The 57460-nt window shown below is 63.5% G+C and carries 50 protein-coding genes, 1 tRNA gene and 1 pseudogene (1 of these 52 running past the window's edge); 17 read left to right on the forward strand and 35 right to left on the reverse strand.

Features of this window, described 5'->3' with window-relative positions; translation table 11 throughout:
- The first annotated feature begins 17 nt into the window (after window positions 1-17).
- Window positions 18-1343, forward strand: a complete 1326-nt coding sequence (locus ACWTU9_RS26280) for an NAD(P)/FAD-dependent oxidoreductase (protein ID WP_455860855.1) — start codon at window positions 18-20, stop codon at window positions 1341-1343.
- A gap of 41 nt (window positions 1344-1384) precedes the next feature.
- Here ACWTU9_RS26280 and ACWTU9_RS26285 read toward each other — a convergent pair whose 3' ends face one another.
- The 5 genes and pseudogenes from ACWTU9_RS26285 to ACWTU9_RS26305 all read right to left on the reverse strand — a co-directional run bounded on the left by ACWTU9_RS26285 (window position 1385) and on the right by ACWTU9_RS26305 (window position 8113).
- Entirely contained in the window at window positions 1385-2752 is a 1368-nt protein-coding gene (locus ACWTU9_RS26285) for an FAD-dependent oxidoreductase (protein WP_455860856.1), read from the reverse strand.
- Window positions 2749-3051 carry a (2Fe-2S)-binding protein gene (locus ACWTU9_RS26290; protein WP_454585472.1) on the reverse strand — a complete coding sequence of 101 codons (303 nt, stop codon included), beginning with the start codon at window positions 3049-3051 and terminating at the stop codon, window positions 2749-2751. Before ACWTU9_RS26290 ends, ACWTU9_RS26285 begins: the two co-directional genes overlap by 4 nt.
- A complete protein-coding gene (locus tag ACWTU9_RS26295; RefSeq protein ID WP_455860857.1) occupies window positions 3048-5036 on the reverse strand; it encodes a hydantoinase B/oxoprolinase family protein in 1989 nt (662 codons plus the stop codon). The genes ACWTU9_RS26290 and ACWTU9_RS26295 overlap by 4 nt, the downstream gene beginning before the upstream one ends.
- Before the next feature lie 4 nt (window positions 5037-5040).
- A pseudogene (locus ACWTU9_RS26300) lies at window positions 5041-7117 on the reverse strand (hydantoinase/oxoprolinase family protein).
- 90 nt (window positions 7118-7207) lie between these two features.
- Window positions 7208-8113, reverse strand: coding sequence for a LysR family transcriptional regulator (locus ACWTU9_RS26305; RefSeq protein WP_455860858.1), 906 nt, complete (start codon window positions 8111-8113; stop codon window positions 7208-7210).
- Window positions 8114-8229: 116 nt separating this feature from the next.
- Between ACWTU9_RS26305 and ACWTU9_RS26310 the strand changes: the two genes are divergently transcribed.
- Entirely contained in the window at window positions 8230-9348 is a 1119-nt protein-coding gene (locus tag ACWTU9_RS26310; RefSeq protein ID WP_455860859.1) for an NAD(P)/FAD-dependent oxidoreductase, read from the forward strand.
- A gap of 318 nt (window positions 9349-9666) precedes the next feature.
- On the opposite strand, the gene ACWTU9_RS26315 is transcribed toward ACWTU9_RS26310, so the two are convergent.
- The 11 genes from ACWTU9_RS26315 to ACWTU9_RS26365 form a co-directional block, all read right to left on the reverse strand.
- Entirely contained in the window at window positions 9667-10470 is an 804-nt protein-coding gene (locus ACWTU9_RS26315) for a 3-methyl-2-oxobutanoate hydroxymethyltransferase (protein WP_455860860.1), read from the reverse strand.
- A 38-nt stretch (window positions 10471-10508) separates the two neighbouring features.
- Window positions 10509-10823 carry a MocE family 2Fe-2S type ferredoxin gene (locus tag ACWTU9_RS26320; RefSeq protein ID WP_455860861.1) on the reverse strand — a complete coding sequence of 105 codons (315 nt, stop codon included), beginning with the start codon at window positions 10821-10823 and terminating at the stop codon, window positions 10509-10511.
- Between the two features lie 36 nt (window positions 10824-10859).
- Window positions 10860-11945, reverse strand: coding sequence for a fatty acid desaturase family protein (locus ACWTU9_RS26325; protein ID WP_455860862.1), 1086 nt, complete (start codon window positions 11943-11945; stop codon window positions 10860-10862).
- A gap of 46 nt (window positions 11946-11991) precedes the next feature.
- Window positions 11992-13173: an aldose 1-epimerase family protein gene (locus tag ACWTU9_RS26330; protein ID WP_455860863.1), complete on the reverse strand. Its 1182-nt coding sequence runs from the start codon at window positions 13171-13173 to the stop codon at window positions 11992-11994.
- 69 nt (window positions 13174-13242) lie between these two features.
- Window positions 13243-14157 carry a sugar phosphate isomerase/epimerase family protein gene (locus ACWTU9_RS26335; protein WP_455860864.1) on the reverse strand — a complete coding sequence of 305 codons (915 nt, stop codon included), beginning with the start codon at window positions 14155-14157 and terminating at the stop codon, window positions 13243-13245.
- A gap of 55 nt (window positions 14158-14212) precedes the next feature.
- Window positions 14213-15298 carry a Gfo/Idh/MocA family protein gene (locus tag ACWTU9_RS26340; RefSeq protein WP_455860865.1) on the reverse strand — a complete coding sequence of 362 codons (1086 nt, stop codon included), beginning with the start codon at window positions 15296-15298 and terminating at the stop codon, window positions 14213-14215.
- Window positions 15299-15333: 35 nt separating this feature from the next.
- A complete protein-coding gene (locus ACWTU9_RS26345) occupies window positions 15334-16404 on the reverse strand; it encodes an ABC transporter ATP-binding protein (RefSeq protein WP_455860866.1) in 1071 nt (356 codons plus the stop codon).
- Between the two features lie 3 nt (window positions 16405-16407).
- The gene (locus tag ACWTU9_RS26350; RefSeq protein ID WP_455860867.1) at window positions 16408-17493 is read right to left on the reverse strand and encodes an ABC transporter ATP-binding protein; all 1086 of its coding nucleotides are present in this window, start codon (window positions 17491-17493) and stop codon (window positions 16408-16410) included.
- Window positions 17490-18446 carry a carbohydrate ABC transporter permease gene (locus ACWTU9_RS26355; RefSeq protein ID WP_455860868.1) on the reverse strand — a complete coding sequence of 319 codons (957 nt, stop codon included), beginning with the start codon at window positions 18444-18446 and terminating at the stop codon, window positions 17490-17492. Before ACWTU9_RS26355 ends, ACWTU9_RS26350 begins: the two co-directional genes overlap by 4 nt.
- Complete coding sequence (locus ACWTU9_RS26360) at window positions 18443-19303, reverse strand: carbohydrate ABC transporter permease (protein WP_455860869.1); 861 nt, start codon at window positions 19301-19303, stop codon at window positions 18443-18445. The genes ACWTU9_RS26355 and ACWTU9_RS26360 overlap by 4 nt, the downstream gene beginning before the upstream one ends.
- Window positions 19304-19385: 82 nt before the next feature.
- Window positions 19386-20999: an extracellular solute-binding protein gene (locus ACWTU9_RS26365; RefSeq protein WP_455860870.1), complete on the reverse strand. Its 1614-nt coding sequence runs from the start codon at window positions 20997-20999 to the stop codon at window positions 19386-19388.
- Between the two features lie 352 nt (window positions 21000-21351).
- Between ACWTU9_RS26365 and ACWTU9_RS26370 the strand changes: the two genes are divergently transcribed.
- The 8 genes from ACWTU9_RS26370 to apnL all read left to right on the forward strand — a co-directional run bounded on the left by ACWTU9_RS26370 (window position 21352) and on the right by apnL (window position 31089).
- Window positions 21352-22380, forward strand: a complete 1029-nt coding sequence (locus ACWTU9_RS26370) for a LacI family DNA-binding transcriptional regulator (RefSeq protein WP_455860871.1) — start codon at window positions 21352-21354, stop codon at window positions 22378-22380.
- A gap of 398 nt (window positions 22381-22778) precedes the next feature.
- Window positions 22779-23606, forward strand: coding sequence for a phosphogluconate dehydrogenase C-terminal domain-containing protein (locus ACWTU9_RS26375; RefSeq protein ID WP_455860872.1), 828 nt, complete (start codon window positions 22779-22781; stop codon window positions 23604-23606).
- A 333-nt stretch (window positions 23607-23939) separates the two neighbouring features.
- The gene (locus tag ACWTU9_RS26380; protein ID WP_454576302.1) at window positions 23940-24881 is read left to right on the forward strand and encodes a substrate-binding domain-containing protein; all 942 of its coding nucleotides are present in this window, start codon (window positions 23940-23942) and stop codon (window positions 24879-24881) included.
- A gap of 95 nt (window positions 24882-24976) precedes the next feature.
- Window positions 24977-25615: a DUF2291 family protein gene (locus ACWTU9_RS26385; RefSeq protein WP_455860873.1), complete on the forward strand. Its 639-nt coding sequence runs from the start codon at window positions 24977-24979 to the stop codon at window positions 25613-25615.
- Window positions 25612-27159 carry a sugar ABC transporter ATP-binding protein gene (locus ACWTU9_RS26390; protein ID WP_455860874.1) on the forward strand — a complete coding sequence of 516 codons (1548 nt, stop codon included), beginning with the start codon at window positions 25612-25614 and terminating at the stop codon, window positions 27157-27159. The genes ACWTU9_RS26385 and ACWTU9_RS26390 overlap by 4 nt, the downstream gene beginning before the upstream one ends.
- The gene (locus ACWTU9_RS26395; RefSeq protein ID WP_455860875.1) at window positions 27156-28220 is read left to right on the forward strand and encodes an ABC transporter permease; all 1065 of its coding nucleotides are present in this window, start codon (window positions 27156-27158) and stop codon (window positions 28218-28220) included. The genes ACWTU9_RS26390 and ACWTU9_RS26395 overlap by 4 nt, the downstream gene beginning before the upstream one ends.
- A gap of 2 nt (window positions 28221-28222) precedes the next feature.
- Window positions 28223-29257, forward strand: coding sequence for a Gfo/Idh/MocA family protein (locus ACWTU9_RS26400; protein WP_455860876.1), 1035 nt, complete (start codon window positions 28223-28225; stop codon window positions 29255-29257).
- Complete coding sequence (gene apnL / locus ACWTU9_RS26405; protein WP_455860877.1) at window positions 29254-31089, forward strand: D-apionate lactonase; 1836 nt, start codon at window positions 29254-29256, stop codon at window positions 31087-31089. Before ACWTU9_RS26400 ends, apnL begins: the two co-directional genes overlap by 4 nt.
- Window position 31090: 1 nt before the next feature.
- Here the strand turns inward: apnL and ACWTU9_RS26410 are convergent, their stop codons facing one another.
- Window positions 31091-31804 (reverse strand): transcriptional regulator NanR, encoded by a 714-nt coding sequence (locus ACWTU9_RS26410; protein WP_455860878.1) that lies wholly within the window; start codon window positions 31802-31804, stop codon window positions 31091-31093.
- Window positions 31805-31991: 187 nt separating this feature from the next.
- Here ACWTU9_RS26410 and oiaX point away from each other — a divergent pair, with 187 nt between their 5' ends.
- The 4 genes from oiaX (at window position 31992) to dhaL (ending at window position 36409) form a co-directional block, all read left to right on the forward strand.
- The gene (oiaX, locus tag ACWTU9_RS26415; protein WP_455860879.1) at window positions 31992-33242 is read left to right on the forward strand and encodes a 3-oxo-isoapionate-4-phosphate decarboxylase OiaX; all 1251 of its coding nucleotides are present in this window, start codon (window positions 31992-31994) and stop codon (window positions 33240-33242) included.
- 3 nt (window positions 33243-33245) lie between these two features.
- On the forward strand, window positions 33246-34580 hold the full coding sequence (locus ACWTU9_RS26420; protein WP_455860880.1) for a four-carbon acid sugar kinase family protein: 1335 nt from the start codon (window positions 33246-33248) through the stop codon (window positions 34578-34580).
- A gap of 154 nt (window positions 34581-34734) precedes the next feature.
- Window positions 34735-35742 (forward strand): dihydroxyacetone kinase subunit DhaK, encoded by a 1008-nt coding sequence (locus tag ACWTU9_RS26425; protein WP_455860881.1) that lies wholly within the window; start codon window positions 34735-34737, stop codon window positions 35740-35742.
- Between the two features lie 25 nt (window positions 35743-35767).
- On the forward strand, window positions 35768-36409 hold the full coding sequence (gene dhaL / locus ACWTU9_RS26430; RefSeq protein WP_455860882.1) for a dihydroxyacetone kinase subunit DhaL: 642 nt from the start codon (window positions 35768-35770) through the stop codon (window positions 36407-36409).
- Window positions 36410-36489: 80 nt separating this feature from the next.
- Here dhaL and derI read toward each other — a convergent pair whose 3' ends face one another.
- The 16 genes from derI to ACWTU9_RS26510 form a co-directional block, all read right to left on the reverse strand.
- Complete coding sequence (gene derI / locus ACWTU9_RS26435) at window positions 36490-36927, reverse strand: D-erythrulose-4-phosphate isomerase (RefSeq protein ID WP_352583466.1); 438 nt, start codon at window positions 36925-36927, stop codon at window positions 36490-36492.
- A gap of 26 nt (window positions 36928-36953) precedes the next feature.
- Window positions 36954-37721, reverse strand: coding sequence for a triose-phosphate isomerase (locus tag ACWTU9_RS26440; protein ID WP_455860883.1), 768 nt, complete (start codon window positions 37719-37721; stop codon window positions 36954-36956).
- 41 nt (window positions 37722-37762) lie between these two features.
- Window positions 37763-38701 (reverse strand): sugar phosphate isomerase/epimerase family protein, encoded by a 939-nt coding sequence (locus ACWTU9_RS26445; RefSeq protein WP_455860922.1) that lies wholly within the window; start codon window positions 38699-38701, stop codon window positions 37763-37765.
- Complete coding sequence (locus tag ACWTU9_RS26450; RefSeq protein ID WP_455860884.1) at window positions 38701-40254, reverse strand: glycerol-3-phosphate dehydrogenase; 1554 nt, start codon at window positions 40252-40254, stop codon at window positions 38701-38703. The genes ACWTU9_RS26445 and ACWTU9_RS26450 overlap by 1 nt, the downstream gene beginning before the upstream one ends.
- Window positions 40215-41774: an FGGY family carbohydrate kinase gene (locus ACWTU9_RS26455; RefSeq protein ID WP_455860885.1), complete on the reverse strand. Its 1560-nt coding sequence runs from the start codon at window positions 41772-41774 to the stop codon at window positions 40215-40217. The genes ACWTU9_RS26450 and ACWTU9_RS26455 overlap by 40 nt, the downstream gene beginning before the upstream one ends.
- Before the next feature lie 108 nt (window positions 41775-41882).
- Window positions 41883-42824: a substrate-binding domain-containing protein gene (locus ACWTU9_RS26460; RefSeq protein ID WP_455860886.1), complete on the reverse strand. Its 942-nt coding sequence runs from the start codon at window positions 42822-42824 to the stop codon at window positions 41883-41885.
- Window positions 42825-42862: 38 nt separating this feature from the next.
- Window positions 42863-43996, reverse strand: a complete 1134-nt coding sequence (locus ACWTU9_RS26465) for an ABC transporter permease (protein WP_455860887.1) — start codon at window positions 43994-43996, stop codon at window positions 42863-42865.
- 25 nt (window positions 43997-44021) lie between these two features.
- Entirely contained in the window at window positions 44022-45563 is a 1542-nt protein-coding gene (locus ACWTU9_RS26470) for a sugar ABC transporter ATP-binding protein (protein ID WP_455860888.1), read from the reverse strand.
- Window positions 45560-46210: a DUF2291 family protein gene (locus ACWTU9_RS26475; RefSeq protein WP_454576321.1), complete on the reverse strand. Its 651-nt coding sequence runs from the start codon at window positions 46208-46210 to the stop codon at window positions 45560-45562. The genes ACWTU9_RS26470 and ACWTU9_RS26475 overlap by 4 nt, the downstream gene beginning before the upstream one ends.
- A 33-nt stretch (window positions 46211-46243) precedes the next feature.
- Complete coding sequence (locus tag ACWTU9_RS26480) at window positions 46244-47266, reverse strand: sugar-binding transcriptional regulator (RefSeq protein WP_455860889.1); 1023 nt, start codon at window positions 47264-47266, stop codon at window positions 46244-46246.
- A gap of 382 nt (window positions 47267-47648) precedes the next feature.
- Complete coding sequence (locus ACWTU9_RS26485) at window positions 47649-49361, reverse strand: glycerol-3-phosphate dehydrogenase/oxidase (protein ID WP_455860890.1); 1713 nt, start codon at window positions 49359-49361, stop codon at window positions 47649-47651.
- Window positions 49358-50134 (reverse strand): DeoR/GlpR family DNA-binding transcription regulator, encoded by a 777-nt coding sequence (locus ACWTU9_RS26490; protein WP_455860891.1) that lies wholly within the window; start codon window positions 50132-50134, stop codon window positions 49358-49360. Before ACWTU9_RS26490 ends, ACWTU9_RS26485 begins: the two co-directional genes overlap by 4 nt.
- Window positions 50131-51657 (reverse strand): FGGY-family carbohydrate kinase, encoded by a 1527-nt coding sequence (locus ACWTU9_RS26495; RefSeq protein WP_455860892.1) that lies wholly within the window; start codon window positions 51655-51657, stop codon window positions 50131-50133. The genes ACWTU9_RS26490 and ACWTU9_RS26495 overlap by 4 nt, the downstream gene beginning before the upstream one ends.
- 673 nt (window positions 51658-52330) lie before the next feature.
- Window positions 52331-53617, reverse strand: coding sequence for a type II toxin-antitoxin system HipA family toxin (locus ACWTU9_RS26500; protein ID WP_455860893.1), 1287 nt, complete (start codon window positions 53615-53617; stop codon window positions 52331-52333).
- A complete protein-coding gene (locus ACWTU9_RS26505) occupies window positions 53614-53946 on the reverse strand; it encodes a helix-turn-helix domain-containing protein (RefSeq protein ID WP_455860894.1) in 333 nt (110 codons plus the stop codon). Before ACWTU9_RS26505 ends, ACWTU9_RS26500 begins: the two co-directional genes overlap by 4 nt.
- A gap of 416 nt (window positions 53947-54362) precedes the next feature.
- Window positions 54363-54438: transfer RNA gene (locus ACWTU9_RS26510), tRNA-Ile, on the reverse strand.
- Between ACWTU9_RS26510 and ACWTU9_RS26515 the strand changes: the two genes are divergently transcribed.
- Together ACWTU9_RS26515 and ACWTU9_RS26520 are read left to right on the forward strand one after the other, a co-directional pair.
- Window positions 54424-54648 carry a hypothetical protein gene (locus ACWTU9_RS26515; protein ID WP_455860895.1) on the forward strand — a complete coding sequence of 75 codons (225 nt, stop codon included), beginning with the start codon at window positions 54424-54426 and terminating at the stop codon, window positions 54646-54648. The genes ACWTU9_RS26510 and ACWTU9_RS26515 overlap by 15 nt on opposite strands.
- A 39-nt stretch (window positions 54649-54687) precedes the next feature.
- Window positions 54688-55398, forward strand: coding sequence for an SIMPL domain-containing protein (locus ACWTU9_RS26520; protein WP_455860896.1), 711 nt, complete (start codon window positions 54688-54690; stop codon window positions 55396-55398).
- Window positions 55399-55560: 162 nt separating this feature from the next.
- Here ACWTU9_RS26520 and ACWTU9_RS26525 read toward each other — a convergent pair whose 3' ends face one another.
- Window positions 55561-55905 carry a hypothetical protein gene (locus ACWTU9_RS26525; RefSeq protein ID WP_454577004.1) on the reverse strand — a complete coding sequence of 115 codons (345 nt, stop codon included), beginning with the start codon at window positions 55903-55905 and terminating at the stop codon, window positions 55561-55563.
- Window positions 55906-56121: 216 nt separating this feature from the next.
- On the reverse strand, window positions 56122-56568 hold the full coding sequence (locus ACWTU9_RS26530; protein WP_455860897.1) for a YcgN family cysteine cluster protein: 447 nt from the start codon (window positions 56566-56568) through the stop codon (window positions 56122-56124).
- A 202-nt stretch (window positions 56569-56770) separates the two neighbouring features.
- On the opposite strand from ACWTU9_RS26530, the gene ACWTU9_RS26535 reads away from it, so the two are divergent.
- On the forward strand, window positions 56771-57460 hold the 5' end (the start) of the coding sequence (locus tag ACWTU9_RS26535; RefSeq protein ID WP_455860898.1) for an OmpA family protein. It continues 1494 nt past the right edge of the window; the window shows 690 of its 2184 coding nt (coding positions 1-690); it begins with the start codon at window positions 56771-56773; the stop codon falls past the right edge of the window.

Here is a 57460-nt window from a genome sequence, read left to right on the forward strand (position 1 = left end):
TTGAAGGTAGAGGGACGATGCGCGCGCCGCTGCAGCAAATCGAAACATCTGGCGAACTGCCACAGTCCGCGGACGCCGTGGTGATCGGCGGCGGCATTGTCGGTGTCTTCGCGGCCTACTACCTGGCCAAACGCGGCATGAAGGTCGCTCTTGTCGAAAAGGGGCGCATCGGCGCCGAGCAGTCCAGCAGGAACTGGGGATGGTGCCGCCAGCAGAACCGCGACGCCCGCGAACTGCCGATGGCGACCCGCAGCCTCGATCTGTGGGACAGCTTCGCGGTTGAAACCGGAGAAGGCACCGGCTTTCGCCGTTGCGGCCTGCTCTATCTCAGCAATGACGAGGCGGAACTCGCCGGCTGGGCGCGCTGGCGTGACTTCGCCAGGACGGCCGGCGTCACCACGCACATGCTCGACGGCGCCAAGGCCAGCGAGCAGGGTCGCGCCACGGGCCGGACCTGGAAAGGCGGCGTCTTCTCGCCGACTGACGGCACCGCCGATCCGTCGCGGGCCGCGCCCGCTGTCGCCCGCGGTATCCTCAAACTCGGCGGCTCCGTGCACCAGAATTGCGCAGCGCGCGGTATCGAGACCGAGGCCGGCCGCCTCAGCGGCGTGGTCACCGAAAGTGGGACGATCCGGACGAAGCTGGCCGTCCTGGCCGGCGGCGCCTGGGCCTCCTCCTTCTGCCGGCAGTTCGGCTTTCGCTTTCCGCAGGCGTCGATCCGTTCCTCCATCCTGTCCGTCTCGCCGGGCGCAGAGGGGCTGCCGGATGCGCTGCATACGGCAAGGATCTCGGCCACGCGTCGCGGCGATGGTGGCTACACCCTCGCCATAAGCGGCCGTGGCCGCGTGGACGTCACGCCGCAGCAACTGCGCTTCTCGTCGCAATTCCTGCCGATGTTCCTGAAGCGGTGGCGAAGCCTCGCGCCCGGCGGTCTTCAGGGCATGTGCTCGGGCCACGAAACGCTGCGGCACTGGCGGCTTGACCAGCCGACGCCGATGGAGCGCATGCGCATCCTCGACCCGGTCCCGGATCGCGCGACCATTCGGCTTACCCACGCCCGGGCGCTCGAGCTGCTGCCGGCACTGCGCCAGACCAGGATCAATGCGGCCTGGGCCGGCTACATCGACAGCACGCCGGACGGGGTGCCCGCCATCGGAGAGATCGATACTGTGCCGGGTTTCTTCCTGGCTGCCGGATTTTCGGGACATGGCTTCGGCATCGGGCCCGGCGCTGGGCATCTTGTCGCCGATCTGGTGACTGGGGCGGAGCCGATCGTCGACCCGACATCCTATGATCCCCGACGCTTCGACGCTTCGGCCTGGGGGAAGGTCGCCGATTTCTAGGACGTGATCCATGCCGTCCGTGCACGGCCTCCGGAACTGCATCAGCCGTTCCGGAGAAAAGCGCCGATAGGCGCTGGCCGGACAGGCGCCTGCCCGCGAAACCGGCCGACAGCGTCGGGCGTGCAGCCGGCTTGCGCCGCAACGAGCTCGACGGCAGCCAAATGGCAATAGCGCCCCTGGCATCGCCCCATGCCGACGCGCGACAGCGATTTCGCCCTGTTGGCTTCGCCGCCGCCGAAATCCACACTCTGGCGTATGTCTGTGGCAGTCACGTTCTCGCAGCGGCAAACGACCGCGTCGTCGGGGAGCGCCTGCACCATCGCGGCCGGCCAGGGAAAGGCCCGAGCCAGGCCGCGGGCAAAGCGCTCGAGCCGCGCGAGCTTGCGCAGATCGGCGCTTGCGGAAGGCAACGGATGTCCGAGATCGGCAAGGCATGCCGCCGCCGCGAGACGCCCCGCGATCTCCGCGCCGTCAGCTCCAAGAAGACGAGCCCCATCGCCTGCCAGGTAAATGCCATTGCCGGCACGACCCATCTCGTCGGTGTTTGGCAGCCATTGCCGCCACTGCTCGTCATAGGTGAAGGCGCATCCCGAGAGGTCGGCCAGATGCGTCTCCGCCCGCAGGTGCCAGCCCATGCCGATCATGTCGCATGGAGTGAGGCGCTGCCTTCCGCAGGCGTCGCGCCAGCGCATCGCTGTGACACCTTGTTGGTCGGCCTCGATTCGTTCGAGCGTCACACCCGCATGGTAGCGGCTGCCGAGCCTTGCTCGCAGGGCCAGGCCGCGCAGCGCAACCAATGGCCGGGCAGCAAGTCCCCGGGCCCCTCGCATCTGCTGGCGCCAGGGCGAGGTATCGAGCGCCGCCGCCACATCCGCTCCTGCCTTGATGAGCTGGGCGCCGACCAGCGTCAGCAAAGGCCCCGATCCGACGAGCACGATGCGCCGCCCGAGCGCCACGCCCTGCGCCTTGAGCGCGATCTGCGCTGCGCCAAGGCTGTAGACACCGGCGTTCTGCCAGCCCGGCACCGGGGCGACGCGGTCGGACGCGCCGGTCGCAAGGATCAGGCGGTCATAGAAGACCACCTGCACGCCGCCCTCCCCCAGCACGTGCAGTCGCCCGTCCTGCACGGCGATGACCGAGCTCGCTGCGCTCTGGGTGAGCCGCCCCTCTGCTGCCAGCCGGTCGAAGAGCGAATGCAGGGCCTCCGCCTTTGCAGCCTCCGATCCGTAGAGCTGCTTCGCGGTACGGGTGAACCCGGCTGGCGGGCGCCTATAGATCTGCCCGCCCGCGCGCTGCCCTTCGTCGATCGCGACCGGATGGAGTCCCGCCTCGACCAGCGTCGCGGCCGCCCTTATGCCGGCCGGACCGGCGCCCACGATCACGACCCGCGGCGACGAGGTCTCGCTCACGGCCAGCTCTCCTGTGGCGTCGTGCGCAACCGCATACCTTCGCTGACAAGTGCCGAGCACGCCCGCATGCGCGGGCCCTCGTCCTGCCATACCCAGCAATCCTGGCAGGCTCCCATCAGGCAGAAGCCGGCGCGCGGCTCGGGTCCGAACTCGGATTTTCGCAATGTGTGTCCTGATGCCAGCATGGCGGTCAGCACGGTGTCGCCAGCAAGGGCGCCGCGCACCTCACCGTCGAGAAAGAAATGCACCACTGCGCGGTCGCGCTCGGCCAGCCGGACGATGCGGCCGGCGGTGATCATTCCGCTGCCTCTCGCACAAGGCGAGGACGCGGAAGTTCGGGGAAGCGTTCGCAGACCGCATCGAACGCCGCCTGGACGCCTTCCGGTCCCGAGCGCCCTTTCATGCGACGGAATATCTCCGTCTTGGCGAAAAACCGCCAATGGATCGGCAAGTCCCACAGTATGGCGGTCAGCAGGTCATAGGCCGCCGGCGTCCACTGCGCTTCGTAGCCATCGCGCTCCGGGCCGAAATGGAAATGGCCGGCGGCTGGCCCCTGCCGCGCGCGCAGTCTTGCCGTCGCCTGCACGTCGACCTCGCCGTCGCGGATGACGACCCCATAGTCGCGCTCGGCAGCCGTTGGCGAGACATAGCCACGCCGCACATCCTGCGCGACGCGCCAGGGCTCGCGCTCACACGGATCGCCGCGCCCGCCGCCTCCGGCGGAGCGGATATCGAGCACGTCACCAGGCTGCAGCACCGCCGTGTCGATGTTGCCCAGCCGCCGCTCGTGCTCGGTCCCTGGATTGACGACCATGTCCGACAGGCCGGCCGCCTTGCCGCCCAGCACGCCCCAGGGACGAAAGAAGCTGCGGTCGCGGTTGCGCGCCGTGATCCTGGAGTCGGGGGCGAAGACACGGAAGGCCATCTCGGTCGCCAGCCCGCCGCGCCAGCGGCCCGCACCGCCGCTGTCCCTGGCGAGCCCGTATTTCACGAATTCGACCGGGGTCTCGGTCTCGGTGATCTCGATCGGCGTGTTCTTGAGATAGGCTGCATCCGCGCCCGATCCATTGGTCCCGTCGCGATGCGGCATCGCGCCGCCGCCGCCCACCACGGGATTCACCGCCGTGATGACAGTCTTGCTGGTGGTCCGTTCGTCCGTGGTCATGACATTGACGATGCAGTTGTTGCCGGCAGGTGCTGCGGGCAGGCGCTCCGGCACCGCTTGCGAGAAGGCCCCGAAGATGACCGACCGCAGCCGGGCGCAGGTGAGCGAGCGCATGCCCACCGCGGCGGGATGGACCGGATTGAGCACCGAACCTTCGGGCGTGATGCAGGTGAACGGCCTGGTGAGGCCCGTATTGAGCAGGATCTTCGGGTTGAGCGTGTAGAGCACGTAGTAGACGCCCACCAGCAGCATAGTGTGTCGCGGGTCGCCGCCTGAAGGCACGTTGAGCGAGGAGCCGAGTTGCGGATCGGAGCCGGTGAAGTCGAGCACCGCCTCGTCGCCTTTGATCGTCAGCGTCAGCTTCAGCCTGCAGGGATTGGCCTCGACCGAATCCTCGTCGGCATAATCGGCGAACTGCCATGTGCCGTCGGGCATGGCGCGCAGCACGTCGCGCGCCTGCGCCTCCGCATGGTCGAGAAGCGCGGAAACGCCCTCGATGAAGCCGGCCTTGCCGAACTTCCTCACCATCGCCTGGATCTTGCGCTCGCCGGTGTTGAGCGCGCCGACCAGCGCGTTGATGTCGCCGATGTTGAGGTCGGGCTTGCGCACATTGGTGCTCATGATCCGCAGGATCATCTCATCGAAGACGCCCTCGTTCACCAGCTTCATCGGCGGGAAGCGGATGCCTTCCTGATGGATTTCGGTCAGCGCCCGGCTGAGCGAAGCGGGCACCGCACCCCCCATGTCGGTGTTGTGGATGTGCCCTCCGGTCCAGGCGACGATCTCGCCATCGACGAAGACCGGCTTCCACAGATGCGTGTCGGGCGCATGCGTGGCGACGTGGCCGGAATAGGGATCGTTGGTGAAGGCAACGTCCCCCGGCCGGTAGTCGTCGACCATCGCGATCGCGCGGTGATAGGAAAGCCCCGGATACCAGGTGGCGCCGAGTTCCATCGGCACGGCGAAGGTCGCGCCTGAACGGTCCATGAGCATCACCGTAAAATCCTGCGTCTCCTTGACGAAGGCGGAGTGCGCCGTGCGGTGCAGCGTATGGGCCATGTTCTCGGCGGCCGCGCGGGCGTGGTTCGCCAGAACCTGAAGGTTTGTCCGGTCAAACATGGCTTTACTCCGGGAAGGTCAGCAAAAGGTTGAGGTAACGGTCGACCCTTGCCTGCGCTCCCGCGGGAATGGCGAAGGTGGTGTCTTCCTGCACGACCACGGCAGGACCGTGGAACGTGCTGCCGGCTACGAGGGTCTGCCGCTCGTAGAGGTCGACGGTCTCGACGCGCAGGCCGGTGTAGACCGGAAGCCGACGCGCTGGGATGGCCGAGGCGCCGATCTCGTCGATCTCCGGGAAGGAGAGCTTCGGCCCCGCGCCTACGGCGGATAGCCGGACATTCACAAGTTCTATCTCGCCGTCCGGGTCGTGGAAATCGTAGAGCTGCTGATGGGTGAGGTGGAAGGCCTGTGCGATGGCGGCCGCATCCCCATCCGTCAGCCATTCCGGCTGAAGGACGACCTCGATCTCATAACTTTGTCCGACATAGCGCATGTCGCAGGAGAGGTTGAGCTCCGCCTCCCCGTCATGACCTTGCGCCGCAAGCCAGTCGCGCCCCTCTTGCGCGAGAGCCTGGAGAGGCTCGCCAATTCCGGGCAGACGTGCCCGACAGGGGGCGGAAGATCGTGCGAATGAAGTCGCCGCGCAGATCAGCCACCAGCCCACCCAGCGCCGACACCACGCCAGGGCGGCGGGGCGCAATGACGCGCCTCATCCCGAGTTCGCGGGCAAGGAAGGCGCCGAGCATGGGGCCGCCGCCGCCGAAGGGCATCAGCGTGAAATCGCGCAAGTCGACGCCGGCGCGCGAGGCGAGTTTCTCGACCTCGACGAACATTTCCGACACCGCGATGTCGAGGATCGCCTGCGCGGTCTGCTCGATCGGACGGCCGAGCCGGGCGGCAAGGTCGCCGACCGCGCGATGCGCCAGTCCGGTATCGATCCTGAGCTGGCCGTAGGCCATCTCGCTGTGGCCAAGCCATCCGCACGCCACCATGGCGTCCGTCACAGTCGCCCGCTCGCCACCCCGGCCGTAGCATGCCGGTCCTGGCGTCGAACCGGCCGACTCCGGCCCGACGCGCAGCACCCCTTGCGCGTCGACACTGGCGATCGAGCCGCCGCCGACGCCGATCGAGCTCACCGACACGGAAGGGATATGCAGTGGAAATTCGCCGATCAGTTCGCCGGTTCCGAATTGCGCCTCGCCGCCGATGATGAGCGCGAAGTCGGCCGAGGTGCCGCCAATGTCGAGGGTAAGGATCTTGTCTTCGCCGGCCTGGCGCGCCAGCCACGAGGCGCCGATGACGCCGGAGGCCGTTCCCGACAAGAGCATGTTCACGCAGGCACGCTTGCCTTCGGCAGCGTTCATCAGCCCGCCGTTCGACTTCGTCAGCATCGGGCGGGCCGGCACGCCGCGGTCCTTCAGCCGCGCTTCCAGCGCCGTCAGATAGCCTGAGACGCGCGGATGGACATAGCCGTTGAGAATGGCGGTCGAGCTGCGCTCGTATTCGCGGATGACCGGCCACACCTCGGCCGAGGAGAAGACGAAGAGGTCGGGCGCCAGTCGCGCAATCGCCGCCTTGACGGAGGCCTCCTGCGCGGCGTTGCGCCATGAGTGAAGGAAGGCGATGATGATGCCTTGCGCCCCATTCGCTTTCGCCGCCGCGACCGCGCCTTCCACGGACGCCATATCGGGCGCCTGCGTCTCGCTGCCATCGGCGCGCATGCGCGCCGGAATGCCGAACACCATGTCGCGCGAGATCAGCGGATCCGGCCGCGAGCAAAACAGCGAATACATTTCCGGCATGCGCAGACGGGCGAGCTCAATCACATCCTCGAAGCCGGCATTGGTGAACAGCGCCAGCGGCGCGCCCTTGCGCTGGATGATCGTGTTGATGCCGACGGTCGTGCCGTGCACGAAGCGCGTCATGTGGGTCGGGTCGAAGCCTTCGCGCTCGGCCAGCAGGGTGAGGCCCGTCATCAGCTCGGCGCCGGGATCCTCCGGCGTCGTCAGCACCTTCAGCGAGGCCACGCGTCCGGAGTTTGCCTCGAGTGCGCAGAAATCGATAAACGTCCCGCCAATATCGACGCCGACCTTCCAATCGGCTCGGCTTCGTCCCTCATCCGCCGCGATGACACCATCCATGATGCGTCCCTTCCTGTCTGCCAATGCAAAACTGGCACGACCGGACGGTGCGGGTCCAAGACGTATGATGAGCAAGGATATAAGTCTTGCTTATGCGTTCGCGCGATGCTCATCCAGGACGGCGGTACAGGCGGCTCGGATTTCGTCGCGCATCATCTCATCGGCCCGCGAAAGAGGCCGGGTGCGCGAGGTTAGCAGCGCGATCGGAAATTCCGGCCCCCCAGCAAGCGGCCTGACGTCAAGCCCGGCAAACTGGTGCCACGGCAGCAGCGCATCGACGAGGCCGATACCCAGACCGGCCTGGACGAAGCCGACCGCGGAGATGGATACGTCTATCTCGAGCGACGGCGAAAGCGTGACGCCCTGTGCGCGGGCCGCATGGGCCAGTTCGTCGGCGGGACGGGTGTTTCCGCGATAGGATATCAATTCTTCGCTGGCGAGATCGGCGAGCGTCAGCTCGGTTTTCCCTGCCAACACATGCCCGACAGGCAGCAGACATGAAAAGCCGACGCTCCCGATCACTTCCGCCTCGATATCGGGAGGCAGGCGGTCGTCCATGGCCACGCCGAGGCTGGCATCGCCGGCGCGCAGCATGTCGATAATGGCGGCGATCGGCGCCATGTGGGAACGCAGCAGAATATTGGGATGCTGCGCCCGGAATCCAGTGAACGCGCGCGGCAATATGGCCATGGCAGGCGGCGGCGAAGCCGCGACCCGCACCAGCCCGGTCCGGCCCAGACGCAAGTCGGTGGTCTTGCGGCGCAAGCCTTCTAGCCCCGCCGACAACCTCTCGGCATCAGGGAAGATCTCGAGCGCCTCCGGGGTCGGCCGCAGCCGGCCCTTGACGCGCTCGAACAGCGTGAAGCCAAGCTCGTCCTCGGTATGGAGCAGGATCTGGCTCAAAGCGGGCTGGGAGATGTTCAGCATCCGCGCCGCGGCGGTCACGGTGCCCGCGCGCATGACGGCGATGAACACTTCGAGCTGCCGGGCCCGCATTGCCACTCCATAGGTAAAACTTATGGCTACTGTCCAAACCCATCTTTGACGCAATGCCGGGGCGCCGACAAGATGGATACATCCAAGGATCAGCTGCTCTACGCTAAGGAACGACTATGGATGTGATCGTGCTGGGCGGCGGCCTGATGGGGACGGCTTCGGCCTATTTCCTGGCCAGGCGCGGCGCGCGCGTGACGCTGATCGATCGCAACCGGATCGGTACTGGGGCAACCGTCGCTTCCTTTGGCAACATCCGGCGCACCGGGCGCCATCTCTCCCAGCTTCCGCTGGCCCACCGCTCGCTCCGGCTGTGGGGCGAGGCCAAAAGAATGCTTGGCCGCGACGTGGAATTCCGCGCTACCGGCCATATCCGGCTAATCTTCGATGAAGGTAGCCTCGCCGACATGCGGGCCTACGCCAAGACGGCGCGCCCCGGGGGGCTTGAACTTGAGGAACTCGGTCCACGCGAGATTCGTGACCGCTTTCCCAGCCTCGGTCCCGAAGCGATCGCGGCATCGTTCTCTCCGCAAGATGGCAGTGGCAATCCGCGGCTGATCGCCCCTGCCTTTGCCGATTCTGCCCGCAAGCTGGGCGCGGAAATCATCGAGGGAGCTGAGGTCGAGAATGTCACCCATACGGGCTCCGGTTTCCTTGTCGCCAGCTCGAAAGGTAAATTCGCCGCCGGCTGCCTGCTCAACACCGCCGGAGCCTGGGGCGCGCGCATCGCCGCGCAGTTCGGCGAAGAAGTCCCACTCGACGCCTATGGCCCGCAGATGGGCGTGACCGAGCCGCTGCCGCATCGGATCCTGCCGGTGGTCGGCATCTGGACGCGCGACAAGAACTATGGCGCCTATCTGCGCCAGGTCGAGCGCGGCAACATCGTCTTCGGCGGTGCGGCCGAAAGGGTGCCGGTGGATCTCGATCCCGGCCACGCCATCGCCGATCCAATGCGCCTGCCTACGCAGTTGCGCGCCGTCGCGCGGCTGCTGCCGGCAATCGCAAAGGTAGCGGTCATCCGCACCTGGTCCGGCTGCGAGGGCTATGTCAGGGACATGCTGCCGGTCATGGGGCGCTCAGCGACGACGCCTGGCCTGTTCCACGCCTTCGGCTTCAGCGGCCACGGCTTCCAGCTTGGTCCGGGAGTCGGCGACGCCATGGCAGAACTCATCATGACCGACCGTTGCGAAACACCGCTCGACGATTTCAGGGTCGATCGCTTCACCCGCGCAGCCTGAACAAGCAGAAAAGAACGGAGGCGTAGCGAGATTTGGGCGCGTCGTCGCAGCGCGGTCCTAGCCACTCTCGCACACTCGCTGCGAGTGCCTACCAAGGGGAGGCAGGAACTATTCCCGACTGAGCCGCGAAACTCAAAAAGTGCCAGTCATCGTGACAAAGAGAGGACTGTCACGTGCACGTTGTTCGCCATCAAGGCATCATACCCAAATACCGCCGCCGGCAACGCGGAAATGCTCTCGCCGTAGTTCGCGTCTCCCGTTCAGTCCTTTCTGACCCGCCGATTTGCGCTAGTGGCGCGACCTTCCAACTGCACATATTCAAGCCGCGCCATCGACCTTGTTCATGAACAGGCGAAGCTGCTGCGGGTCGATGTGCACGACATGCCTGTCCTCGGGATAGGCCAGGCTGTTGACGTCGGCGACATATTCGGAGAACGCGGCGATGCGCTCGGCCTGCAGGCGGTCATATTCGGCGGCGAAGTTGCGATAGACCTTGGAGTGGCGAGGCATGTGGCCACGGTTCTGGCCCAGAATGTCGTCGGCGAACAGATATTGCGCATCGCAACCTGTGCCCGCGCCCATCGATAGCATGATCAGCGACGTCCGCTCCGAGATCGCCTTCGCCACCTCGACAGGAACCACCTCGATCTCGGCGCCGATGGCGCCGGCGGCCTCATACTGCTTCACCGCCTCGAAGATCTGCATCGCGGTGTCGGCGGTCTTGCCCACAGCCTTGAAGCCGCCGGTCCATGTGGCGCGCGAAGGAATGAGGCCGACATGGCCGATCACCGGTATGGCGTCGTCGGCCAGCCGCTTGACCGTGGCAAAGCCGGCGCTGCAATAAACCGCGTCGGCACTCGCCTTGTAGACCCGGAACGCCCAGCGGATAAAATCGTCGGCGGTGCCGATCTCGAAAAAGTTCTCGCCCGGCATGGTGAACAGGCTGGGCGCCGCATCGCGATACTCAGGGTTCAGCACCAGCTCCGGCGGCACCGAAACGATGTCGACCCCTGCCCTTTCGGCGGCCTCGGCCTCGTCCATCGTCATCACCCGCAGCATGGTCAGCTGGCGCTTGCCCTTCATGGCGCGCAAATCCGCCACCGTCGGTCTTTTCCGGCTCATCGATTTTGCATCCTTGTGTTGCGGCTACTGCAGGCCGGTCAGCTGATGTCGATCATCACTTTGCCAGCCTCGACCTTGACTGCATAGGTCCTGAGATTGACGCAGACAGGCGCCCCCTTGGCGGCACCTGTCTTGTAATTGAAACGGCCATTGTGCTTGGGGCATTCGATGATGTCGTCCATCACCAGCCCATCGGCCAGATGCGTCTTCTCATGCGTGCAGAACCCGTCGGTGGCGAAGAACTCGTCGTCCGGCGAGCGATAGATCGCGAAGCTGCGGCCGCCATGGTCGAAGCCGATGACATCCTCTTCGTCGACATCGTCGACGGCGCACGCTTCAACCCACTCGGCCATCTTCTCTCTCCTGCCGTTCCCCATCGACGGCGAAACCTATTCCGCCGCTGCCGACATGTTCAGTTCGTGGAATTCGCCCCGATAGGGTCGCGCCGTCGCCGGCAGTTCGCGCTTGAGGAAATAGTCCTCGTATTTGAGCTGCTTGAGCATGACCGGCCAGACCTCGCGATAGGCATGCCACATCGACGGGTTGGGCTCCGGCAGATCGTGCTTGATCAGTTCATGCAGCTTCGGCAGCGCATGATAGGGCACCATCGGGAACATGTGATGCTCCACATGGTAGTTCATGTTCCAGTAGATGAACCGGCTGATCGGGTTCATGTAGACGGTGCGGGTGTTGAGCCGGTGGTCGACGACATTGTCGGCGAGACCGATATGCTGCAGCAGGCCGGTCAGCACCATGTGCCAGCTGCCGTAGAGGCGCGGCAGGCCGATAATCATCAGCGGCAGGAACGACCACATATAGAGCGCCAGCGCGATGGTCGCGACATAGATGGCGACATGCCAGCGTGCGGCCGTGATGACCTTCGGCTGCTCCATCTCGGGGATGTAGCTTTTCTCGTCGGGCGAGATGTTGCCGAAGGCGTTGCGCACCAGCGTCGGCAGCGAATAGCGGAAATCCAGGATGCCGGTGAAGGCAAGTGCGGCGCGAAGCAGGTCTGGCGGGCGCATCACCGCAATCTCGGCGTCGCGGCCGACGATGATCGTATCGGTGTGGTGGCGGGCGTGGCTCCAGCGCCAGGTCACCGGATTGCGCACCACCATGAAGCTGGCGATCTGATAGATCGCGTCGTTCATCCAGCGCGTCCGGAACGCGGTGCCATGGCCGCATTCGTGCCAGCGCGAGTCGCTGGACGAGCCGTAGAGCAAGCCATAGACGAAGAAGAACGGCACGCACAACCATGTGCCCCAGAAATAAATACCACCGCCGGCGGAACCCAGTATGGCGACGATCCAGATGATGGTGTCGCGGATGGCCGGGCCATCCGAGCGCTGCATCAATTCCTTCATCGCCTTGCGCGAGACATCGGTGTGATACCATTCGGCCGAGGCCAGCCCGGTTGCGATCGCCCGCCGCGTGCTTTCGCCGACCAGGCTGTAGTCGCGCTTATTCTGCGTCACATCGACCTCCGATTTCCGGCCCGCCAGCCGAAGTTTGTCATCCCGGTCATGCCCTGCCCGCCAATTTTGGGAAATTGCCCGACGGCTTCGGGTAATCCTCGCGCGGTTGCTGCGCGATGGCAGCGATCCGGCGCTCGGCAGCGATGATCTCATCAGTGCCGTCGAGCACGCGGAACACCGCGTCGTAGGAGCGGCTTTCGCCATGCTCAAGCCAGATCATCTCGCCGCGTTCGCGCGCCGCGAGATTGCCAAGCACATGATGGGTCGATGGCTCGATGCCCAGCGCATACTGTCCGGCCTGGAAATTCTGCCACTGATAGGCGCAAGGCAGCTGGTCCTTGCGCGTCACCACTTCGAAGCCGAGGCCGAGCCGGTCGTTGACCACCGCCACCGGCACCTCGCCGGCGGCATTGGCCGCCATTTCATGCTGCCAGACCTGCTCGCTGAACGCCAGTTGCGGCGCCGGCATCGTACGGTAGCCGACCTTCTGCGACTCATAGCGCTCGCCGGCATGCCCGGCCCAGACCACATCCCTGATCGGCGCCAGATAGCGCGAGCCCTCGTCGAGCAAGGGATGGCTGACATTGATGTGGTAGAAATACATATGCGGTGTGCGGTTGAAGCCGTGATTGACGACTCGATCTGAAAGCCGGATCTCGTTGCCGCCGACATCGGCCTCGATGCGGCGTAGCAGATGCAGATCCTCGCCGAACACCGTCGACTGCTGGACGATCGCCTCAGCCCACAGCACGCAGCGGTCGCCATCCCAGGCCTCGCCATAACCTGTCAGCCGCGCCGGGATGGTGCCGATGCGGCCATGCAGCGAATGGACCACGCTCTTCTTGCCGGGGTAGTTGTAGGTGTCGGCCGGCACTTCATCGCGGCCGAGAATATGGTCGAGACCGCAGGTCAAAAGCAGGCCGGAAAACGACCGCGCCCAGGCAAGGCCTTGCTCACCTTCATAGTCATGCAGGCCGGGATGACGAAAGCCGCTCGGCGAATGCCAGCCGATCGCCTGGCCCCTGTAGTCGCAATCGGCGATATCGAGCGCCCGGTCGACCAGCGCCGTGAAGCGCAAGCCGGAGCCGGTGCGGAATTCGAGCATGCGGATGCCGCGCTCGACCCCGTCGCCGAGCGTCATCAGCCGCACGCCGGCAAACTGCGACAGCATCCCCGAACGTTCGCTGACCTGCCGGCGCGAAAGCGTCTTGCCGTAAAGCTCTACCATGTGCCGGCTGCTTCTCTCACTTGGCTGTGGCGATGCGCCGCCGCAAAGCGGCGACGCAAGGTGTTGGTGTCAAAGGCCGTTGGCTCGGAACTTGTCGTCGAGGAATTTCTTGGCGCGCGGCACGTCGTCTTCCGAGAGATGCTCGATGATGACGGGAATGTTCGGGTTCTTCTGCGCCAGACGCTGCAGATAGAGATCGTAATTGAGCGAGCCTGTGCCCGGTGCGTTCAGCACCATCTCGCCGACGCCGCGGAAGGTGTGCGAGGCGAGCGCGTCGTCATCGCCGATATCGGCGTGCTTCTCGCTCTTGTCGTCGCCGGCGCGCGCGACATCCTTGGCATGCGCAATCTTGACCTTGTCGGCCAGCGTGTCGAACACCTGGTTCAGCACCTTGTCCATCTGGTCTATGTTGTGGCTCTCGAAATAGTTGGTCGGGTCCATCAGCAGGCCGAGGCCGGGATGGTCGACCTGCGCGAACATGCGCACCGTTTCCTCGACCGAGCCGACGACGTTGTTGACATAGGTTTCGAGCAGGAACATCGAGCCGTGATCGTAGGCTTCCTGCGCCAGCTCGGCGATCACCTTGCGGCACATTTCGAAGCCCTCTTCGGACTTGTTCTTGGGATCGCTCATCCACTCGCTCTCGGTGTTGTAGGTGCCGGTCTCCGAGATCACGTAAGCACTGCCGAGCTGGCGGGCGTTGCGGATGATTTCCTTCAGCCGTTCGACATTCGCCTTGCGGTGCGCAAGGTCGGGATGGATGACATTGGTGTAGCCCGAGATGCAGCAGATCGGCAGGTCGTAGCCACGAAATGTATCGCGGACTTTTTTCGCCTTGTCCTTGGTGATCTGGCCGGCCGATAGGTCGATGTCCTTGAAGTGCAGGTCGAGCTGCACCGTGTTGAAGCCGAGGCCCCGGATTTTTTGCGCCGTCTCTTCGAGGCCGTACGGGAAATAACCCGTGAAAATGCCTGCCTGCATCATGGCGTGAATTCCTCCCTGTAAGCGATTCAGTTGTCTGGTGTTTCGGTTGCGGTGATCAGATAGCGATTTCGGAAAGCTTGACCGTGCGGCCCGCCGCCATCGAGCGGTAGCCTGCCTCGACCAGCGCCATGGTCTTGACGTTGTCGGCGACGGAAAGCGCCGGCGGCGTGCCTGTCTTCACCGCGTGCTGGAGCTGCTCCATAACGCCGATGAAGGCATGCGGGAACCACATCGTCTCCCAGCTCGGACTCACCCATTCGCCGCCGGTCGTCTCGGCCGAGGCGTAGGTCAGCGTCGAGGCGGCACCCGTCGGCCAGCCGATCGTGCCCTTGGCGACGCCCTTGGTCCCGTTGACGCGCCAGTTGATGTGCTGGTCGTCGCGATAGCCTTCCTGGCGCGGGCCGGACCAGACGTCCTCCAGCGAGACGGCGAGCACGCCCGACGGGAAGCGCAGCGTCGAGACGGTGATGCCGTCGGAATGGTCGAACTGGGTACGCGGGTCCTTGCGCGTCAGCGTGGTGATCTCATCCGGGTCGCCGAACAGGAAGCGCAGCACGTCGAGATGATGCACGCTCATATTGGCGAGCGTCAGCCGGTCGTAACCCTGAAGGAAGGTCTGCCAGTGCGGGATCGCATGCATGTCGATCTGCGCGAAGACGATGTCGCCGAGCGCGCCGCTGCCGATGATCTGCTTCAGCACGCGCATCGACTGGTCGTAGCGCATGTTCTGGTTGACCGAGAGGATCTTGCCCGATTTGGCCGCCTCATCGCGCAGCTTGACGGCTTCCTCGACTGACAACGCCAGCGGCTTCTGCGCCAGGATCGCCTTGATATGCTTCTGCTTCAGCGCATGGCGGATCAGCGCCGGCTGCTGGTCTGGCGGAAAGGCCAGGTCGATGATCTCGACATTTGGATCCTCGATCAGCTGTTCCGGCCTATCGTGCACCGTCGCAATGCCCCAGCGGCTAGCGACCTTCTGCGCATTTGCCTTGGTGCGCGAGGCGATCGCCACCGCCGGAAAGCCGGCTTCCTTGTAGGCGGCGAGATGGCACTCGGCCATGATCATGCCGGCGCCGACGCAGCCGATCCGGTATTCCTTGGTGCGAACCTTGACATCCGGCTCGAAGCCTTCTCCTGCCATTTCTTCCTCCCGAAATTCTGTCCTTGCGGCCGCCGTCACAACGCGCCTCCGTCCTGACCGAAATAATGCACGCGAGCCGGCTCGCAGGATATCGCCACCATCGCATCCGGCCTGATGTCAGGCTGGCCGCGCAACAGTGCCCTGAGCCGCGCCTGCCCGGCTTCTATAGTCACCACGGTGTAGCCGCCGAGCGGCTCGACCTCGAACACCCGCGCCGGGCGGCCCTTGCCCCCTTCCGCCATCTCCTTATCGCTCAAGGGCCGGACCTTTATGTCTTCCGGCCTGAGCCCGATCTCGATCGCTTCCGCGGGTACCTTGTCGTCAGCGATGCGGATTGCCCCTTCCGCTGCCTCGACGCCACCCGCGCCGCGCACCGAGGGCAGGATGTTCATCATCGGCGACCCGAGCATGCGCGCCACATAGGTGCTCGCGGGGCGATCGTAAATTTCGGCAGGCGCGCCGATCTGCCGGATCTTGCCGTTCTCCAGGATGGCGATGCGGTCGGCGACCGACATCGCCTCCTCCTGGTCATGCGTGACGTAGATCAGCGTCTTGCCGAGATCGCGCTGAATGCGCTTCAGCTCGACGCGCGTCTCCTCGCGCAGCCTGGCATCGAGCGCCGAGATCGGATCGTCCATCAGATAGGCGGCCGGGTCGCGCACCAGGGCACGCGCGATCGCAACGCGCTGCCGCTCGCCGCCCGAAAGCTGCGCCGGCGGCTTGTGAAGGATGTGGCCGATATGGAGCTTGGCCGCGACGTCGGCGACACGTCTCTTGATCTCGACGTCAGCAACCTTCCGCTCGACCAGCGGGAAACGGACATTGTCGAGCGCGCTCATATGCGGGAACAGCGCCAGGTTCTGGAACACCATGGCGACGTTGCGCTCCGCTGGCGAGACGCTGTTGACCGGCTTGCCGCCGATCAGGATCTCGCCTTGATCCGGCACTTCCAATCCGAGCACCAGGCGCAGGATCGTCGACTTGCCGGACAGCGGCGGGCCGAAGAAGCAGAAGAACTCGTTGTCGTTGACGGTGAAGGAAGCATCGTCGACGGCAAAAGTTTTGCCGTAGCGCTTGGTGACGTTGCGAAAAACGATATCGGCCATGTCTCAGCCCGCCTTCACTGCGACGCCGGTGGCGGCGTCGAAGACGCGCACCGACAAAGCTGGCGGTGCGACGATCGCGTTCTGCCCGACGGACAGCCCGACATCATTCTCGAACACCGCTTTCACCGCGCACTCGCCTTCGCCGAGATGGACGATGGTGCGCGCGCCGATCCGTTCGACGAAGCTCACCGGCATCGACAGCCCGCGTTCGGCAAGCCCCACCTGTTCGGGCCGGAACCCGTAGAGCACGTCGCCGCGCACCGTTCTCACAGCCGAAGCGAGTTCGTCCGGCAACGGTAGCGTCACGCCGAGCAGTCCCAGATCGACCACCAGCCCGCGATCGCTTTCGGCCGGCCTGCCCTTGAGCAGGTTCATGCCTGGCGCACCGATGAAGCGGGCGACGAAGACATTGGCCGGATTGTTGTAGACCTCGAGCGGCGTGCCGACCTGCTGCAGCACGCCATGATCCATCACCGCGATGCGATCCGCCATGGTCATGGCTTCGAGTTGGTCATGCGTGACATAGACCATGGTCTGCCTGAACTGGCGCTGCAGTTGCTTAAGCTCGGTGCGCATCACCGCGCGGAAGGCAGCGTCGACATTGGACAGCGGCTCGTCGAGCAGGAAGATCGCCGGCTCCATGATCGCCGAACGGCCGATCGCCACACGCTGCAGGATGTTGACCGAGAGCCGTTCCGCCTTGCGGTCGAGCAGCGGCGAAAGCTGCAGCATCTCGGCGATCGCGCCGACACGGCGGTCGATTTCGGCTTTGCCGGCGCCGCGCATCTTCGGCCCGTAAGCCAAGTTCTGCCGCACGCTCATATGGGTAAAGATGGCGTAGTTCTGGAAGACGAAGCCGACGCCACGCCGCCCCATCGGCACGCCGGCCATGTCGCGCTCGCCGAACAGGATCTTGCCGCTGGTCGGCTCCTCCATGCCGGCGATCATGTTCATCGTTGTCGACTTGCCGCAGCCCGAGGGCCCGAGCAGCGCCATGAACTCGCCATCGGCGATTTCGAGATCCATCGTCTTCAACGCGGTGAAGTCGCCGAATCTCTTGACCAGATCCTGCAGATGAATGGCGCTCATGCCAGCGCCTCCCGGGCCTTCGCCATGCGCTTCATGGCGTAGACCGCGACGATCGACAGCACGACCAGGATGGCGAGAGCGATGGCCGCCACATAGCCCCAGATCAGGTCCTGCGTGGTGACCTTGTAGATGTAGACGGAGATCGTCTCGGTGGCGACGCCGGGGCCGCCGCCGGTCATGATGTAGAGCGTGTCGAAAATCTTGAAATTCTCGATCACGCGGATCGCCAGCGCGATGATAATGATCGTCTTCATCTTCGGAAGCACGATGGTGGTGAAACGCTGCCAGGCATTGGCGCCGAGCAGCGTCGCGGCCTTCATCTGGTCCTCCGGCACGCCGACGAGGCCGGCAAGCAGGATCAGGAACATCAGCGGCGTCCACTGCCAGATGTCGGCAATCATCACGGCGATCAGCGCCAGCGTCGGATCGGAAAGCCAGGCGATGGTGACGGGCGTGCCGACGATCCGCGACAGGATGTCGTTCACCGGGCCGCCAGACTGGAACAGCATGAAGAACATGTAGCCGGCGACTGCGGGCACGACCATCATCGGCATCAGCAGGATCGAATAGAAGATGCGCTTGCCGGGAAAATCGTCCGCGAACAGCGTTGCCAGCGCCAGACCGAGCAGAAACTCCGCGGGCACGCAGACCAGCATGACGATCGCAGTGCGCTGCAGCGCGCTCCAGAAGCGGGTGTCTGCCGCGAGGTCGGTGTAGTTGGCAAAACTGTTCCACATCTGCCAGGCGTTCCACCAGCCGATGCCCGATAGCGGCGACCAGTCGGTGATGCTGATGTAGAGCTGCATCAAAAGCGGGAAGGCCGAGATGAACAGCACCAGGATCTGCGCCGGCACGGTGAGCCGGAAGCCCAGCCGCGCTCCCTCGTCTGGCGTGGCGGGCCTTGTCCGCGCGGCCATCTCGCCCTCCGAAATCGTCGCCGTCACCGCGCTCATTGCTTGAGCGCTCCGAAGGTCAGCCCGCGCACCAGGTGGCGTTGGATGGCGACGCCCATGATCACCGGCGGCACCGCAGCGATCAGGCCGAGGGCCGCCTTGGCGCCGTAGAGCTGCCCGGTCATCGAGGACGAAAGCGACGCCATGTAGACCGGGATCGTCACCCATTCGCGCGTCGTGAGCAGCAGCGCGATCAGGTAGTCCGACCAGTTGAGGATGAAGACGAAGAGCGCCGCGCTCGCCAGCGGCGCGCGCATCATCGGCAGCGTGATGCGGGTAAAGACCCGCAGCCGCGAGCAGCCCTCGACAAGTGCCGCCTCTTCGATCTCGCGCGCCATGTCGTCGAAGAAGGTCTTCATCAGCCAGAAGGCGAAGGGCAGCGTGACGATGCCGTAGATCAGCGCCAGCCCCCACCACGTGTCGTTGAGTTTGAGGAAGGCCCACATGATCATCACCGGGATCATGACCGCCATCGGCGGAAACAGCCTCAGCTGGATCAGCGCCAGCGGCAGGTTCTGGCCGGAACCGAAACGCGACAGGCCGTAGGCCGCCGCAGTGCCCGCCGACATGGCGATCAGAGTTCCGAACACCGCCGAAAGCAACGACGACAGGATCGGCTTCAGCGCGTTGCGGTCGAGCGCGACGATAAGATTGTTGGTGGACTCGCCGAAGACGAAACGGAAATTGCTGAGCGTCGGGTTTTTCGGCCACCATGTCAGCTCGGCGCCGGTGGCCGACCATTCGGCGATCGGCTTGAAGGCCATCGACACCATCCACAGGATCGGGATCAACGTCACCGCCATCGCCGCGACGATCGCGGCATAGCGGAATATCTCGAAGGGAATGGAACGCTTCATCTGGCTGCTTTGCTGGTGGCGTCGTTTAGCGGAGGGGAGGAGCGACAAGCCCCTCCCCTCCATCGCGATCCCGGAAGGAGGATCAGCTGATCGGATCGAGAACGGTCGGCCAGGCCTCCTTGTTGGTCTTGATGGCCTCGAGCAGCTTGTCCTCGCCGATGCGGCGGGCGATCTTCTTCCACTCGCTCTCGGTGTCGGCCATTGCCTGCTCTGCGGTCTTGGCCTTGGTCAGCGATGCCATCAGGTTTTCGTCCAGCGCATTGTGGAAGGCGGTGGCGCCGGGATAGTTGATGGTCGGCACGGTCCGGGCGACCGTCTCGCGCACCACGTCCATGTGGTAGGCGTGATAGGTCTGGCGAACCAGCGGATCGGAGAAGTCCGACAGCCGGAACGGGTCAAAATACCCGCCCGGATTGGCGGTCATCCAGGCGTAGATCCTCGCGGAGCCCAACCATTGCAGCAGGAGATATGCGACCTCCTGGTTCTTCGACTGCGATGAGACCATGCCGGTCAGCGAGAACCAGAGCACCGAACGGCTGATCAGCTTGCCGTCGATCTCACGGCCGGGCGGCAGCATCGAGCCGATCTTGCCGGTGACCTGCGAGTCCTTGTTGCCGGCATTGTCGAGGAATTTCGGCAGGTTGGAGAAGGCGCAGGTCATCGCCGCCCCGCCCTTGGCGAAATTGCCGTATTGTTCCGGCCAGCCCCACGAGATCGCGTCCGGCGAATGATGCGCCAGCGAGGCGATGTATTCATTGGTGGCCGCGATACCCTGTTCCGAGTTGATCAGTGGCTTGCCGTCATCGCCGAACAGGAACTGGTTGGGCGAGGCCATCGAGACATAGCGCTGATACCAGTTGGTGTAGCCCCAGCCCTGGTTGCGCAGGTCGGTCGAGCCGAACAGGCCCTTGTCAGGGCGCTGGAAGAAGGCGGCGATGTCGCCGTGCTGCTTCCAGGTTTTCGGCGGCGCCAGATCGTAGCCGTATTTGTCCTTGAACGCCTTCTTCTCGGCTTCGTCGCCGAACAGATCGGTGCGGTAGACCCAAGTCTGGAAATCGCCGTCCAGCGACACGCCATAGGTCGCGCCGCGATATTTGTTGAGCAGCGACACGCCCTTGGCGCCATCGACATAGCCGGTCTTGGCATCGTCCCACTCCGGCTTGTACTGCGCGACGAAGTCGTCGAGCTTGGCGATGCCGCCGGTTTCGGCGAGGTCGCCGAGGCGGTTCCACTCCGTCGAATAGATGTCGTAGGCCCCACCCTTGGTGGAGATATCCTGCATCGTCTTGGTGAATTCCTGGCCGTTCGGCAGGCCGACGATTTCGATCGGAATGCCGGTTTCCTTTTCCCAAAGGTCCTTGATCGACGGCGCGCCGGCCGGGAACGGCTGCGTCAACTGGCCGATCGAGCCATCCGACAGGCCAAGCACGATCTTGGCCGGTGCCTTGCCGGCGCCCTTCAGCGCCTTGGCCGCCTCGATGGCGCGGCCTTCCGGTGTATCGGGCCCGTACTGGTAGCGCTCGGCGCCGTCGAAGCCGGTCGGCCCGCCGATCATGCCCGGCGCCAGGGCGTCAGCCGCAAAGGCGCGGCCGGGACGAATGAATTGCGGGGCGATACCGGTCGCGGCGACGAACACCGCGGCCTTTCCTCCGGACGCCAGCATGCGGCGCCGCGACATGCGGATCAATTGAGACATCGAATTCCTCCCTCGGGGCCTGTTCCTCCATGGCCCACGTGAGGGATATTGACGACAGTGCATGAAGCCTGTCAACATCATAAATAATCAAAACACGTCAGAAGATCGCAAATGAGGGAGAGAATGCAGTCCGCCGAGCTTGCCACGTCGCACCCATTGCTTGGATTTGAGGGACTTTTGCCACGGCCCGGCCGATTTTTTCGAACCTTGCCTGCCTTGTGTAACGCGCCGGCTTGCGCGCGGGGCAAGGCCGGTTACATCATTTCACATCAGAATCGCTGCTGCGGCTGAGCGGTTTCCCGGAATGGATTGGCGACTGCGTGATTTTGATGCTTGCAATGAGGTGCTTAAAGTGCGGTCAACCGTGACAGACATAGCCCGGGAAGCCGGTGTTTCTCCGGCCACCGTCGACCGTGTTCTCAACAACCGTGCGGGGGTACGGGCGCGTACGCGCGAAATCGTCATCGAGATGGCGCAGCGCCTGGGCTACATCGCCGAAACACCGAACGGCACCCCGCAGCGCGCCGCGCTAGGGCAGACGATCAGGCTCGATTTCGCGCTGCCGGCCGGCACCAACTCCTTCATCAAGCTTTTGCACCGGCATATCGAGGCGCAGGCGTTGACGCGACCGGATCTCGACGTCCACGTCACCACCATCGAAGGCTTCAACCCCGACCGGCTCGCCCGGCTGCTGCAGGACTTGCGCGGCCAGACGCAAGGTGTCGGCGTCATCGCGCTCGACCATCCAACGGTGCGCGAGGCGATCCGCTCGCTGTCGGCCAACGACATCAAGGTCGTCACCATCGCCTCCGACATCCAGCACGTGCCGAGAGTCGCCTATATCGGCATCGACAACCGCGCCGCCGGGCGGCTGGCCGGCTATCTGCTCAACCGCTTCATGGGCTCAGGGCGACCAGGCAAGGTGGCGCTGTTCGCCGGCTCGCTGTCCTATCGCGGCCATGAGGAACGCGAGATGGGGTTTCGCCACATATTGACGGAGGAATCGCCCAACCTGCAGATCGTCGAAATGCGCGAAATGCTCGACGACCGCGAGAAAGCCTATTCGGAAGCATCAGCCTTGCTGGAGCGCCACCCGGATCTCGCCGCGATCTACAATGTCGGCGCCGGCAACACCGGCATTGCCCGCGCGCTGAAGGAGCGCGGCCGCGAACTTTCGACCGTCTTTCTCGGCCATGAAGTGACGGACGGCACCAAGGACCTTCTGCTCGACGGCACGCTCGATGCGGTCATCGACCAGAACCCACGCGTCGAGGCCCGCGAGGCGCTTAACACACTGACCCATGTGGTGAAAGGCCTGCCCTATGAACTGCACCAGCCCCGGCTGCAGGTGATCTTCCGGGAAAACATTCCGGAGATTTGAGTTTGGAAGGCTCGGCCTGACGCAGTCTATCCCGCGATCAGCACCGTGCTTTCCGGCGACCCAGCGCAACACGACGTCCTGGCATTCGTTCTGCACAATGACCTTCTGCGCTTGGCCAGCCCATCCTAGAAAATAGGTGCCGTTGTTGCTGCAAAAAGTCGGCTGGAGATCTGACCCTTGAGCGTGATGCCGTTGGCAGTATGCGCGATCCCCGCATCCGTGATTTTTTCGGCTCCGATTGGTGCTGGCGTTTGTCCCGCCATGCAATCAGGCGACCGGAAGGCATGAAACGGCGGCGAAGGCTCTGGTCAAACCATCGCAATGTGGTAGAGTGATCATACCAGTTGATAACTTGACGATCGGCGCGGCCATCGTTGGAGATCGGGAGTAACGGATATATGACAACGATTGCGCTGTTCGGTGCCGGCGGGAAAATGGGCTACCGCCTGTCGACCAATTTTCGCGGATCGCCCTACACGATACGCCATGTCGAGGTCAGCGAGGCCGGCCGCGAGCGGCTGAAATCGGGCCTGGGCTTCGATGCCGTCAGCGCCGATGAAGCGCTCGACGGGGCCGATGTGGTGATCCTGGCCGTGCCCGATACGCATATCGGCAAGGTGGCGGCCAGCATCGAGAGCAAGCTCGCATCCGGCACGATGGTCGTGGTGCTGGATGCAGCCGCACCGTTCGCCGGCCATCTGCCGAAGCGGCCGGACCTGACTTATTTCGTCACCCATCCCTGCCATCCGCCGATCTTTAACGACGAGACCGACATGGCGGCGAAGAAGGACTATTTCGGCGGCGTCAAGGCCAAGCAGCATATGGTCAGCGCGCTGATGCAGGGACCGGAAGAGGATTTTGCCAAGGGCGAGGCGATCGCCAAGATCATCTGGGCGCCGGTCATGCGCTCGCATCGTGTCACTGTCGATCAGATGGCGTTGCTGGAACCCGGCCTTTCGGAAACCGTATGCGCCTCGCTGCTTGTCGTCATGAAGGAAGCCGTCGACGAGGTCGTGGCGCGCGGCGTCGACAAGCAAGCCGCGCTCGACTTCCTGCTCGGCCATATGAACGTGCTTGGCGCCGTCATTTTCGGCGAAACCAAGGGCGTGTTTTCGGACGCCTGCAACAAGGCGATCGAGTTCGGCAAGCCGGTGTTGATGCGCGACGACTGGAAGCGGGTGTTCGAGCCGGAAGAGATCGCCGCGAGCATTCAGCGCATCACCTGAGGTCTATCCAAGCACTTGCCGGAACGCCTGGAAGCGTCGGCGCATCGTCGCCGACGCCTAGCTTAGAACGCTCATTAGGTACATATCATCTGAATTTGTGATTGACTCATCATACCAGTTGGCTTAGCTGTTTATGGGCTCGGATCGACAAGGTTTCGAAGGGAGTTCGAAGCCTGGACGAGTGGAGGGATGGTCGGGGGCCTACGATCGTTTGGGGGAAGCCGGAAACCGGCCTTTGAGCCCGAAACGCTCGGTGGCCCGCGCTGCGCGACGAATTCGAATGCAGACAATGGCCTTGGTTGATCAAGGCAGTTTTTCAAACGGGAGGACATCATGAAACTCACACGCAGAATGACACTTGCGGCTTTTGCCGGCATGTTGGCGCTTGGCACGGCGGCACCAGCCTATGCGGCCGACCTCATCGCCATCATCACGCCCTCGCACGACAATCCGTTCTTCAAGGCGGAAGCTGTCGGTGCCGAGGCCAAGGCCAAGGAACTCGGCTATGAAGCGCTGGTGCTCGTTCATGACGACGATGCCAACAAGCAGTCCGAACTGATCGACACGGCGATCGGTCGCGGCGCCAAGGCCATCATTCTCGACAATGCCGGCGCCGACGCCACCGTCGCCGCCGTGCAGAAGGCCAAGGATGCGGGCGTTCCTTCGTTCCTGATCGACCGCGAGATCAATGCCACCGGCGTCGCCGTCGCGCAGATCGTCTCCAACAACTACCAGGGCGCCCAGCTCGGCGCGCAGGAGTTCGTCAAGCTGATGGGCGAGAAGGGCAATTTCGTCGAATTGGTCGGCAAGGAATCCGACACCAATGCCGGCATCCGCTCGAAGGGTTATCACGACGTCATCGATGACTATCCGGATCTGAAGATGGTCGCCCAGCAGTCGGCCAACTGGAGCCAGACCGAGGCCTACGCCAAGATGGAATCGATCCTGCAGGCCAATCCCGACATCAAGGGCGTCATCTCCGGCAACGACACGATGGCGATGGGCGCCTATGCGGCGCTGGTCGCAGCAAACCGCAAGGACGTCATCGTCGTCGGCTTCGACGGATCGAACGACGTGCGCGATTCGATCACCGCGGGCGGCATCAAGGCAACCGTCCTGCAGCCGGCTTATGCGCAGGCGCAGATGGCGGTCGAGCAGGCCAATGATTTCATCAAGAACAAGAAGTCGCCCGAAAAGGAGAAGCAGTTGATGGACTGCGTTCTGGTCAATGGCGACAATGCTCCCAAGCTGGAAACTTTTGCGCTGACCAACTGAGCCGGCGTGACATGAATAGCGAGGGGCGAATCTCGGTTCGTCCCTCGCCGCCATTTTCCGTGGGTGCCGACCGCCATGCTGAACAACAGGCCATCATGCTGAACAACAAGCCGAACTGGCCGATCCTTGTCGTTGCAGTCGGAATCAGCCTGACTGCCTGCAAGATTCTCCCGACGCCTTCGGGGGACAGCGGCAACGCCTTCAACCCCGACAAGATGGTAGAGGAGATCTGGGCGGCGAAGGTCGTGCCCTATCTCCAGCGGAAGGCCGGACCGTTTGCCGAGGTTCACGCGCTGGCGAAAACCGATCCCGCTTCTGCCGGCGCCAAATATGGCAATCCGAACAAGCAGGCGAATTCGCCATGGACCTTCGCGGTTCGCGTCGAGGGCAAGATCATCGCCGCCAACACGGCGTCGCGCGCGGCGACGATGGATATCGATGTCGATGGCGACGGCAAGGCCGATGCGCGGGTGCAGATCGGACCCGCGATGCGGGGAACCGCGCTGCGCGACAGCCTCGATTTCATCCAGTTCAACGATTTTACCAATCAGATCGACTTCGCCCAGTTCGGCAAGGCGTTCAACGCCTATGCCGACAAAACCGTGCTTTCCAAACTGCCGCACGACGCGCTGGAAGGCCGGACCGCCAAGGTTCTCGGCGCCTATACGCTCGAAAGCGGCCAGGACCTGCCGCTGGTGACGCCGGCGGAGGCAGAAATCGGGCCGAAACCATGAGTGCCGCCTCCGCTCACGATGTCATCCTGAAGCTGGAAGACGTCTCCAAGGTCTATTCCGGCACCGTTGCGGTTAAGCGCGCGAATTTCGAGGTGCGCAAGGGCGCGGTCAATGTGCTGGTCGGCGAAAACGGCGCCGGCAAATCGACGCTGATGAAGATCATCGCCGGTGTCGAACAACCGACGCTCGGCCGGATCCTTCTGGAAGGGGAGGAGGTTTCCTTCTCGTCATCGGGAGATGCGGTGAACCGCGGCATCGGCATGGTGTTCCAGGAGCTGAACCTGTTCGGCAATCTGACCGTCGCCGAAAACATTTTCGCCAAGCGCGAGATCACCAACAGGTTCCGCAAGATCGACCGCAAGGAGCAGGAACGCCGCGCGGCGCAATTTCTCGAACGGCTGCAAGCTGGCATAAGGCCCGACATGCTGGTCGAGGATCTGCGCATCGGCCAGCAGCAACTGGTCGAGATCGCCAAGGCGGTTTCGCTCGATGCGCGCATCCTGATCATGGACGAGCCGACCTCGGCGCTGAGTGCTGCGGAAGTCGAGATACTGTTCAAGGTGATCGCCGACCTCAAGGCGCGCGGCGTGGCCATCGTCTATATCTCGCACCGGCTGGAAGAGCTGATCCGCATCGGCGACTACATCACCGTGCTGCGCGACGGGCACATCACCGGCCAGGAAGAAATGAAAAACGTCGACACGCGGTGGATCGTGCGGCAGATGATCGGCTCCGACGCCAAGGATTTCGCTAAGGCCGACGGCCATGTTCCCGGCGAAGAAATATTCCGCGCCGAAGACATCTGCCTGCCGCGCGCGACCGGCGGGCTGGCGGTCGACCACGTCTCGCTGTCACTGCGCGCCGGCGAGATTCTCGGCATATACGGCCTGATGGGCGCCGGACGCAGCGAGCTGTTCGACTGCATCATGGGCCGCCATGGCCAGGCCACCGGAGCGATCTTCATTGCCGGCAAGAATGTCAAGGAGCGCGATACGACGCGGCGCATTCGGCGCGGGCTGGCGCTGATTCCTGAAGACCGCCAGCGCGAAGGGTTGGTGTCGATCCTGTCGGTGGCCAGCAATCTGACGCTGGCCAGCCTGTCGCGGTTTGTGCGCCTGTTCCACATCCGTGGCGGCCCCGAAAGACAGGCGGTGACGCAGATGGTGAAGGAACTGGCGATCAAGGTCGCCGACCCGGCGCAGGAGGTCTCTTCGCTGTCCGGCGGCAACCAGCAAAAGGTGGTGATCGGCAAGGCGCTGCTCACCGGCCCCAAGGTGCTGCTGATGGATGAGCCGAGCCGTGGCATCGATGTCGGCGCTAAGGCCGACGTCTTCCGCACCATGCGCAAACTGTCGCGCGACGGGCTGGGCATTCTGTTCGCCACCTCCGACCTCGACGAGGTGATGGCGTTGTCCGACCGCATTGCGGTGATGAGCAACGGAAAACTGACCGGCATGTTCGATCGCGCCGAGGCGACGGAGGCAGCCCTTGTCGCCGCCTCGGCACTTGGCCACGGACCGGCCCCGCACACGGAGAGCCCATGACTGATATCCCGGCCAAGGCGGCCTCCTCCTCCGTCCCGAGCGGCTCGCTGTTGCTGACGTTGATGAAGGCGAGGACCTTCATTGCGCTGATCGCTGTGCTGATCTTCTTTTCGATCGCGGCGCCGAATTTCCTGTCGACCGCCAATCTGATCCTGATGTCGAAACATGTGGCGCTGAACGCGTTCCTGGCCATGGGCATGACCTTCGTCATCATCACCGGCGGCATCGACCTGTCGGTCGGCTCGATCGTCGGCCTGTGCGGCATGGTGGCCGGCTATCTCGTGCTCAACGGCATCGACCTGCAGATCGGCTACACAATCTATTTCAACGTCGTCGAGATCACACTGATCACGCTGGCGGTCGGCATCCTGATCGGCGCCATCAACGGATTGCTGATCACCCGGCTGAATGTCGCGCCGTTCATCGCCACGCTTGGCGTGCTCTATGTCGCGCGTGGCCTGGCGCTGCTGTCGTCGGATGGCCGCACCTTCCCGAACCTGGTCGGCAAGCCTGAGCTCGGCACCACCGGCTTCGGCTTCCTCGGCGCCGGGCGGCTGCTCGGCCTGCCGGTGGCGATCTGGATCCTGATCGTCGTTGCGCTGGCGGCGGCCTATCTCGCCAAATACACGCCGCTCGGCCGCCACATCTTCGCTGTCGGCGGCAATGAGCGGGCGTCGCGAATTTCGGGCGTTCGTGTCAACATGGTGAAGATGTTCGTCTATATGTTCTCCGGTTTCTGCGCGGCGATCGTCGGCTTGATCATCTCGTCCGAACTGATGGCCTCGCATCCGGCGACGGGCGAAAGTTTCGAGCTCAACGCGATCGCAGCGGCCGTGCTTGGCGGCACCTCGATGTCGGGCGGTCGCGGCACGATCGGCGGCACCATCGTCGGCGCCTTCGTCATCGGCATTCTTTCGGACGGGTTGGTGATGATGGGGGTGAGTTCGTTCTGGCAGATGGTGATCAAGGGCCTGGTCATCATCGTCGCCGTTGTCGTCGACCAAGCGCAGCGTCGGCTGCAGAGCCGGGTGACACTGATGCAGATGGCAAAGGCGGGCTGAACATGGCGGAGTTGCGGGGAGCGCTGATCGGTTGCGGCTTCTTTGCCGTCAACCAGATGCATGCCTGGCGCGACATTGAAGGCGCCTCGATCATCGCCATCTGCGACCGCGATCCCGACCGGCTGCGGATCGTCGGCGACCAGTTCAGCATCGCAAAGCGCTACACCGATGCGGCAGAACTTTTTGCCGGCGAGAGCCTGGATTTTGTCGATATCGCCACCACGGCACCCAGCCATCGGCCGCTGGTCGAGATGGCGGCGCGGCACCGTGTGCCGGCAATCTGCCAAAAGCCGTTCGCGCCGACGCTTGCCGACGCCAAGGCGATGGTGAATGCTTGCGTGGGAGCCAGGATACCGCTGATGGTGCATGAGAATTTTCGCTGGCAGTCGCCGATCCAGACGGTGCGCGCCGTGCTCGACAGCGGCGAGATCGGCACGCCCTTCTTCGGCCGTATCTCCTTCCGCTCCGCCTATGACGTGTTTTCAGGCCAGCCTTATCTGGCGACGGGCAGGCGCTTCATCATCGAGGATCTCGGCATCCACATCCTCGATATCGCCCGCTTCCTGCTCGGCGACGTGTCGAGCCTCACCGCCCGCACGGCGCGCATCAATCCAGCCATTACCGGCGAGGACGTCGCCACGATGCTGATGGATCATGCCGGCGGCGCCACCTCTGTCGTCGATTGCAGCTATGCGACGAAGCTTGCCGTCGAGCCGTTTCCCGAAACGCTGATCGAGATCGACGGCAGCGACGGCACAATCCGGCTGGCGCAGGGCTACCGGCTCACCGTCACCGGCAGGAACGGCACACAGGTCACCGACGTCTCGCCACCGCTGTTGCCCTGGGCATCGCGCCCATGGCACAACATCCAGGAGAGCGTCGTTGCCATCCAGCGGCACTGGGTCGACTGCCTGGCTAAGGGGATAGAACCGGCGACCTCGGGCGCCGACAATCTCAAGACATTCGCGTTGGTCGAGGCCGCTTATACGGGTGCGGCGAGCCGGGAGCCGGTGCAGCTCGACGCTTTGCTGAAATGACCGCCGACGCTTTCCTCCTCTATGGCACGCATGTGGTCGAAGCCGCGCCGGTCAGGCTCAGCGCCGGCGCGCTCAGCGCGGACTTCGCCAATGGCAATCTGCGCACCATCCGTCTTGGCGGCATCGAAGTGCTGCGCGCCATCGCCTACATCGTGCGCGATCGCGACTGGGGCACTTACGAGCCTGAACTGACGGACCTTGTCATCAACCAGGGCGCCGACACTTTCTCGGTCAGCTACACAGCAAATTGCACCGGGCCGGACGCGAGCCGGCTCGCCTTTCGCGCCACCATCAAAGGCTCTGATGGCCATCTGGCCTTCGACGTGAGTACCCTGCCCGAGAGCGACTTCGAGACCAATCGCTGCGGCTTCTGCGTCCTGCATCCGATCGCAGGCCTCGCCGGCAGTCCGGTCACGGTCGAGCACACTGACGGCAGCGCGGTGGCCACGAAGCTGCCGCTGTTGATCGACCCCTGGCAGCCTTTCAAGGATTTGCGCGCCATTTCACATCAGGTCCGGCCCGGCGTCACCGCCGAATGCCGGATGGAGGGCGACACTTTCGAGATGGAGGACCAGCGCAACTGGTCGGATGCGTCCTACAAGACCTATGTGCGGCCGCTGGCGCTGCCATGGCCCTATGTGCTGCCGGCCGGCCAAGCCGTCATGCAGACGGTCAGCCTGCGCATCATCGGCGAGGGGAAAATGCCGGCAGTTGCAACAAGCACCGAACGGGTTCGTGTCGAACTCGGTGAAGCCGGGCAGAGGCTGCCGGATATCGGCGTGATCATCTACCCGGATGACGTGGAGGCCGCGCTCGCAAACCTTCCGACATTGGCCGTGCTAGGGCCGCAGCAACTTGTCTTCCACTACGACCCGACACGTGGCCATGGGCTGGGTGCGTTGCAGTCCTTTGCAAAAATTGCCGCCGCCCATCCAGTGCAGACGACGCTGGAATGCGTCGTTGCCTGCGCGGGCGATCTCGAAGATGAACTTTCAGCCGTCGCCGACATGGTGCGCCAGGCCGGGCTAAAACTTTCGGCCATTGCCGTCTCGCCTTCCGTCGACCGGCAGTCGACGCCGCCGGGCAGCGCGTGGCCGGACTGTCCGCCGCTTGAAGACGTCTATGCCGCCGCGCGGCGCGCCTTTCCCGATATCCGGCTCGGCGGCGGCATGTTCAGCTATTTCACCGAGCTCAACCGCAAGCGCGTACCGGCCGGCTTGCTCGATTTCGTCACCCACTGCACCTGCCCGATCGTGCACGCGGCAGATGATCTCAGCGTCATGCAATCGCTGGAGGCGCTGCCCTTCATCACCGCTTCGGCGCGGGGGATCTTCCGGGGAAAACCGTACCGCATCGGCCCGTCGACGATTGCCATGCGCCAGAACCCCTATGGTGGCGCGACCAAGGCCAATCCGGGGGGACAGCGCGTCACCATGGCCGAGTGCGACCCCCGTCATGCCGGCCTGTTCGCCGCCGCATGGACGATCGGCTATGCCGCGCGCGTCGCGCCGGCCGGGCTGGAGCTGCTCACGCTCTCCGGCTTCACCGGACCATTCGGCGTGCTGGCGTCATCGGGCGAACCCGTCGCGGAAGGAACGCCCCGGCCGATCTTCGATGCCATCAAAGGTCTTTGCGAAATGGCCGGCCTTGCGCATGTGGCGGCAAGGACGAGCGATGAGACTAAGGTGCTGGCGCTCGCCGGGCGCTCCGTGTCGGGCAAGACCGTCGTGTGGCTGGCGAACCTGACAGCAGACGATGTACCGGTAGACATCTCAGCGTTTGGCCGAGGCCATCTCGTGATGGCGCCCTACGCGATTGCCCGGTTCGGCTGAACTACTTTTCGGAGTTCATCACATAAAGCGCGCGCGAGCGCTCGAGATGCTTGATCATCGCCTTCTCGGCGCCGTCGGCATCCTTCTTCTCGATGCGGCCGATGATCTCTTCATGCTCGGTCAGCGTGAACTTTTCCTTGCCGGTCCAGATCAGCATCTCGGTGTGATATTCCTTCAGCCAACCGAGCATCGCTTCGCTGACGGCGACATAGATCGGGTTGCCTGAAATCGCCGCGATCTGGGTGTGAAACTTCATGTCGGCGGAGATGAAGGCTTCGGAGTCGCCGCGAAAGCCGCGCTGTTCGGCAACGGTGGCCCGCAGTTGCTCAACGTTCTCCGCAGTGGCGTTTTCGGCGGCTTCCCTGACCATGCCGCGCTCAAAGAAGATGCGCGCGGTTTTCAGGTGCTCCAGCGTGTCCTTCGACGACGACAGGATGATCTTGGCGGCGCCATCGACCTGCTTGATGATCGACTTGGCTGTGAGTTGCAGCACCTTGGCGCGCTCGCCATGAGAGATGGCGACGAGGCCCATATTGCTAAGCCCCTGCATGGCCTCGCGGATCGCGGGACGGCCGACCTCGAAGCGCTCCATCAGCTCGCGCTCCGACGGCATGTCGTCGCCGGGCGTCAATTCTCCGCTGGTGATCAGGCGCTTCAGCCGCAAAAACACTTCGTCGGAAAGTTTGCGCCGGACGATCGGCTCCGAACGGTTCATCGTCGCGAATCACTCCCTTGACCTGTGTCTATCTAGCACTGCCCCAGCTATTTCCGGAACGGCTGTCGCCTCGATCGCTCCTGGCCTCAAGACAGGATAGTGCTTGCAAAGCTTATGTACTCATTATACCAGATTTCGACGATCAAGGAACTCTTTTCGAACCTCCTGCGGCCTCAGACAACGAACTATGATCACGCTCACCTACCGCATCGAGACATCAGGCAGCATCGACGCGCTGGCAGCCAAGATCGCCAGTGACCAGTCAACCGGAACCTTTGTTACGCTGCCCGGCGAGACCGAGGAGCTCAAGGCCCGGGTGGCGGCGCGCGTCCTGGCGATACGGCATTTGCCCGACGCCCTTCGGCCCTCCATTCCTGAGGCTGGTGACGGGCCTTTCAAGCGCGCGGATGTCGACATCGCCTTTCCGTTCGATGCCATCGGCACCGACCTGTCGGCACTGATGACGATTGCCATTGGCGGCGCCTATTCGATCAAGGGCCTGTCCGGCATTCGCGTCGTCGACTTGAAGCTGCCGGAGCAATTTCGCGGCGCGCATCCGGGTCCGCAGTTCGGTGTCGCCGGCAGCCGCAGGCTGACCGGCGTCACGGATCGGCCGATCATCGGCACCATCGTCAAGCCGGCGCTGGGACTCAGGCCTCACGAGACCGCCGCGATGGTTGGCGAACTGATCGCTGCCGGCGTCGATTTCATCAAGGACGACGAGAAGCTGATGAGCCCGGCCTATTCGCCCTTGGCGGAACGGGTGAAGGCAATCATGCCGCTGATCCTCGACCATGAGCAGAAGACCGGCAAGAAGGTCATGTATGCCTTCGGCATCTCGCATGCCGATCCCGACGAGATGATGCGCAACCATGATCTCGTGGCCACAGCCGGCGGCAATTGCGCCGTCGTCAACATCAACTCCATCGGCTTCGGCGGCATGGCATACCTTAGAAAACGCTCCGGCCTAGTGTTGCACGCGCATCGGAATGGCTGGGACATCCTCACCCGCCATCCCGGCCTCGGCATGGATTTCAGGGTCTGGCAGCAGTTCTGGCGGCTGCTCGGCGTCGACCAGTTCCAGATCAACGGCATCGCCTCGAAATACTGGGAGCCCGACGAGTCCTTCATCCGCTCCTTCGAGGCAATTACGACGCCACTGTTTTCGCCCGACGATTGCGCGCTGCCCGTGGCCGGTTCGGGTCAGTGGGGCGGACAGGCGCACGAAACCTACGAACGCACCGGCCGCACGGTCGATCTTCTCTATCTCTGCGGCGGCGGCATCGTCAGCCACCCGGACGGGCCGGGCGCCGGGGTGCGCGCCGTGCAGCAGGCCTGGCAAGCGGCGGTCGACGGAATCCCGCTCGAGGATTTCGCCCGCAGCCATGTCGAGTTGGCGCGGTCGATCGAGAAATTCAGCGACGGCAAGGCAGCCTGAACTATGCAGGACCTTCTGCTCAGCTACTACGGCGATGACCTCACCGGCTCAACCGACGTGATGGAGGCGCTCGAACTCGGCGGCGTGCCGACCGTGCTGTTCATGCGCCAGCCGGACGCGGTGCAGCTGGCGCAGTTCCCGCACTGCCGCGCCGTTGGCCTCGCGGGCACCAGCCGCAGCGAGACACCGCAATGGATGGACACGCATCTCAAGGATGCCTTCGCCTGGCTGAAGACGCTGAACGCCGCCATCTGTCACTACAAGGTTTGCTCCACCTTCGATTCCAGCCCCACGATCGGCAGCATCGGCCGGGCGATCGAGATCGGCCGTTCGGTCTTCGAGCAGGCCAGCGTGCCCCTGCTGATCGGCGCGCCGCAGCTCAAGCGATACACCGCCTTCGGCCATCTGTTCGCGGCCTATCGCGAAAAGTATTTCCGCATCGACCGCCATCCGGTGATGAGCCGCCACCCGACCACGCCGATGGATGAATCCGACCTGCTGATCCATCTGTCGCGGCAGACGGAACTGACGTCGGGGCTGGTCGATTTCGCGACGCTGCAGTCCGCTGCCCGGTCGGAGGCCTTTGATCGCTTCCTCGCCTCGGGCACCGCTATAGTGCTTGTCGATGTCGACAGCCGGGAGGCACAGGCACTCGCCGGCAAGGAGATCTGGCGCGTTCGCAAGCCTGGCGGTTCCTTCGTCGTCGGCTCCTCCGGGATCGAATACGCGCTGTTGGCCGAATGGGTGTCGAACGGGACAGTCAGAGCTGAACCAGAATTTTCGCCGCCGGGTGCTGCCGACCGCATTGCGGTGGTCTCGGGCAGCTGCTCGCCGACGACCGAGCGGCAGATACGCCATGCGCTGACCGATGGATTCGACGGCATCGACGTCGATCCCGTCGAGCTGGTCTCGGAGAATTTCGAACAGGCGATCGCCCGCGCCGCAGTGGCCGGCCGCGCCAGCCTGGAAGCCGGGCGCAGCGTCATCCTCTACACCGCGCTCGGACCCACGGCCGATCGCGGGGTCGAGATCGACCGCCAGGAAGGCGCTCGCCACAAGCTCGGCCGCAGCCTCGGTACGCTGCTGCGGCAACTGACCGAGGAGCAGGAATTGCGGCGCGTGATCATCGCAGGCGGCGACACGTCGAGCCATGCGCTGGGACAGATGGGCGTCGATGCGCTGACGGTCAGGATGCCGTTGCCGGCATCGCCCGGCTCCCCGCTATGCATCGCCCATTCGCGCGTCAAGGCAATCGACGGGCTGGAACTGGCGCTGAAGGGTGGGCAGGTCGGAACCGACCGCTATTTCTCAGCCATCCGCGACGGCGTTGGCGGTTAGCAGCGCCCCGCCGCCACATACATCGTGGCGAAAGAAGCAGCCAAGGCTTGTGTGCTGGCGGCGCAAAACTTGCCGCATGAAACGTCTCCTGCCGGGGTGGAAATCACGATAACACTCGGTAGTATTTGCGCGATACCGAGATCGGGAGGATGCGGTGCAGACCAAGAAGATCATCAACGACGGTAACCGTGCCGTCGACGAGATGCTGGAAGGCATTCTCGCGGCGCATCCCCGCCATCTCAAGAGCGTGGACGGCAGCCCGCGCTCCATCATCGCCCGCGACGGACCGCGCCAGGGCAAAGTCGGCCTAGTCATCGGCGGCGGCTCGGGCCACGAGCCGAGCTTTCTCGGTTTTGTCGGCAAAGGACTGGCCGATGCGGCGGCGATCGGCAACGTCTTCGCCTCCCCTCCTCCAGATCCGATCCTCGAATGCGCCAAGGCGGTGAGCGGCGGCGCCGGTGTGCTGTTCATGTATGGCAACTATGCCGGCGACGTCATGAATTTCGACATGGCGGCCGAGATGGCAGCGATGGACGACATCGAAGTTCGCACGGTTTTGAGCACCGATGACGTCGCGTCCGCGCCGCGCGGCGAACGGCACAGGCGTCGTGGCGTCGCCGGCAATTTCTTCATCTTCAAGGCGGCCGGTGCCGCCTGCGACCGCATGTTGTCCGTCGATGAATGCGAGCGCATTGCTCGGAAAGCCAATGACCACACCTTCACCATGGGCGTGGCGTTGGCGCCCTGTTCGTTGCCGCAAACCCGCCGGCCGAATTTCGAGATCGGCGATGACGAGATGGAGATCGGCATGGGTATCCATGGCGAACCCGGCATCGCACGCGGAAAACTGAGAACGGCCGACGAGATCACCGGCGAGATGCTGGACAGGATCCTCGCCGAGATGGCGCCGGCGCGCGGCGACAAGGTTGCCGTGCTCGTCAACTCGCTCGGCTCGACGCCGCTGATGGAACTCTACATCATGAACCGGCGGGTGAAGCAGAGGCTTGACGATATCGGTGTGTCGATCCACGCGACCTGGGTCGGCAATTACTGCACCTCGCTCGAGATGGCCGGAGCCTCGATCACGCTGCACCAGCTTGACGACGAGTTGCAGACGATGCTCGACCACCCTTGCGACTGCGCCATGTTTCGCGCCGGGTAATTTGGTCAACGGCAAGGAACAAGAGATGACGACAATCGACAGTAACCGCCTCGCAGGCATGTTCGCGGCCATCGCCGACGCCATGTCAGCCGACAGGGACCGGCTGTGCGCGCTTGACGGCGTGATCGGCGATGCCGACCACGGCATCGCCATGGAGTTGGGATTTAGCGCCGCCCGCGATGCGATCGCGGCGCTGGACGCCAAAACCACCGATCCGACCACCTTGCTGAACACGGCGGCGAAGTCGTTCCTCAACGCCGTTGGCGCCTCCTCCGGCCCGCTCTACGCTACCGCCTTCATGCGCGGCGCGGCAGCGGTCAAGGGCAAGGTAGCACTCGATGACGCGGAGACGGTCGCCATGTTCCAGGCCATGGCCAAGGGCATCCAGGATCGCGGCAAGGCCGAGCCTGGCGAAAAGACGATGATGGATGCCTGGGCGCCGGCCGCGACGGCGGCGGGCGAAGCACTGGCCGCCGGCAAGGGCCTGGCCGGCAGCCTCGCGGCCGCAGCAGAAGCGGCAAGGGTCGGCGCCGAGGCCACCAAGGCGATGATCGCCACCAAGGGTCGGGCCTCCCGCCTTGGCGAACGCTCGCTTGGCCATATGGATCCAGGCGCTGCGTCCGCCGTAACGGTGATCGAGGCGATGCGGGCCGCCTTGACGAGCTAGACCATATCCCCTTCCGGGAAAGGTCATTTTCAAACAACAGGATAGAGGCTCAACTTGTCTCTATCCGGAAAGACCCGTCTTCAGCGCTTGGCGTCGAGCTTGTCGATGGCATCCACGTTCCCGGCAGAGGGGCCGTTCGGATCGAACTCCGAGGCCAGCCACGCATCGGCGATCGATTTCGCCAGTTCGGGGCCGATGACGCGGGCGCCCATGGTGATGATCTGGGCATTGTTGGATTTTGCGGCGCGCTCCGCCGAATAGGTGTCGTGGGTCAACGCGGCGCGAATGCCCGGCACCTTGTTGGCCGAGATGCTGACGCCGATGCCGGTGCCGCAAAACAGGATGGCGCGGTCGTAATTGCCGTCGATAATTTCGTGGCCAACTGCGGCGGCGATATCGGCGTAGTAGCCGGCCTGGCTGAGATCGACGACCTGCAACTCGGGCTTGGTGGCGAGATGCTTGGCGATGACATCGAGCAGCGGCTTGCCGGCGCTGTCGGCTCCAAGTGCGATCTTCATGGCAATAATCTCCTTCGTTTTCGTGGTCAGCGCGGGATCGCGGCCGACGCCTTTTTCAGAATGTCGATATAGCCTTCCGCTTGCCATGCCGAGCGACCGATGAAAAGGCCGTCTATATGCGGCTGGCCGATCAGTTCGGCAGCATTGCCGGGATTGACGCTGCCGCCGTAGAGCACAAGCGGGGCAGCCGGCAACCGGCTGGCGGCAACCTGTTTGATCAGGGCCTGCTGCTTGTCGGCATAGTCGGCGCTGGCCGGAATGCCTTTCTCGCCGATCGCCCAGACCGGCTCATAGGCAAACAGGATTTCCGCCGACAATTCATTGTCCGTGAGGCCTTGCAGCGCGCCCAGAACCTGCGCGGTCAGGATGTCATCGGCGCGGCCGCCCTCGCGCTCCGCCAGCGTCTCGCCGACGCAGATCAGCGGCACGAAACCGTTCCTGACCGCCGCCGCCGTTTTCAGTCCCACGGTTTTGTCCGTCTCGCCAAAATGTTCGCGGCGCTCGCTGTGCCCGAGTTCGATCAGGTCGAGTCCGCAATCCCTGAGCATCACCGGCGAAATCTCGCCCGTCCACGCCCCGGCATCGGCCCAGTGCATGTTCTGCGCGCCAACCTTGACGCGTGTGTTGGCGAGCGCCGCCTTGACCTGCCGCACGGCAGTGAACGGCGGAATGACGAAAGGCTGTATCGCCTGGTCGAAGCCAGGCACGAAGGCAGCCAATGCCTCGGCGAACTGCAGCGCCTCCGCCAGCGTCTTGTTCATTTTCCAGCTGGTGCCGACCCAATATGGGGTCATTCTTTTCTCCTTCGATCCGAATCCGGACGCTGCTCGATTCATCAATTCCGAGGCTTGAGGCTGTCGCGACCGCTATCGATATAGGGCGCCCAGAAGTCCACCGACTCGCGGATCATTTCAATAACCTGGTGATCGACCGGCTCCCTCTCCCTGAACGAAAGTTCGAGGCAGATCTCATTGCCGGTTCCGCCGCCGGCCCGCACAGTGTCGAGCAACTTCTGCGGAAGGATGCGGCCGTCCTTGTTGTAGGCAGCCGTGAACGGCCAGTGCCCGCCCTTATTCATGGAAGATTGCTTGATGTGGATGATCGGCGATTGCAGTGGAAACGCTTTCGCCCACGCATAGGGATCGGTGTCGTCGGGGTTGGGCGAGGTTACGTCGCCATGATCGATGTCGACCATCATCCGCATCGGTATCGGCAGCTTGGCCGCATCGATGGCGCCCTGCAGTTCGACACAGCTTTCGATCGTGTGGCCAAACTCGCGCCCCACCGACATCGGCTCCCAGAACAAATAGGTCAGGCCCGCCGCCTTGGCGTGTTCGGCCACTTCTCGCCAGCATTCGAGCGCGATGTCGAGAAGGGCCGCGCGCCGTTGCGGATCGTCAAAATCCCTGTAGGTGAATATGGCGAACTGCGTGCCCACGCTTGAAGCGCCAAGCTCGGCGGAAATGTCGGCAAAGGTCTTGAACCAGTCGACATAGTAGCGGCGCACATCGGCGTCCGGATGGCCGAAATGATTGAGCCGGCCATAGGGGCCGGTCATGCCGGAGGTGATGCGCACGCCGGTCCGCGCCAGCGCGCTGTTGAACAGCCGCACGAACTTGGCAATCGTTGCCGCCGGCCAGCCCGGATTGACGAATTCATGCGTCAGCTGAACGTCACGGATACCAATGCCATAGGCAATGGCGTCGATCAGGTCGTCGGGATCGGCGAAGCGATTGACCAGCGGGTTGGTGTTGAGGGAAAGCGTGAAGGCCATCAGTTCGCCGCCGCCATGATCTTGGTGCACCAGTCTTCGAATATCTTCCGCTCGGCCGCATCGATGTGCAGGCCGTGCTTGGTCCGGCGTTCGAGAACGTCGGCGGCTGTCATCGCCCATTCGGTCTCGAACAGGAAAACAGCTTCGCGCTCATAGAAATCCGGACCGAAACGGCGGCCGAGATCGGCTTCGCCTTTGACCCCTTTCAGCAAGGCGCGCGTGCGCGTGCCATAGCTTCGGGCATAATGCTTCACCAATGACGGGCTCAGCGAGGAAAATTCGGCGTGCAGATCGCTCAGGAATTGCTCGAAATCCGCGTTCGGCAGGTCGCCCCCCGGCAACGGAATCTTGGCCGTCCAGGCTTTCTTCATCGTCGGAAAAAACGGCTGGATCTTTTCCAGCGCATGTTCGGAAAGCTTGCGGAAAGTGGTGATCTTGCCGCCGAACACCGAAAGCAGCGGTGCACCACCGTTCGGGGCATCGAGTTCGAAGATGTAGTCGCGCGTCACCGCGCTCGGATTGTCGGCATTGTCGTCATAGAGCGGGCGCACGCCGGAGAAACTGTAGACCACGTCCTGCGCGGTCAGCTGTCGCTTGAAGTAACGATTGACCACCTTGATCAGGTAATCGATCTCGCTGGCCTCGGCCGCCACTTCCTCGGGCCGGCCTTCATAGGGAATGTCGGTGGTGCCGATCAGCGCCAGATCGTTTTCATACGGGTTGACGAAGATCACCCGCTTGTCGTTGTTCTGAATCAGATAGGCCTGCCGTCCCTCCCAGAATTTCGGCACGACGATATGGCTGCCTTTCACCAAGCGAACGTTGCGGGTGGAGTTCTGCCCGGCAACGCGGCTGACAATGTCATTCACCCAAGGCCCCGCCGCGTTGACCATTCCCCTTGCGCGGACTTTCGTCACCGCACCGGTGCGGCTGTCCTGCATGTCGATCGACCACAGGCTGCCTTCGCGCCTGGCAGCAATACAGGCGGTGCGGGTGAACACTTTTGCGCCGCGCTGACTGGCGTCGAGTGCATTGAGCAGCACCAGGCGCGCATCGTCGACCCAGCAGTCGGAATATTCGAAACCGCGCTTGAATTCGTCCTTGATCGGCGCCCCTTCCGGCGCGGTTCTCAGGTTCAGCGTCCGCGTGCCCGGCAGCCGCTCGCGGCCGCCAAGATGGTCGTAGAGAAACAGCCCGAGCCGCACCAACCAGGCCGGCCGGTCCTCGGGGCTGTGCGGCAGGACGAAGCGCATCGGCCAGATGATGTGCGGCGCCGCCTCCAGCAGCACCTCGCGTTCGATCAACGCTTCGCGCACCAGCCGGAACTCGTAATATTCGAGATAGCGCAGGCCGCCATGCACCAGCTTGCCGGAGCGCGAGCTTGTGCCTTGCGCCAGATCGTCCTTCTCGCACAGGATGACCGACAGCCCGCGACCGGCCGCATCGCGCGCTATGCCGGCGCCGTTGGCGCCGCCGCCAATGACGAAGAGATCGACAACTTCAGACGTATCGCTCAAGACTTTGCTCCTGTGCGGTGCGCCATACTCTTCCATACCGGCCGCAGCGCCTGGCGCGCCGCGACGAAGGATGGAAACAGCGCATCGTAGGTGTGGGAAAGCGCCTCGTCATAGGCATCGCATTCGCCCAGAAGCGGCGTCACCCATTCGGCGCAACAATCATCCATGGAGCGATAGACGCCGAGCCCGACCGCAGCCATCATCGCCGCACCCGCCGAACCCGCTTCCTGGCGGCTGCTGGTTCTGACTTGCGCGCGGGTCGCTGCCGCGATGATGCGGCGCAGTGACGGGCTGCGCGCGGCACCACCGGACAGGCGGATCTCGCCTGGCACCGTGCCCATCGCCTGGTAGCAATCGCGTGCCGCAAAGGCCAAGCCCTCAAGAACCGCGCGTGCCAGATCGCCAAAACCGTGCTTGACCGAAAGGCCGATGAAGCCTGCCCGCGCATCGGGATCGACGAACGGTCCGCGTTCACCAGCCAGCGAGATATAGGGCTGATAGACCAGCGATCCCGGCTCCGCCCCTTCGACCCAGACATCGAGTGCTTTCAGCAGTTCGTCGCGCGACGGTTTAGCGCCGTTGGCGGTCAGCACGTCACGCGCCAGGCCAAGCAGCCAGTCGATGTTGAGCGTCGCCGCCATGTTGGATTGCAGCTGCGCATAGGCTCCGGGGACCGGCATGGCGATCGTGTAGCCGGATGCAGCGTCGTTGAGGACGACATCATCAGGAGTACGCGCCAGGCGCGTGTGGATGCCGGTCGAGCCGATGACCGTGCAGCCGACATTGCCGCTCGGATCGTAGAGGCCGGCGCCAAGGGCGGTGCTGACCATGTCGACATAGCCCAGCACCACCGGCGTGCCCTCAAGCAGCCCGGCCTCTCCGGCTGCCGACGTAGAAAGCGGATGATGGTCGGTCGTGCCTTCGAGCATGGGCGGCAAAAGGCGGCGATGCGTCGTCAGATCCAAGATGTCGAGCACCTCGTCGGAATAGCTGCGCGAGCGGAAATCGCCGAAGGTGAAAGTGCCTTCCGAGGGATCGGTGGCGCGCTCGCCGGTCATCTTGAAATAGAGCCAGTCCTTGCAGTGGAAGGCAGTGGCCGCCCGTTCCAGGGTTTCCGGGCTGTGCCTTTTCAGCCAGCTGAGCTGAGCGCCCTGCTGGCAAGCGTTGAGCCCAGTGCCGGTGATCTCGAACCGTGCGCGATCCCGGGCATCGGCGCGCATTGCGTCCACCAGATGTCCGGCGCGGGCGTCGAGCCAGAGCCAGGCGCGCCCTACCGGCAAGCCGTCAGCATCGATCAGCCAGGTGCCATCGCCCTGCCCGGTGATCGCCATCGCCGCGGTGCGTCGCGCCAGATCGGGAATTTTCGTCGCCAGCTCGCGAACGGTCTGCACCATGTCGCGCCAGGTCTGATCCAGGTCCTGCTCGGCGCCGCCGCCTTCCAGCGTGACGAAGGTGTTGGTCACCGACGCCATCGCCAACTGCCGCCCCGAAAGATCGAAAGCGACCGATTTGATCACGGACGTTCCCGCGTCGATCCCGATCAGCAGGTCTTTCATGCGGCAAGTTCCGGATGGTTATGAAGGCAATTCACAAGCACAGTCTTTGTTGTCTGGAAGCAGTAGAAGAGGCAGGGAGTGTCCGCAAGGACACCCCCTGTGCAGGTTTTATTCCGACAGCACGAAGGGTGCAGTGTACTTGTCGACATTGTCCTTGGTGATGAGCAGGCAATCGAACAGCTGCTTCTCGCTGGTGGCACCGGTAGCGCCCGACTTGATAAACGAGTCTGCCTGCTGCACGGCCTTGGCCGAGAAGATGGCGACCGGCTGAAGCACGGTGTACTGCAGTTCGCCGGACTTGATGGCCGCAACCGCATCAGGCGAACCGTCGAAGCCGCCGACCTTGATGCCTGCCAGCTTGCCGGCTTCCTTCAGCGCTGCAACCGCGCCGAGCGCCATTTCGTCATTGCCGCTGATCACGGCGATGATGTCGGGGTTAGCCTGAAGCATGCTCTGCATCTTGTCGTGGCCTTGGGTGCGATCCCAGTTGGCAACCTGCGAGGCGGCTTTTTCGAGATCCGGATACTGGCTGATCACGGTCGCGTAACCGTTCGAGCGCGTGGCGGCATTGTTGTCAGACGGGGCGCCGAGCAATTCGACATACTTGCCCTTTTCGCCGACCGCCTGCACCCACTGCTGCGCGCCGAGAGCCGCGCCCTGCGCGTTGTTGGAAACGAGCTGTCCCTTGGCAAGACCTTCCTGGTTGATCTCGGCGTTGACGAGGAAGACCGGGATGTTGGCGGCAATCGCCTTCTTCACCGCGCCGACCGAACCGTCGGCGTTGGCCGGGTCGAGAATGATCGCCACCGACTTGTTGGTGATGGCGGTGTCGATCAGATTGCTTTCCGTGTTGGTGTCACCCTTGTGGGCGGCGACATTGGCCGTATAGCCGAGCTTTTCGGCCTCAGCCTTGGCGACGTTGCCCTCGGTCAGCCAGTACGGGTTGGCCGGATCGTTGACGATGATCGAGATCAGGCCCGCGGCCGATGCGGCTGCGCTAAACCCAACCACCATCGCGGCAGCAAGCAAACTTCTAAGCACGATTTTCATGTACATTCCTCCAATGATCTACGCGGTGTTGCTGCCAGTCACCTGGCAGTCTTCCCTTGGGCAGGATTGGCCGCTTCGGCCTTCCCCCGTTTCTGAGAAGTCGGTTGGCCGCCCGTCGAAGCTGGGAGCTTGCTACGGCGGCGATACTGGACGGCATTGAGGAGCACGGCGAGCACGATGACGGCGCCGGTGAACACTGTCTGCCAGTAGGATGAGATGCCGATGATCACCAGACCATCGGACAGGAAGCCGATGACGAAGGCCCCGAGGAGAGTGCCGCGGATGTTGCCGCGGCCACCGGTCAGGGCCGCGCCGCCGATGACGACGGCGGCGATGGCCGTCAATTCGTAGGTGGTGCCGGCGGTCGGTCCTGCCGAGGTCAGCTGCGAGGACAGGATCAGGCCGGCAATGGCGGCGCAGATGCCCGAAAGCACATAGACGGAAATCTGCACCGTCTTGACCGGAACACCGGAGAGTTCGGCGGCGCGCTCATTGCCGCCCGAAGCGTAGAGCCAGCGCCCGAAGGCGGTGCGGTTCAGGACGATGCTGCCGATCAGCGCGATGACCGCCAGCACCACAACGCCGGTCGGCACGCCGAACAGCCGGTTGAAGCCGAGCGCGTCGAAGCCGGTGTTGCCCAGTTCCGGCTTGCCGCCGAGATTGTTGTAGGTCAGGCCGCTGGTCATCAGCAGCGCCAGGCCACGCGCCATGTACATGACGCCGAGCGTGGCGACGAAGGCCGGAACCTTGAACCGCGCGATCAGCACGCCGTTGATCAGACCGACAGCGGCGCCCAGCATGCAGGCAAGCGCCGCGACCACCCAGACCGGCGGATAGAGAACGACGCCCAACCAGGTCAGCGTCACGCCTTGCATCAGAAATCCGGCGACGACGCCGGCAAGCCCTAGTGTCGATCCGACCGACAGGTCGATGCCGCCATTGAGGATCACGAGCAGCATGCCGACCGCGAGAATCCCGAAGATGGCGACATGCGAGGCCATGGTCAGGAAATTCGCTACCGAGAGGTAGTAGGGCGACAGGATCGAGAAGACGACGATGATGACGATCAGGGCAAAGAAGGCCCGGCCCTCGAGCAGCAGCTTGGCCACGTCGAAGCCTTCGGCGCCCGCACTGCGACTGGACTGTTTGGTGGCCTGGCTGACATCGGTCATGGATCGGGGCTCCGAAATTCTAAGATCAGGCGACCACGGCTTCGCCGGAGGCGGCCATGATCTGCTCTTTGGTGGCGTTCGCGCCGAATTCGGCCGAAATCTTGCCGCGCCGCATGACGACGATGCGGTGCGCGATGCTGAGGCACTCATTGACCTCCGAGGTCGAGAAGACGACCGCCAGGCCTTGCGCGGCGCGCTCGCTGAGCAAGCGGAAGACTTCGGCCTTGGCGCCGACATCGATGCCGCGGCTCGGCTCGTCGAGAAGGATGACCTTGGGGTTGGTCGTCAGCATCTTGCCGATGACGACCTTCTGCTGATTGCCGCCCGACAGCGATCCGATCATGGCGTTGCCGCCGGCGGTCTTGATGGTCACCTTGCGGATTGAATCGTCGATCAGTGCGCGTTCCCTGGGCCGGGACAGGAACAGGCCTTTGGCGAATGCCTCGATGCTGGCAAGCGACAGATTGCGGCCGACGGTCATCGTCTGGACCAGACCATCGCGCTGGCGGTCCTCGGGGACGAGCACAAGGCCTTTGCCGATGCGCTGGGCAATGGTCAGCCCCGAGACGTCCTCGCCTTCCAGCAGAGCCCGCCCGCCCGCCATCGGCACGCGGCCGGCAACAGATTCCAGCAACTCCGTGCGCCCGGCGCCCATCAGCCCATAGATGCAGACGATCTCGCCCGCTTTGACATCCAACGACAGGTGATCGACGATGGAATAGCCTGAACCCGAAGCGTCTATGACGCTGAGATCCTCGATCGACAGCGCGACCTCGCCGAACTCATGGCCGGTCGGCGGCGAGCCGAGGTCAAAATTCTCACCAACCATGTTGCGGACGATCCATTCGAGATCGATGTCCTTGGCTTCGGCCGTCGCCGTGATCGCCCCGTCGCGCAGCACCACGGCGTAGTCGGTGATCTGCAGCGCCTCCTCGAGGTGATGCGATATATAGACGATGGAGACGCCGCGGCTGGTCAAATCGCGGATAACCTTGAACAGCACTTCCACCTCCGTCGCGCTGAGCGCCGAGGTCGGTTCGTCCATGATCAGGATGCGTGAATCGACCGACAGCGCGCGGGCGATCTCGACGATCTGCTGCTGCCCCAGGCGAAGGTCCTCGACCAGGGTCATCGGGTCGATGTCCTCTTCGAGGTCGGCCATCAGCGCCCGCGCCTGGCGCGACTCCTCAGCGAAGTCGAGGCCGGTCCTGGTGCGCAGTTCGCGGCCCATGAAGATGTTGTCGCGAACGCTCAGGTTCGGCGCCAGGCTCAATTCCTGGTGGATGATCGAAATACCGCGATCGCGAGCATCCGAAGACGAGGAAAAGCTGACGAGATTGCCATCGAGCACGATGTTGCCCGACGTCGGCGTCACCACGCCGGACAGGATCTTCATCAGCGTCGACTTGCCGGCGCCATTCTCCCCGAACAGGGTGGTGACCTTGCCGCGATGGATGTCGAAGTTGACGCCTTTGAGCGCGTGAACGCCGCCATACGACATCACGACATTGCGCGCCGAAAGCACGGCATCGCCAGTCGCGGGCTCTGTGCCGGCAGCCATTGTCATTTGACGTCCAGCCTCACAGGCGTAACCAGCCAGCTCTTCGGATTGACCAGCTTGAAGGCACCGACCACCGCTATGGTCTTGCCGGTCAAGGCGCTGGTGTCGACTTTCGCCAGCACCTCCTTCTTCATCTCGTTGTTCAGCGCCGAGCCGGCGTCCTGATACTCGATCTGGTTGGTGAACTGCCCGAACGTGATCTTGCCGGTGGCGTCGCGAAGCTCGGTTCCGTTGATCGCCGGCCCGGTCTGCACACGCACCGTCAACGTGTCCGGCAGACCGTCGACGGCGACCTTGTAGATGCCGGACTTTCCCTCGCCGACAACGCCGGTGAACTTGACCGAGATGACCGGTCCGACACCCGCAGGCACACCATATTCCTTTTCGGCCGTCGCCCTGTCCTTGGCGATCGCCGTCGCGACCGTCGCGGCGTCGGCGGCACGCGCCTCGACATCGGCCTGCACCTTGGGAAATTCTGACTTGCCATATTCGGGGGCCGAAAAGACGGCATTGCGAACATCGCCGGCGGAGCCGATCTTGATCACCTTGGTGTCAAGCGCCATCGCGCCGAGCAGAACCAGAACCGCAGCTCCGGCTAGTGCCCGGCGCAGGCCGGGCGAAGCCTGCCGGGCGGAGGCAGCCTTCGCGCTCATGACGCAATCACCAGCGATACGGATTTTCGGTTGTCACGCATTCGTCGATCCTCCGTTCGCGCGGCGCTTCGTGGCACCGGCTGCATCATCGAGCCGGCTTTGCTCGACGAGCGCGCGGGCCGTGCATTCGTCGGTGATCAGGCCGCTGAGATAGCGGCTTTCAAGCACTGCCTTGATGGCCCGCACCTTCACTTTGCCGCCGGCGACGGCAACGATCCTGCGGCCCTTCAACTGGTCTCGCGGAAGCGCCAGTATTCTCTCCGACAGCGCCGTTTCGACAGGGCGCCCCTTGTCGTCGAAGAAATGCGCCAGCAATTCACCGATGCCGCCGTCACGCTTGACCTCATCGATTTCGGAGGGCTCGATCATGCCTGTGGCGACCAGCGATGCCTCCCGCTCGGCCGTGCCTATTCCGACGAACATCAGGTCGGACCGGCTGGCGAGAGCGAAGACATCGCTGATGCCGCGCTGGCCAAGCAGCACTTCACGGTCCTCGGCGGTGTTGGCGACAAAAGGCACCGGCATGACAAAGGCCTGCGCGCCGGTCCGGTCGGCCAGGCGATGCATGACGTCGTGCGGGTTGGCGGCGAATTTGCGCGTCACGCCGCCAAGCAGCGAGACGAAACGGATGTGCGCAGCAGTGGTGCGCGTCAGATATTCGACGCTGGCCGCAAGCGTGCGGCCATGGCCGACGCCGATCAGCATGTCTTCGCCGCGATCGATTTCGCGCTTCAAAAACTGGGCGCCGGCAATACCCAGCCCCTTCAACGGCAGCTCCTCCTGATCGAGATCGGGAACCACTTCGCAATAGTCGAGCCCGTAGGCGGCGGTCAGTCGCTGTTCCAGGTCGACGCATTCGGCGACGTCGCCGTCTATGAAAACCCTGACCAGTCCTTCCTGGTTGGCCTTGGTGATTAGCCGGTGCGCCTTGAGGCTGGTCAGGCCAAGCCGCTTGGCCACCTGAGCCTGCGTCAGACCCCCGGCATAATGAAGCCAGGCCGCACGCGTGGCGAGGCTGGACTCATGGTCGCGGTTCGCGGCTCCACCGGATTTCAAGCCATCTCCTCCCCGAGATGATATTATTATCTTTGTGTGCAAAAATTTTCATACCTTTGCATCGCTGTCAATCCCTTCGCGGATGGTTGCCCCAGCCGACGGATCGGAAGCCAAAGCGGCCTATTAGGAGCCCAGCATATTAGGCGATCATAGAGAGGTGTTAATTTAACGTCAATCTGTGTTATTTCATGCTAAAGACAACTGTAATGCGTAGGTGACGGCAGCCGAAGTCATTGCTAAGTGTTTGTTTTTGTTCAAACGCATCGTGGCTTTGGAAAATCCCAATCTGGCTGTGAGATGGGAAGTTTTGCGCACAAAGCGCAACAAGGCCAAACCGATCGATTTGCCTCAGGAACAGCTATCGGCATCGGCGATAGCGCGATCAGTCCAGCCGCATCAGGTTCCGGCCTTCGAGCTCGACAATCGCGGCTTCGACTTCCCGCGTGAGCCGCTCGGTGCCCCACTCCAGCGCCCGCCCGGCTATCGCGGCAATCTTCTGCAAATCGCGACTTGTCAGCGAACCGCCTATCGCCAACGTGCTGCGCCGCATGACGATATCGGCCAGATGTTCGACGAATTCGTTGCGGACGATGTAGTCGATCTCGGATTTGCCGTAGCCGTCGGAGTCCGGCAGGCAACCCACATCATTCGCCCCCCACTTGGCGATCTGCACTGCTCTGGTCCCGTAGCGCGACAGCAACTGGTCGAGGCGCCCTTCCCCGGCGCCCGTTGCCTGCTGTGCCTCAGCCAGCCAGTTTGCGCGCGCCGCGGCATTGGCCGGAAAATCCCTCCCGCCGCCGATCGGCATCGACTGTGTCGACACCTTGCGGCTGCGCTGCAGGCGCTTGAGAACGGTGTCGGCGACTTCCTCGGCAAAACCGCGGAAGGTCGTCCACTTGCCGCCGACCAGCGAAATGACCGCAAACGGCCTGTTGCCGTCCGGCTCGGCGACCGGTGCCGAATGATCGCGGCTGATCAGTCCGGGCGTCGCTGCCTCGGACGTCGGCAGCGGTCTGATGCCGCTATAAGCATAGACGATCTGGTCGCGCTCGAACGCCATGCCCGGCAGCAGCGATCGCACGCTGTCGAGCAGATAGTCGACTTCTTCGGGTTCACACCGCACCGCGTCCGGATTGTTGGCCTTGATGTCGGTCGAGCCGACCAGCGCCAGGCCGAGGTAGTCGTAGACAAGGCAGATGCGGCCGTCATCGGCCTCGAAATAGAGCATGCGCCCGGCCAGGCTTTCGACCAGCGCGTCGTGCTTCAACAGGATATGCGAACCCTTGGTGCCACCGATCATCTTCGACGGCGCGCCGAGCAACGCGTTGACGTCGTCGATCCACGGACCGGCGGCGTTGACCACCAGCTTCGGCCGCACCGAAAATGCGCTGCCGTTTTCCGGCTGGAAGGTGAGCACCCCATTGGCTGAAGTACCGAGTGCGGTGTAGTTGGCGCTGGCGGAGGCTGTATTTGCCTGCAGCCCGTCGAGGATCAGTTCCAGCACCAGTCTTTCGGGATGGCTTATCTTGGCATCGTAATAGGTGCCGGTGGCGACGATCGCGGGGCTCAGTGCCGGCATCTCGCCTAGCGCCTGCCGCCGCCCGACCATGCGGTGGCGTGGCATGACCTGGTTTCGCGAGCCGTAGAAGTCATAGATCATCAGGCCGATCTTGATCAGGATGGCGCCCCGGCTACGCGGTGCGCTGGTCGAGCCGAACAGCGTGCGCAGCGCCGCCAGCATGCCCTTGCCCCAGGAGAAGATCGGGATGACGGTCGGCAGCGGGCTGACATAGTGCGGCGCGTTCTGCAGAAGCAGGTTGCGTTCGAGCGTCGACTGCGCCACCAGACCGAACTCGCCGGTTTCGAGATATTTCAGGCCGCCATGGATGAGCCGCGACGGCGCGGCACTGGTGCCCGAGCCGAAATCCGCCTTGTCGACGATCAGGCAGTTGACGCCTTGCGCGGAAAGGTCGCGAAACAGCGCTGCCCCGTTGATGCCGGCGCCAAGAATGACGACGTCGACCTCGCCGGCCGCAGCCATTGCGGCGAGACGCCCGGCGCGATTGTCCGCCCCTGCTCCGTCGGCTGGGCTCATGGCGCTTTCGTCTTGACGATGCGCAGCTTCACGCCCGACCGCTCGAGGCTCTGCGCCTGCGCATCGCCCAGGCCCTCGGTCACCAGCACGGCGTCGAAACTGGTCAGATCGTCGAAGACATGCAGCGCGATCCGGTCGAACTTTGCGTGGTCGACCAAAAGGATGCGTTTGACCGATGCGGCCATCATCGCCTGCTTCACCCGCACAACATTCGGATCCTGGATGAAGGCCGTGGTGCCGGTGATGGCCGAAGCCGAACAGATCAGCACATTGGCACGCAGCTGCGCCACGGCGTTCTCGCAGACGATGCCGATATAGGCATTGTAGGTGCCGTGGTACTGGCCGCCGAGACAGATGAAATCGATGTCGTCGACATTGATCATCAGCGCAGCCGTCGACACGCTGTTGGTGACGACCGTCAGCGGCTTTACGTCGAGCAGCAGCGTCGCAACAGCATTTGCCGTCGATGAATCGTCGAGCATCACCACCTGGCCGGCTTCGACATAATCCAGTGCTGCCCGCGCCAGCGCATCCTTCTCGGCCCTGTTGACCGTCACCCGGTAGCGGAAGGCGCTTTCGTAGAGACCGGACGGCTGAACCGTCACCGCACCGTGCAGCTTGCGCAGCACGCCCTGCTGCGCCAACCGGTCGATGTGCCGGTGGATGGTCATGCGCGACACCCCGAAATGCTCGACCAGATCGTCGATGCGCACCTGGCCGAGCTTGATCACATAGTCGGCGATCTCTTCGCGTCGTTCGTCGGCCTTGATCATGCGTTTCCCTCCGGCCGCCCCAGCCTTTCGATTTCCGGCCAATGCGCCTTCATCTGCTCGGCGATGCGGCAGTAGAGCGAAAACCGCTCGTTGAACACAGCAGTTGAGGCTGGCACGGGCTGATATTTCCGTGCCGTCATGCCGACCTGCCTTGCACCTTCTTGTGGCGTCTTGAACAAGCCGACCGCGGCACCGGCACAAAGCGCGGCGCCCAGAGCGGCGGCCTCATCGGTCGAGGTGACGGTGACCGGGGCGTTCAGCACATCGGCAAACATCTGCACGAAGGCGGGGTTGCGCGAACCGCCCCCGGTCAGGCGGATCTCGCTGATTGCAAAGCCGTCGCGCAAGGCTTCGACATGGGTCCGATGATTGAAGACAATGCCTTCCAGAACCGCCTTCAGCATATCGCCGCGATTGTGCCAGCCGTGCAGGCCGAAAAAGCTGCCGCTGGCGATTTCGCCGTGAGGGGAGCCGAACAGATAGGGGTGGAACAGGATGGTCGAAGGCCTCTTCAGCGCGGCGTCGATCTCTGCTGCCAGCGTTTCGTGGATGGAACCGCCATCCGCGTTTGTCCTGTCCTGTTCCGAGCGGCAGAACGTGTCGAGAAACCAGTCATAGTTGGCGGTCGAGGCCGGCGAGATCGCCATGTTATTCCAGCGTCCGGCGTCAAGGGCGTTGCGGCAGAACCAGCGCCTGTCGACGCGCGGCTCTGACGAAACGACTTCGTTGATGGAATAGGTGCCGGCAACAATGGCGAGCGTGCGCTCCTCATGGCCGCCCATGCCAAGTGCGGAGGCGGTCACGTCATGCAGGCCGCAGGCGACGGGCGTGCCCTTGGACAGACCGGTCATTTCGGCGGCCTCGGCGGTGACATGCCCAACGATGTCGGCCGAATGCGCCACCGGCGGCAGCGCCTCGAAAAGATCGTCCAGACCGAAGATGCGCATCGCTTCCGGCGCGAAGGCTTGGGTGCGGAAATCCGTGAATGAGGTGCTGGCCTCCGTCCGGTCGGTGCCGATGGTGCCGGTCAGGCAAAAGCGCAGCCAGTCCTTGCAGGCCAGCACGTGGCCGATGCGCCCGTAGCGGTCCGGATCGTTCTGCCTAATCCATGCCAGCAGCGCCGATGGCGCCGAGACGTGCGGCGCCTGGCCGGTGCGCGCCAACGCGTCTTCGAAGACCTCGGCCGACCATCGTTCGACAATCTCGCCAGCGCGGCTGTCGAGCGACAGGATTCCAGGCCCTAGCGACCGACGATCCTTGTCGAGCAGGTAGAGACCGTCGCCGTGCGCGGTCGCCGCCACCGCCCCGATATCGTCTGCCTGGCGGCCACAGAGCGCGATCGCCTCCTTGATTGCGTCGGCGGTCGCTTGCCAGAGACCGGCCATGTCACGCTCCACCCAGCGCGCATGGGGCATCGACTGCGCAACCCGCCGACGCGCCACCGACAACTGCGTGCCGTCGGCGTCGAAGATCACCGCCTTGGTAACCGTGAGACCGTTATCGATACCGAGCAAACAGGGCATGGTCACCGCCTCTTTCAGCTACTGGCGATGCGCACTGCAGGGCAATTCTGCAGGCTGGGGCAAGGGTGGCGGAAATGGCGACAATCAACGAGCAACGATGATACAAGTGATGGCACCCCGACGGATCAAACGAACCATAGCGTGGTGTTAATTTAACGTCAATATGTGGGACATTGCCACGTAAGTCGACGCTGTTTTGGCTGTTGAGAGCGGTATCCGTCTACAAAGGTATCTGACTTAATTGCGTTTTTTCCTAGTTTCAATATCTCATCATGATTCGTTCATTCACGCCCACAATCCCATAGCTCGCCCTTCGAGCGTCTGCTTCTTGGGCCACGCAGCAAAATGGCGAATCCGGTGCACACATAAGAAGGAGCGTCAGCATAGCGACGCCGAGGGCGGGGCGCGGGGCTGACTACCCCCCGGCGAGGAGTTCCTTAAGGAAGGCGCGAGCCACTTTCCGCAAAGTGCTGAACTCCGAAACGAGGGTTCCAGTCTGCATATTATGCGACAAAAGCCTCTGCAAGGAACGAGCCGTCGCGCATCGCGGAGTCGGCGCCTATCGGTGGGCTTTGGAGCTTTTCGCGCGAAAAAGCGGGTTACGGCGAAGTGAGAAATCGCACAATCGGCGGCGCAGATACTTTGCTTCATCAAGTTCAATCCGCTGTCGACCTCACTGCAGCGCCCGTTGGGCAGCCTGGCGTTCCGAATGTTCGAACGCGTCGGTGAAGCTTTCGAGTTCCTGCGAGGTCATGCCAAGCTCCCGCCCATCTTCCCGCCATCTGGCGACTGCGCCTTCGACCTGGCCCAGGATTTCCCTCGCCCGATCGCGGCTGATCCGGAAATAGGCGGTCACGGACATCAGCGCATCAATGGTTGCTTCGGGCCCCGTCTCCTCGGAAACCCAGGTCTTGAGTTCGCGCACACGCTCCGGGAACGGATTGATGTCGAACGCGGGCGCCAGTCGCCATTGCCCCCGATCCACATGGAGAAAGCCGTGATTGTGGAGGTGGTCATCGACATTGGTGATGAGGATCGAGAAGGCGATGCGCCGCCAAAGCTCCTCGATATCGGCCGCTGGCTGGCTACCGTGCTGGCGCAGGGCGTCGACGAGCTCGGTATAGCTATGCTCGCCGGCGTCCCCCCTCTCGGCGCCGATCATCGTGGCTGCCGAGACATACATCAGACGATTGCCGTTCGGGGTTCGGTCGAAACGGCGGATCAGCGCCACGGGGGCGCCATCGCTGCCGATCAGACGTGCTTGCGCCGCGTCTATGCCCGCCTTCCGGGCCAATATCATGGCTAGAACTTCGCCCTTGGTCACGGAGCGCTCGTCGGCCACACTTGGAAACTTGCCGATAGCGAGCCGTCCGTCATCGTCGAGAACGGTACATTTCGGACGCAGGCCGCCAAGCGATGTGCCACGTCCACGCAGATAGGCAAGGTCAGCCGCCGTCTCCGTATTGGTTTCGACGGCGCGCGTGGCTGTGAGGAGTTGGCCGATCTCAATGAGCGGCGGTGTTGTGCGCCGTCCCTCGTCGACCGTCCTTTGATAGTGCCCCTCCTCGTCTTGCAGGCGCAGCGCTCCGACGCGGCTCGTGTCATCGACCGCCAGCAGGTAGTCCATCGCGTTGAGGGGCCGTGCCTCGGTCTCATCTCCAACCCGGCGTGCCTCTTGACGACGCTTGGCGTGGTCGCGCTGGATCACGCGTCGCCCCCATCCGTCCGGCTCGGTGTCGGCGATCGCGTTGTGGAACACCGATCCGTCGCGCGCCTTGCGATGATACTGTGGGCCGGCGACGAGAGGCAGGCCGGGTTCGATCGAGAACCTGCTTCGCCCTGCCAGCCAACTTGCATCATATTCAAATGCCGCGCTTTCCCGCGCACCCTGCTGGTCGTAACGCAGCATACCCAGCGGCGTCGCTTCCAGGCCGAGATGGACGGCAATGGAACGCCTCATGGCGAACTCGGCGCCTTCCGCACCCTTATCCTCTTTGGCATGCGTTCGGCGTCGAGGAGCAGGCCCTGCTCGTCGCGTTTGGGATCGACGATCTCGGTCAGGGCCTCATCAAAGCCCAGCACGAAAAAAGTCATGGCATAGGCGCCCATGGCGACTGTCGGGTCGCCTTTCTCGATCTTCAGGTAGGTGCTCTTTGCGATACCCAGCCTTTCCGCCATCATCATGATGGTCAGGCTGCGCTTCTTGCGGGCAAGCGCGATGTCAGCGCCCAGCTTGGCGAGCGCTCTCTTGACCTTGGGAGGCAATGTGTCAATCACGGTTGAGCGCATTTTGGTCTCATAAACGATGCCATAATCGCCACATGGTATCGTATATAAGACCATAAATAGGTTTTGTCGAGGTACCTAGTGCGCCGCCACACCACACCGCCGCCCAGGTCAACCGGCAGTTCCTACCCCCAGCGCGACGCGAGCGGGCTCACCGGGTCGGGAGACTGCAACCATCCTATTTGTACGCCTTTGCCGCCGATCGCCGCACTCGGGCTGACAGGTCTTTCGAACCCAGAGTTGTTAGACTATTTGTCGCTCATAGGTAAAGAACAGGAGAAATCGAACTCGGACAGCGACACGCGGTCTCCCTGACCCGCACTGCTCCAGCAGGACAGGTTCAGCCTTGCGCCAGTGGCCAGCAACCTTTCGGCTCAATAGCATCAGCTATTCTGCCTAAGCCATTGATATTATTGACATGGTGGGCCCGGAGGGACTCGAACCCCCAACCAAGCGGTTATGAGCCGCCGGCTCTAACCATTGAGCTACAGGCCCCACGCGCGCTGGATTAGTGTTTTTCCTTACGCCGCACAAGGCTTTCCGGACGGGCTGGCCGAGATCGCCCAAATCAGCCCATATTCGCACCCTAGAGCCGGGATGATTTCAGGTCTGTTCGACCTGAAATCTGAATCCGTCTCTGAATCAAAGAAGCAGAGCATGATGTTGTCCGAAAACCGCTTCACACTTTTCGGCATCATGCTCTAGTCGACAGGCGCGACTGGATCGCAGACCGAGGAGATTTTCATGACCAGACATCTTTTGCCGCTCGCACTTGCCGCCGCGATCGCTTTTCCGGCGATTGCCACCGCTGCCGATTCGCTGCCCCCGCCCCGCATCATCGTTTCGGGTGAAGGCCAGTCGACGGTGGCGCCCGACCTAGCGCTTTTGACGCTCAGCGTCATGCGCGAGGCCAAGACCGCACGCGCCGCACTCGACGCCAACAACGATGCCATGGCCGCCGTGATCGCGGCAATGAAATCGGCCGGGATCACGGACCGCGACCTGCAGACAGCCGGCATCCAGATCAACCCCCGTTACAACTACACCAACAAGCCCGACGGCAGCCAGGAAGCCGAGCTTGTCGCCTATCAGGTGACCAACACGCTCTCCGTGCGCATCCGCGACATCGACAAGACCGGCGAGATTCTCGACAAGGCGGTGTCGCTCGGCGTCAACCAGGGCGGCGGCATCTCGTTCTCCAACGAGGATCCGAAAGCCGCCGTCACCGAGGCCCGCAAGAAGGCGGTCGCTGACGCCATGGCCAAGGCCAAGACGCTGGCCGGGGCTGCCGGCGTGAGCATCGGACAGGTGCTGGAAATCACCGAACAGAACATCGCGCCGGCGCCGATGCCGATCAATGCCAAGGCCTTCGATGCGGCGGGCGCCGCGGTTCCGGTGCAGGCCGGCGAGAACGCCTACGCCGTGCAGGTCACCGTCACCTTTGAGCTGAAATAGGTTATCCAGGCCGAACTGGCCGGTATCTTGATCGGCACCAGATACGAAAAACCCCGGAGGATCTGGTCCTCCGGGGTTCTTTTCGAGCCGCACCCTTCCGATCTATGGGAAAGGGGCTCCTGGCTGACCCTCGCAGAAGGTCATGCCGCTACCGATCTTTGCTTAGCGATAGATAACCGGGCAACCGCGCTCGTTGGCGAACACGACCACCACGCGATCGCCATACTGGCGGCCGGCAACCTTCACCACGCGGCGATTGATGTCTACGATGCGAACGCGGTGCAGACCCATGCGCTCGGCCTTGTCGAGGGCTCGCTCCGGTGAGCAACGACGCCAGCTGCGCTCGCGGCGATAGCCGTCATCGTCGTCGCCGATATAAACACCGGTGCGGCGGTCGTGATTGTTGCCGAAGCCGAGATAGATTGAGTCCGCATGGGCGGGCACGGCGGCAAGCGTGCCGAGGGCCACGAGACCCGAAAGGGCTGCCGTCTTGAACGTGTTGAACATTGTCTTCTCTCCTTGTTGAGGGCTTGCGCCCGTCTTCGTCGAACCGATGGGGGGAGAATGCTCCTTGCTGTCTGAACTGTTTGCGAACCGGCCGTTCATTTTCGGTTAATCTGCCGGACAGGTCGAAAGCAACCGCCCCTTCCACAGCTGCAAACGGCTTGGGATCCCAAAAACGTCCGGTCACCCCGCAACGGGCGGCGGCTACATCGGTTCCGTTTAGGGCTCGTCGTCGAGCATATAGTCAAAATAGTCGTCCGGCTCGGCAAGATCGGTCTCGCTGGCGCGGACGCGGCCGCGCATGGAGATGCCGGCCTCATGCACGGTCTCGGCACTTCCCGACACCAGCCTGTGCCACCAGTAGAGATCGTGCCCCTCGGCAACCAGACGGTAGGCGCAGGTTTTTGGCAACCAGCGGATGGTGCGCACATTCTGCGGAGTGAGCCCGACGCAGTCCGGCACGCGCGCCAGCCGGTTGGCATAGTCCGAACAGCGGCAGGTTTGCCCGTCGAACAGCCGGCAGCCGACCGATGTCCAGTAGATCTCGCCGGTATCTTCGTCCTCGAGTTTCGACAGGCAGCATTTACCGCATCCGTCGCAGAGCGATTCCCACTCGGCCGACGTCATCGCCTCCAGCGTCTTGGTTTTCCAGAACGGGGTTTCCATTATGCGGTGAGATGTGGCCCTCGCCAGCGGTAAGGTCAAGCTGTACCGCCGCCGCAAATGCCGCCTGCACCATACGAAAAACATGAAGTTGCCTTCAAAAGGCCGGTCAATCGTCCTTCGTTGTCGGCAATGTCCACGAACCGGAACCAATCCGGCTGATGAAAGTTTGGGCAGGGATGGGACCCCATAAGGAGAATTTCTGATGAAACGCCAACCACGGGTACTGGCAGGTACGGCACTTGGCCTGCTGATGGCATCCGCGCCGTTGGGCGCATCCCCGCTGCAGGGCAACGCCGTTTTCGGCCCCATGCAGCATACGGCCGCGCCATTGATACTGGTCCAGGACGACCCTGCGGCAGATGGTCAGCAGACCGACCAGGAACTGCCGCGCAAGAAGAAGCGCAAGCAGGTCGAACAGGCTCCGGCCGAACAGGCAGCCCCCGCCGCCGAGCAGGCCGCACCAGCCGAGGAACAACAGCCGCGCAAGAAGAAGCGCGACCAACAGCAGCAGGCCGAGCAGGCTCCCGCTGAACAGGCCGCTCCGGCTGAAGAGCAGCAGCCGCGCAAGAAGAAACGCAATCAGCAACAGCAGATCGAGGCAGCACCGGCTGATCAACCCACCGAACAGGCCGCGCCCGCAACCGACGAGCAGCCGCTAAAACCGCGCAGAAAGAAGCGCGACCAGCAGCAGCAGATCGAAGCAGCGCCTGCGGATCAGGGCGGCGCCCAGGTAGCGCCCGCAATCGAAGAACAGCCACTGAAGCCACGCAAGAAGAAGCACGACCAGCAGCAGCAGATCGAAGCGGCGCCTGCCGAACAGCCAGCCCAGCAGCCTGCCGAGCAAGCAGCGCCTGCCGAACAGGCGGCGCCTGCGAACGACAACAATGCGCGC

The sequence above is a fragment of the Mesorhizobium sp. 128a genome, from assembly GCF_053848025.1.

Coding starts and splice junctions, on each gene's coding strand:
- ACWTU9_RS26315 (WP_455860860.1), bottom strand. CDS start 10,470: ATGAGCCGGAAAAGACCGACGGTGGCGGATTTGCGCGCCATGAAGGGC.
- ACWTU9_RS26360 (WP_455860869.1), bottom strand. CDS start 19,303: ATGAAGCGTTCCATTCCCTTCGAGATATTCCGCTATGCCGCGATCGTC.
- apnL (WP_455860877.1), top strand. CDS start 29,254: ATGACCGCCGACGCTTTCCTCCTCTATGGCACGCATGTGGTCGAAGCC.
- ACWTU9_RS26485 (WP_455860890.1), bottom strand. CDS start 49,361: ATGAGCCCAGCCGACGGAGCAGGGGCGGACAATCGCGCCGGGCGTCTC.
- ACWTU9_RS26470 (WP_455860888.1), bottom strand. CDS start 45,563: ATGACAATGGCTGCCGGCACAGAGCCCGCGACTGGCGATGCCGTGCTT.
- ACWTU9_RS26420 (WP_455860880.1), top strand. CDS start 33,246: ATGCAGGACCTTCTGCTCAGCTACTACGGCGATGACCTCACCGGCTCA.
- ACWTU9_RS26350 (WP_455860867.1), bottom strand. CDS start 17,493: ATGAGCGCCATTCATCTGCAGGATCTGGTCAAGAGATTCGGCGACTTC.
- derI (WP_352583466.1), bottom strand. CDS start 36,927: ATGAAGATCGCACTTGGAGCCGACAGCGCCGGCAAGCCGCTGCTCGAT.
- ACWTU9_RS26305 (WP_455860858.1), bottom strand. CDS start 8,113: ATGCGGGCCCGGCAGCTCGAAGTGTTCATCGCCGTCATGCGCGCGGGC.
- ACWTU9_RS26295 (WP_455860857.1), bottom strand. CDS start 5,036: ATGTTTGACCGGACAAACCTTCAGGTTCTGGCGAACCACGCCCGCGCG.
- ACWTU9_RS26490 (WP_455860891.1), bottom strand. CDS start 50,134: ATGATCAAGGCCGACGAACGACGCGAAGAGATCGCCGACTATGTGATC.
- ACWTU9_RS26390 (WP_455860874.1), top strand. CDS start 25,612: ATGAGTGCCGCCTCCGCTCACGATGTCATCCTGAAGCTGGAAGACGTC.
- oiaX (WP_455860879.1), top strand. CDS start 31,992: ATGATCACGCTCACCTACCGCATCGAGACATCAGGCAGCATCGACGCG.
- ACWTU9_RS26520 (WP_455860896.1), top strand. CDS start 54,688: ATGACCAGACATCTTTTGCCGCTCGCACTTGCCGCCGCGATCGCTTTT.
- ACWTU9_RS26440 (WP_455860883.1), bottom strand. CDS start 37,721: ATGACCCCATATTGGGTCGGCACCAGCTGGAAAATGAACAAGACGCTG.
- ACWTU9_RS26355 (WP_455860868.1), bottom strand. CDS start 18,446: ATGAGCGCGGTGACGGCGACGATTTCGGAGGGCGAGATGGCCGCGCGG.
- ACWTU9_RS26320 (WP_455860861.1), bottom strand. CDS start 10,823: ATGGCCGAGTGGGTTGAAGCGTGCGCCGTCGACGATGTCGACGAAGAG.
- ACWTU9_RS26495 (WP_455860892.1), bottom strand. CDS start 51,657: ATGCCCTGTTTGCTCGGTATCGATAACGGTCTCACGGTTACCAAGGCG.
- ACWTU9_RS26375 (WP_455860872.1), top strand. CDS start 22,779: ATGACAACGATTGCGCTGTTCGGTGCCGGCGGGAAAATGGGCTACCGC.
- ACWTU9_RS26460 (WP_455860886.1), bottom strand. CDS start 42,824: ATGAAAATCGTGCTTAGAAGTTTGCTTGCTGCCGCGATGGTGGTTGGG.
- ACWTU9_RS26465 (WP_455860887.1), bottom strand. CDS start 43,996: ATGACCGATGTCAGCCAGGCCACCAAACAGTCCAGTCGCAGTGCGGGC.
- ACWTU9_RS26310 (WP_455860859.1), top strand. CDS start 8,230: ATGGATGTGATCGTGCTGGGCGGCGGCCTGATGGGGACGGCTTCGGCC.
- ACWTU9_RS26500 (WP_455860893.1), bottom strand. CDS start 53,617: ATGAGGCGTTCCATTGCCGTCCATCTCGGCCTGGAAGCGACGCCGCTG.
- ACWTU9_RS26345 (WP_455860866.1), bottom strand. CDS start 16,404: ATGGCCGATATCGTTTTTCGCAACGTCACCAAGCGCTACGGCAAAACT.
- ACWTU9_RS26525 (WP_454577004.1), bottom strand. CDS start 55,905: ATGTTCAACACGTTCAAGACGGCAGCCCTTTCGGGTCTCGTGGCCCTC.
- ACWTU9_RS26280 (WP_455860855.1), top strand. CDS start 18: ATGCGCGCGCCGCTGCAGCAAATCGAAACATCTGGCGAACTGCCACAG.
- ACWTU9_RS26450 (WP_455860884.1), bottom strand. CDS start 40,254: ATGGAAGAGTATGGCGCACCGCACAGGAGCAAAGTCTTGAGCGATACG.
- ACWTU9_RS26410 (WP_455860878.1), bottom strand. CDS start 31,804: ATGAACCGTTCGGAGCCGATCGTCCGGCGCAAACTTTCCGACGAAGTG.
- ACWTU9_RS26400 (WP_455860876.1), top strand. CDS start 28,223: ATGGCGGAGTTGCGGGGAGCGCTGATCGGTTGCGGCTTCTTTGCCGTC.
- dhaL (WP_455860882.1), top strand. CDS start 35,768: ATGACGACAATCGACAGTAACCGCCTCGCAGGCATGTTCGCGGCCATC.
- ACWTU9_RS26330 (WP_455860863.1), bottom strand. CDS start 13,173: ATGGTAGAGCTTTACGGCAAGACGCTTTCGCGCCGGCAGGTCAGCGAA.
- ACWTU9_RS26445 (WP_455860922.1), bottom strand. CDS start 38,701: ATGGCCTTCACGCTTTCCCTCAACACCAACCCGCTGGTCAATCGCTTC.
- ACWTU9_RS26530 (WP_455860897.1), bottom strand. CDS start 56,568: ATGGAAACCCCGTTCTGGAAAACCAAGACGCTGGAGGCGATGACGTCG.
- ACWTU9_RS26365 (WP_455860870.1), bottom strand. CDS start 20,999: ATGTCTCAATTGATCCGCATGTCGCGGCGCCGCATGCTGGCGTCCGGA.
- ACWTU9_RS26395 (WP_455860875.1), top strand. CDS start 27,156: ATGACTGATATCCCGGCCAAGGCGGCCTCCTCCTCCGTCCCGAGCGGC.
- ACWTU9_RS26340 (WP_455860865.1), bottom strand. CDS start 15,298: ATGGCAGGAGAAGGCTTCGAGCCGGATGTCAAGGTTCGCACCAAGGAA.
- ACWTU9_RS26385 (WP_455860873.1), top strand. CDS start 24,977: ATGCTGAACAACAAGCCGAACTGGCCGATCCTTGTCGTTGCAGTCGGA.
- ACWTU9_RS26505 (WP_455860894.1), bottom strand. CDS start 53,946: ATGCGCTCAACCGTGATTGACACATTGCCTCCCAAGGTCAAGAGAGCG.
- ACWTU9_RS26380 (WP_454576302.1), top strand. CDS start 23,940: ATGAAACTCACACGCAGAATGACACTTGCGGCTTTTGCCGGCATGTTG.
- ACWTU9_RS26335 (WP_455860864.1), bottom strand. CDS start 14,157: ATGATGCAGGCAGGCATTTTCACGGGTTATTTCCCGTACGGCCTCGAA.
- ACWTU9_RS26455 (WP_455860885.1), bottom strand. CDS start 41,774: ATGAAAGACCTGCTGATCGGGATCGACGCGGGAACGTCCGTGATCAAA.
- ACWTU9_RS26290 (WP_454585472.1), bottom strand. CDS start 3,051: ATGATCACCGCCGGCCGCATCGTCCGGCTGGCCGAGCGCGACCGCGCA.
- ACWTU9_RS26475 (WP_454576321.1), bottom strand. CDS start 46,210: ATGAGCGCGAAGGCTGCCTCCGCCCGGCAGGCTTCGCCCGGCCTGCGC.